Source organism: Microbacterium phyllosphaerae (assembly GCF_017876435.1).
Lineage (GTDB): Bacteria > Actinomycetota > Actinomycetes > Actinomycetales > Microbacteriaceae > Microbacterium > Microbacterium phyllosphaerae.
Genome location: NZ_JAGIOA010000001.1, coordinates 57,672 through 112,269, shown reverse-complemented (window position 1 = coordinate 112,269; position 54,598 = coordinate 57,672). Strand labels below are relative to the sequence as shown.

The following is a 54,598-nucleotide window of genomic DNA, read 5'->3' as shown; positions in this document are numbered from 1 at the left end:
TGCAGTTCGCGAGCCCCAAGCGCGGCAAGCCGCCGGTGCACCTCGCCGACCTCACTCCGGCTGAGCGTGTCGAGAAGGTCAAGGAGCTGGGCCTCCCCGGATTCCGCGCGAAGCAGCTCTCGACCCACTACTTCCGCCACTACACGTCGGATGCCGCCGAGATGACCGACCTCCCGGCCGACACCCGCGAGCAGCTCGTCGCCGGCATGCTGCCGCCGCTGCTGACCGAGGTGCGCCGCCTCGAGACCGACCGCGGAGACACGATCAAGTTCCTGTGGCGCCTGCACGACGGCGCCCTGGTCGAGTCGGTGCTCATGCGCTACCCCGGTCGCATCACGCTGTGCGTCTCGTCGCAGGCCGGATGCGGCATGAACTGCCCCTTCTGCGCCACCGGTCAGGCGGGTCTCACGCGCAACATGTCGACCGCCGAGATCATCGAGCAGATCGTCCGCGCCAACCGGCTGATCGCCGAGGGCGGCCTCGGCGGCAAGAAGTCCGACGACCACTCGATGGAGCGGGTCTCGAACATCGTCTTCATGGGCATGGGTGAGCCGCTGGCCAACTACAAGCGCGTGATGGATGCCGTGCGCTCGATGGTCGCACCTCAGCCCGACGGCCTGGGCATGAGCGCTCGCGGCATCACGGTGTCGACGGTCGGACTCGTGCCGGCGATCAAGAAGCTCGCCGACGAGGGCATCCCGGTGACCTTCGCTCTGTCGCTGCATGCACCCGACGATCACCTGCGCGATGAGCTCATCCCCGTGAACTCGCGCTGGAAGGTCGATGAGGCCCTCGACGCCGCTCGGTACTACTACGAGAAGACGGGCCGTCGCGTCTCTATCGAGTACGCGCTGATCAAGGACATGAACGATCACGCCTGGCGTGCCGACCTGCTCGCCGACAAGCTCAACGAGCGCGGTCGCGGCTGGGTGCACGTCAACCCGATCCCGCTGAACCCGACCCCCGGCTCGATCTGGACCTCGTCGACGCGCGAGGCGCAGAACGAGTTCGTGCGCCGGCTCAACGACGCCGGCATCCCGACCACCCTGCGCGACACCCGCGGCAAGGAGATCGACGGTGCCTGCGGTCAGCTCGTCGCGACGACCGAGGACGAAGCGGCGTCGGCCGCGATGGCCTGAGCCCCGCCCGCGCCGTTCGCGCGATCGCGGAGGCCGTCTCGGCGGCCGAGCGACTCGGCGCGCTCGAGCCATGAGGTGATGCGCTCGGGGCTCGCGTCCTTGACGCCCAGCATCCTTGTCGTGCGCACCGAGCGGACGCCGCAGAACCGCAGCGTGCCACGGGCGACGTGCGTCTGCGCGGGCAGACCCGTGAAGGGTGTGAGGAACCACGGGGTATCCGCGAGCAGGAACAGCCGACCGTTTCGCGCGGGCAGCAGCCCCTCGGGCAGCCCGAGCTTCGTGTAGCGGTACTCCTGCTGCGGAAGCAGGGCGCGGTCGAAGAAGCCCTTGAGCAGGGCGGGAACGGATCCCCACCACAGCGGGGTGAACACGACGACGGTCGCGGCCTCTGCGAGCGCGCGCTTGGCGTCGATGAGGTCGGGCTCGAGCTGCATGCGCTCGCGGTAGCCGAACCGCAGGGACGGGTCGAACTCGAGGTCGCGGAGCGCGATGATGCGCGCATCTCCGTGTGCCGCGGCATAGCGCCGGGCGAGCTCGGCGGTGAGGGACCGGGCGTCGGGGTGGCCGTCGATGATCAGTGCGGTGGACATGCGAGCTCCTATGTTGACAGTGTCAAGCAGTGGTGGACACTGTCAAGATAGGCAACAATGTTGCTTGTGTCAAGTTCCCGATCCGGCTATCACCACGGCGACCTCGCCCACGCCCTCGAGGCTGCCGCGATGCAGCTGCTCGTCGACAAGCCGGCCCAGGAGATCAGCCTGCGCGAGGTCGCTCGCGCAGCAGATGTGAGCCACAACGCCCCGTACCATCACTTCTCCGACCGTCGGGGGCTGCTCAAGGTGCTCGCCGAGCGGAGCATGGCCGACCTCGTCGTCGCGGTGCGCGCGGCGATCGAAGAGGCCCCCGATCCGCGATCCGCCGCGATCGAGGGCGGTGCCGCGTACATCCGCTTCGCGGTCGAGCACCCTCACGGATTCGACGTGATCTACGACCCGACCGTGTGCATCCCCGGGGAGCCCAGCGAGATCATGGCCCCGCTGATCGCCGAGCTCGAAGAGCTGCTGTCGACCGCATCCGTGGCCGCAGGCCTCGACAGCGAGAGCGGCGTCACCGGGGTCTGGGGTCTCGTACACGGGCTCGGAACACTGTGTGCGGCGGGGCACTTCTCGCTCGACGACGCGCTCGCCGCGAGCGACGAGGCGCTCGGTCGCATGCTGCCTCATCGACTCCTCTGATCGTCGCAGGGGCGGAGACACAGGGTTCGTGCACGTTTTCCACAGGCGACCTTTCGTAGATTGTCGGGATGCCCTATTCCGCTCACCGCCCGGGACGGTTCGACTCGCAGGGTCGGATCATCCTCGACAGCGACCCGAACGCTGACACGGACGACCTCGACTTCCTGCGTGCGTACGAGCCCACCGGCGCCGATCTGCAGGCGCCGCAGCAGGCCGACCCTGCGCCCGCGGCCGAGCCGGAGCAGGAGACGGATGCCGCGGCATCCGCCCGTCCGGTGCGTGAGCCGAAGCCCCGCCGTCAGCCGCGTGAGCGCAAGCCACGCGTGCCCGGCTCGCGTCTGCGCACGCTCGCCATCCTCGGTGGAGCGGATGGCGAGATCCTCGACCGGGTGCCCGGCGAGACCCCTCGATTCGTGCAGATGTTCTTCGTGCTCGCCGGCACCGCGCTGGTCTCGGCGATCTCCATGCTGTTCGCCCTGACCACGGGTGCCCAGGCCGTGATCTGGCTGGCGGTGCCGCTCGCGATCGTGTGGGCGCTGATCATCTTCAACCTCGACCGGTTCCTCACCTCGACCATGTCGTCGACGCGGAACGTGTGGAAGCTCATCGGTCTCGCGATCCCTCGAGTCGTCATGGCCGCGATCATCGGATTCGTCGTGGCCGAGCCGCTCGTGCTGCAGATCTTCCAGAACGATATCTCGCGCGAGGTCGCCTCGACCAACATCACGCAGGCGCAGGCCGACCAGGATGCCCTCGAGACCGGCCCCGAGAAGAAGGCGCTGGATGCGGCATCCGACCGCGTCGCCGAGCTCGAGAACCAGGCGGCCACGGGTGTCGTCGCCGGCACCGACTCGTCGTCGGCGAGCGAGTCCGCCGCGCAGACCACGGTCGACGACCTCACCGCCAAGATGACCGATCAGCAGGCCGTCATCGACCAGGCGCGGATCCTGTACCAGTGCGAGCTCACGGGTGAGGGCGCGGGCACGGTTCCCGGCTGCACCGGCGTGAACGGCGAAGGCGCGAGCTCGGATGCCGCCAAGGCGCAGCTCGCCGAGGCGCAGCAGACGTACGACGGGCTCGCCGCACAGCTGCGCACCGCCAATGAGGAGCTCGCCGCGGCCGGCACCGCCGCGAAGGAGAACACCAGCACCTCCGAGGCGCAGAACCGCGAAGAGGCCAAGTCGCAGCTGCCCGCCGCGCGCGACAGCTACGACACCGCGCTCGCCGCCTACAACGCACGCGCCGAGTCGGTGGCATCCGGCAACGCGGGCGCGATCGGACTGCTCAGCCAGATCAGCGGACTGAACAGGCTCAGCGAGAAGGAGCCCACGATCCTGTGGGCGCACATCCTGATCGCCGCCCTGTTCTTCATGATCGAGCTGCTGCCGGTGCTCGTGAAGGTGCTCACGTCGTACGGCGACCCGTCGCTCTACGAGAAGGCGGCCGCGATCCGCAAGCAGGTCGCCCTCGACAAGGTCACCGCCGAAGGCTTCCGCGACCGCGCGGCGATCGTGAACGAGCAGTCGCAGGGCATCCAAGCCGAAGCCGGGCCGAGCGAGCCGCAGACCCGTGCCGAGCGCAAGGAGGCCGAGCAGGCCGCGCAGGAGCGCGCGCAGGCCGAGGAGCGCGAGCTCGCCGAGAAGCGTGCCCAGGCGCAGACGCTCGCGGAGCAGGAGCAGCTGGTCGAGCCCCGCGTCTGAGACCGCCGGGTCCGGTGCCGCTTCGGTGCCTGGACCGGTGCTTCGGTGCTTCGGTCGCAGTTGGTGCCGCTTCGGTGCGAGGTCGTGGGGTTCCGGTCGCAGTTTGTGCCGCTCGTGCGCGCGCCGGGCGGCACGAACTGCGACGGGAGCGGACGGATGCTCGCGCTGGGCGGCTCGAACTGCGACGGGAGCGGACGGATGCTCGCGCTGGGCGCCTCTAACTGCGACAGGAGCGGGCGCTGCTCGCGCCGGGCGGCGCGACCTGCGACGGGAACGGTCGGATGCTCGCGCTGGGCGGCTCCAACTGCGACAGGAGCGGACGGATGCTGGTCTGAGACCGGTCACGGGATCCGGGCCCGACCCCTGCGCCGGCCGGTAGCGTTGTGACATGGTCAACTATCGCTATCTCGGCAACAGCGGTCTCAAGGTCTCTGAGATCACCTACGGCAACTGGGTCACCCACGCTTCACAGGTCGGCGACGACGCCGCCGTCAAGACCGTCCACGCGGCGCTCGACGCCGGCATCACCACGTTCGACACGGCCGACACCTACGCGAACACCGCGGCTGAGGTCGTGCTCGGCACGGCGCTCGAAGGTCAGCGCCGCGAGAGCCTCGAGATCTTCACGAAGGTCTATTTCCCGACCGGTCCGAAGGGCCCGAACGACACCGGGCTGAGCCGCAAGCACATCCTCGAGTCGATCAACGGCTCGCTGAAGCGCCTCGGCACCGAGTACGTCGACCTCTACCAGGCCCACCGCTTCGACTACGAGACCCCGCTGGAAGAGACGTTCCAGGCCTTCGCCGACGTCGTCCGCCAGGGCAAGGCTCTCTACATCGGAGTCTCCGAGTGGACGGCCGAGCAGCTGCAGGACGGCCACGCGCTCGCCAAGGAGCTCGGCGTGCAGCTCATCTCGAACCAGCCCCAGTACTCGATGCTGCACCGCGTGATCGAGGGCAAGGTCGTGCCGACGTCGCAGGACCTCGGCATCTCGCAGATCGTCTGGTCGCCGATGGCGCAGGGCGTGCTCTCGGGCAAGTACCTGCCCGGTCAGCCAGTGCCGGACGGCTCGCGCGCGACCGACCCGCACAGCGGAGCGGACTTCATCAAGAGCTTCCTGAAGGACGACATCCTCACCGCGGTGCAGCGCCTCAAGCCGATCGCGGAGGAGGCGGGACTGTCGATGCCGCAGCTCGCGATCGCGTGGGTGCTGCAGAACCCGAACGTCGCCGCAGCCCTCGTCGGCGCCTCGCGCCCCGAGCAGCTCGCCGACACGGTCAAGGCCTCGGGTGTGACGCTCGACGCCGACACTCTCGCCGCGATCGACACCGCACTGGGCGACACGGTCAACCGCGACGCCGAGGCCACGTACTCGATGTCGCCGAAGGCCCGCATGGTCTGACAGGCGCACGCACGACGAAGGCCGCCGTTCGGATGAACGGCGGCCTTCGTCGTGGTTCGCATCCGGTTTCGAATCGCGCACTTGGTCGTTTCTCGGGGGAGATTTCTGCAAAGTGCGCGATTCGAAACCTATTCCTTGACCGCTCCGGCGGTGAGACCCTGCACGATCCAGCGGCTCGCGAGAGCGAACATCGCCATGGTCGGCAGGATCGTGAGCACGGCGGCGGCGCTCATCGAACCCCAGTCGATGTTGAAGGTGGAGATGAAGCCGTTCAGGGCCGACGGCACCGTGCGGTTCTCATCCGTGTTCATCAGCACGACCGACAGGAACAGCTCGTTCCAGCAGTTGACGAAGTTGAAGATGAATGCCGCGATGATGCCGGGGGTCATCACCGGGACGAGCACCCGGAACAGGGCGCCGAAGCGCGAGCATCCGTCGATCATCGCCGCCTCTTCGAGTGCGTCGGGGACGTTCTCGAAGAACCCGCGGAGCATGACGGTGGAGAAAGGGATGCAGACCGCGATGTACACGAGGATCAGGCCGGGTTTCGTGTCGACCAGGCCGAGGTCGGTCATCATCGAGTACAGCGGTCCGAGCGCGATGAACGCGGGGATCATCTGCGTCAGCAGGAAGGCGACCAGCACCGTGCCCTTGCCGCGGAACTCGAAGCGGGCGATCACGTAGGCGCTCAGCAGCGCGATCAGCGTCGCCACCGCACCCGCGATCGTCGCCACGAGAGCCGAGTTGCCGAGGAAGACCCCGAACGAGCTCTGCTGGAACAGGCTCACGTAGTTGTCGAACGAGGGCTCTGAGGGCCAGTACTCGATCGGGAACGAGTTGATCGTCCCCGGCGACTTGAACGACGTCAGCGCGATCCAGTACAGCGGGAACAGCGTGATGATGAGCCAGAGGCCGAGCCCGACGACGCGCACGACGCCGCCGACCGAGACCTTGCGCTTCGGTCGAGGGGCCTTCGCGAGGTCGGGGACGGTGAGACGCCGGGTCTCGGTGACCGTGGTTCCGGTGATGGTCATCGCTGGACCCTCCGCATCGCCATCAGGTAGAACGCGCAGAACACGAACAGGAACGCGACGACGATGAGTCCGATCGCGCTCGCGATGCCGTAGTTGCCCTGCTGGGTGTAGTTGATCATCCACGTCGTGATGATGTGCGTCTGGTTCGCCGGTCCGCCGTTCGTCATCGCGTAGATGATGTCGGGGAAGTTGAAGATCCAGATGATGCGCAGCAGGATCGTCAGCAGCAGCGTCATCGAGATGTACGGGATGATGATCGAGAACAGCTGGCGCACCTTGCCCGCGCCGTCGAGGCTCGCAGCCTCGAGCATCTCGTCAGGCACCGACTGGAGCGCGGCGAGGATCATGATCGCGAAGAACGTCACTCCGTACCAGATGTTGGCCACGATGACCGCGAACATCGCGAGCTTCGGGTCGGCCAGCCAGGGCAGCGGGGCGTCGATCACCCCCGCCTTCATGAGCAGGTCGTTCACGACGCCGAACTCGGCGTTGAACATCCAGCGGAACAGCATGCCGATCAGGAAGCCGGAGACGGCCCAGGGGAAGAACACGAGCGCCTGGTAGAGACCGCGGAAGCGGAATCGCTTGCGCAGTGCGAGCGCGATCAGGAAGCCGATCACGAGCTGCGGCACGAGCGAGCCGACGACCCACAGCACCGAGTTCCACGCGACGGTGGGGAAGGCCGGGTCCTGGAAGACGGTGACGAAGTTGTCGAAGCCCACCCAGGGGGTCGACGTGAGGTCCCAGAGGTTCCAGTCGTGGAAGGCCATGCGTGCACCCTGCAGCATGGGCCAGTAGGTGAACCAGCACACGAACACGATCGCCGGGGCCATGAAGGCCAGCAGCGTCAGCGCATGGCGGCCACGGAAGGGGCGGCGCCGGCGGGATGCCGGGGAGGCCCCGCCGGCGGTGCCGACGGAGCCCCCTTCGAGAGTGGTCCGGGTCACGGATCAGCCCTTTTCCGCAGCGTACTTCTCGGTCCAGAAGGTGTCCCACGACTCGAGCAGCTCGGAGGTGCTCATGTTGCCCAGGAGCACGTTCTGCACGTCCTGGTCGGACTTCTGGATCCACTCGGTCCACCAGCTGACGCCACGCGGCTGACGCACGTTGACGTACGTCTCGGGGTCCTCGGTCATGGTGACGTAGCTGGTCCACGGGCCGGTCGAGTAGAACTCGTCGTCCGCGGCATCCGAGATGATCGGCACGAGGCTGTTGGCCTGTGCGAACTCGGTTGCGGGCTCGGCCGACGAGAGGAACTCGACGAGCTTGACCGCGGCATCCTGGTGCTCGCTGTTCTCCGCGACGCCCCAGCCGGCGACGGCCAGAGGCTGCGCGGCCTTGCCCGACGGGCCGACGAGCAGCGGGGCGGTGTCCCACTGGTCCTCGGTGAGCGACGAGTCCTGCACCGTCGCGATGACCTCGGGGTCCTGCAGCAGGAACGCCGTGGTGCCGTTGGTGAAGCCGGCGACCATCTCGGGGTAGCCCCACGACACGGCCGAGGGCGGGGATGCCTCCTTGAAGAGGTCGAAGTAGTCGTCGACGGCATCCTGCGCCTCGGGGGCCGCGAAGATCGTCGAGCCGTCCTCCATCAGGAAGGCGTCGTCGACGTCGAGGTCGTCGATCGTGTACGCCTCGATCGCCGCGACGACGTTGCTGTTCGCGTTCTGGCCGCCGCGGAACGCGTAGCCGTAGATGTTGTTCGACGGATCCTGGATGGCGCTGGCCTGCTCGAGCAGGTCCTTCCAGCTGTGCGGCGGGCCGTCGAAGCCGGCATCCTTCACCAGGTCGGTGCGGTAGAAGAGCGACAGGCCGTAGAAGCCGTAGGGCACGAAGTAGCTCTTGCCGTCGGCGGCCACGGATGCGGACTGCGCGTTGTCGGTCAGGGCATCCCAGCCGTCCCACTTCTCGAGGTCGCCCGAGATGTCGTGCAGCCAGCCGTTGTTCGCGAACGGACCGACCGTGATGTCGCGGACCTCGAGGACGTCGACGCCCTTGCCGGACTGCAGCATCTGCTGGATCTTCGCGTCGGCCTGCTCGGTGGGCGGCGAGACGAGGTTGACCTTGATCTTGGGGTTGTCGGCCTCGAACTCGTCGAGCAGTCCGCGGATCAGGTCGGTGCGCGCAGGGTTGGTCAGGCTCTCGACCATCTGCAGGGTGACGGTGCCGTCGGCGGATTCGCCGCCGCCTGCGGAACAGCCGGTGAGCGCGAGGGCGGCGACGGTGCCGATTCCCGCGGCGGTCGTCAAGATTCTGTTCTTCTTCACGAGGTGCCTCTCAGTTGGTGGTGGTGTGTCGGGTGGTGGTGGGTTGTGGTGGGTCGGGTCAGGGAACGATGAGGGAGTCGGCACTCGTGCGGATGCCGGCTCGGCGCAGGATCTGCGGGATGCAGCGCTCGACGAAGGTCTCGAAGTCGGACGCCTCGGTGTAGAGGTGCGCCGACAGACGGAAGTAGCCGATGCCGCGGAAGCTCGTGAACGCGGTCTCGACGCCGGTCTCGTCGAGCAGGTCCATGCGCAGGGCGTCGGCCTCTTCGCGGGTGGAGCCGAGTCCGAGCGGCAGGCGCACGAGCCGCATCGAGGGCACGGGTGAGGGGAGAGGGGTGAGCGGGTCCTCGTCGCCGTAGGGGCGCAGGCCCTCGGCGATGATCTCGGCACCGGCATCCGCCATCTGCGCCATCGCCAGTCGGGCGTTGTGCCAGCCGAACTCGGCTTCGATGAACTCGATCGAGGCGGGGGTGGCGAGATAGGTGGTCGCGTCGATCGTGCCCTGGGTGTCGAAACGCTCGGGGTACGGCTCGTTCGCGGCCCACGAGTCGATCAGCGGCCAGAGGTCGTCGCGGTCGGGCGCGTTCGTGACGAGCAGCGCCGAGCCGCGAGGGGCGCAGGGCCACTTGTGCAGGTTGCCGAACCACCAGTCGCCGCCGGCGACCGCGGCAGCATCCGGCACGAGACCTGGGGCATGTGCGCCGTCGACGAGCGTGCGGATGCCGCGCTCGGCGGCGAGCTCGGCGATGCGGCGGGTGGGCAGCATCCGGGCCGTCGGAGAGGTGATCTGGTCGACCACGATGAGGCGCGTGCTGGAGGTGAGTGCATCGGCGAAGCGCTGCACGACCTCGTCGTCGGAGGCCAGCAACGGCAGCTCGACGGCGCGGACGGATGCTCCGAAGCGGCGCGCCAGGCGCTGCGCGCCCATCGTGATCGCGCCGTATCCCTGGTCGGTGACGAGGATCTCGTCGCCGCGCTCGAGCCGCAGCGAGTTGTAGACCACGGTGGCTGCAGCCGAGGCGTTGGGCACGAAGACGCTGTCTTCGGCGTAGGCGCCCACGAACGGAGCGGTGCGCTCGCGGGCCTGCTGCACCCGCTCGGCGATGCGGGGGAACCACTCGACGGGGCTGAGGTCGGCGCGGCGGCGCAGAGCATCCTGCTGTTCGACGACGGCGGTGGGCACCGCCCCGAAGGACCCGTGGTTCAGGTGGATCACGTCGGGGTCGAGGGGCCACGCATCACGGGCTCGCATGCCGGAGTTCAGCGTGAGCGGTGCGGGGAAGGCTGGTGCGGGCATCGGTCCTCGTCGGTGCGTCAGGGGGAGTTGTTGCACAACTTTGCCACACGGCTTCCGAAATGGCTACGAAAAGGTGAGGATGAAACATAGTTGTCATACGAATTTGATGAGGGCCCTGCATCCGACAGACTCGCAGGGGGATCGGGCGGTGTCAGGAGGATGACCATGAGCGCATTGGACACGGCTCTTCACGGGCTGCGCACGCTGATCGCCGACGGTGCCCTGCGCCCCGGTGATCGTCTGCCGAGCGAGGGCGAGCTGTGCGAGACGCTCGGCGTCTCACGCGGGTCGCTGCGAGAGGCCATCCGCATGCTGGCCGCGCTCGGCGTTCTCGACACGAGGCACGGCTCGGGCAGCTATGTCAGCGAACTGCGCGCCGCCGACCTGATCGGCAGCCTGTCGCTCACGGTCGGGCTGCTGCCCATGGCGGGGGTGCTCGAACTCACCGAGCTGCGTCGCGTGCTCGAACCGCACGCGGCCGCCCTCGCCGCAGCGCGTATCGACGCGGCGACGATCGAGGAGCTCAGTGGCGTTCTTGACGAGATCGAGGCCAGCGACGACTTCGAGGATCATTCGCGGCTCGACCACGCCTTCCACATGACGATCTCGGAGGTCGCGGGCAACGACGCCCTCACGAGCCTCATCGACGTACTGCGCTCGCGGTCGCGCGCCTATCGGATCCCGGATGCCGGCGATGCCGCCGAACTCAAACTCCATTCGGATGCCGGTCACCGCGCGATCCTCCGCGGACTCGCGGCGGCGGATCCGGTCGCGGCCTCGGCTGCAGCATCCGCTCATGTCGCCCAGACCGAGTACTGGGTGCGGCGGTACACCGACACGGATGCGCCGGCGCCTGTGGCTGCGCCGACGGCTGAGTGAGTCGATGCTGGTCCGGATCTGCGGACCCTGACCCGTTACGCGGACCGATCTGCGGTGGGACTGGTCCGGATCTGCGGACCCTGACCCGATCTGCGGACCGAACTGTGGTGAGACTGGTCCCGGTCTGCGGACCCTGACCCGATCTGCGGACCGAACTGCGGTGGGACTGGTCCCGATCTGCGGACCTTGACCCGATACGCGGACCGATCCCGCCGATCCGTCTGGTGATCGGGGCGAGGTCCGCTGATCGGGCGCGGTACACGGGCGTGGTCCGCCGATCGGGACGGCTGTCAGTCCGATCGCGGAGCGAAGCGCAGGACATTCGTGTCGCGGCGCACGAACCCGACCGACTCGTAGAGGCGCAGCGCCGATTCCCGCGACGGACGCGACGTCAGGTCGAGTGTCGGGATGCCCCGCCGCCCGGTCTCGTCGATGATGGCCTCGAGCAGCAGTCGTGCGATTCCTCGCCCGCGGGCATCCTCGACGACGACGACGTCTTCGATGGTGGCGTGCCAACCGCTCACGAGAGGAGCGGTGGTGAGCGTCGCCATTCCCAGGATCCGACCCGATTCCCGCGCGAGGAAGAGGTCTGCATTCGGCGAATCGATCAGCGCGAGCATCCGCTCCGAGTCGAATCCGGCGGTCCGCGAGAGCTGCGGAAGAAGCGCCTCGATGCGCTGGAGGTCGCCCGGCGTGAGGTGGTCCGCGATCGAGAGGCTGATGTCGTCGGTCATGGGGTGACGGGTCAGGCGAGGGTGATGTCGACCTGGATCTCGGTGGCGATGCGCTCGAGGTCGCGACGGAGTGCGTCGAGGTCGACGGATGCCGGAACGCGTGCGATCACGGATGCCTCGAACAGGCGGCCGCCGGCCATCGCGGCATCCCGTGTCTCGGTCGCCAGCTCTTCGATGCTGAGCTCGTGCGCGTTCAGCACGTTCGACACCTCCCTGACGATGCCGGAGCGGTCGTTGCCGAGCACGCTGATCTCGAGCACCTGGTCATCGGCGTCGATCGCGGGAGCGCCCGTGAGCACGGCCAGCGTCAGAAGCCCCTGGCCCTGGAGCTCGCGCAATGCGGCCTGCAGCCCCTCCGAGTGCTCGGAGGAGACCGACACCTCGATCACTCCGGCGAAGGTCCCGGCGAGCTCTGCGAGCGAGCTGTTCTCCCAGTTGCCGCCGTGGGCATCGACGACATCGGCGACGGCGGCGACGAGACCGGGGCGATCAGCACCCGCGACAGTGAGGATGAGAGTAGTCATGCGGCCAGCGTAGGGCGCGTTCGGAGGTCGGCGCGACCCGGGGTTCTTTTGAATCATTCAAAACAAGGTACGCTGGGTGAACAACGTGGTGCCGGGGTTGCAGCCCCGGCACCACTGTCCGTGAAGCACCACCACCCCTGACTGAGGAGGCTCACATGAGTCACGAACACGCCAAAGATAGCCGATCACTGCCGATGGATCGCTCGATGGGGCGCGAGGGGCGCGAGCGCATCGTTCGCGAAGCGCTCGAGCGCATCGACGGAGCGCCGGCGCCGGCGGTCGACATGATGCAGGCGGCGATGGGATCCGAAGCGCAGATCCGCCTCGTCCACGACGTCGTCCGGGCCTATCTCGATGAGCACGACCTCGCTGATACGAAGGCATGGGCTGCGGCCTTGCAGGAACGGCCGACGACGCATGACGCGTCCGTGAGCGTGATCTGAATGACGATCGCTTCGATGGTTCAGCTCCCGGTCGCAGCACTCGGCACGGATCCCGCGGTGCAGCACATCACCGAGTCGGATCTGCTCTCGACGCCGCCCCGCATCACCGACCCGTCGCGGGTCATGGGGCGCCTGGAATCAGGTGGACTCGGGCGCCCGAGCTTCGTCGTCGTCGAGTGCGCAGAAGGTCGGATACCGGCCGCGCTGGTGCTCGAATACGGAGACGCGGATGCTGAGCGGACGAGGTCGGCACGCGTGTGGAGCCGTGCGGGCGGGAGGGGGATCGCCCCGCTCTATCGCCTCAGCGGCGACAGCTCTTCGGGCGGTTACGTCACCGCGTGACGGCGGTGCTTCGGGGCGGTGACCTCGGGCGGCGTCGGAGACATCCGCGCGGTCAGTCGACCCAGACGCCCGTCTCGAGGAGGTGGTCGAGGCGGGCGCGGTGCGGGGCGAGGTCCCAGCCCTGCTCCGCGACCCACTCGTCGTTGAAGTACGTGCCGGCGTAGCGGATGCCGCTGTCGCAGATGAGCGTGACGATGCTGCCGCTCTCGCCCGCCGCGCGCATGCGCGCGATGAGCTGGAAGGCGCCGTAGAGGTTGGTGCCGGTCGAGCCGCCGGCGAGGTGCAGGGTGCGTTCGCGCAGCATCCGGATCGCGGCGATCGAGCCCGCGTCCGGTACGCGGATCATCTCGTCGATCACCGTCGGCACGAACGAGGCCTCGACACGCGGTCGGCCGATGCCCTCGATGCGGCTCGGTCGACCGGCGGGCGGGTCGACGGTGCCGGCCCATCCGTCGTAGAAGGCCGAGCCCTCGGGGTCGACGACCGCGATCTGGGTCGCGTGGCGGCGGTACTTCACGTACCGGCCGAAGGTGGCGCTCGTGCCGCCTGTGCCCGCGCCGACCACGATCCAGCGGGGGATCGGATGCCGCTCCTGCGACAGCTGGCTGAACACGCTCTCGGCGATGTTGTTGTTGCCCCGCCAGTCGGTCGCGCGCTCGGCGTAGGTGAACTGGTCGAGGTAGTGCCCGTGGCACTCGGAGGCCAGGCGCTGCGCCTCGGGCGACATGTCCTCCGCGCGATCGACGAAGTGGCAGCGTCCGCCGTAGAACTCGATGAGGTCGATCTTCTCCTGGCTCGTCGAGCGCGGCACGACCGTCACGAACGGCAGGCCCAGCATCCGCGCGAAATACGCCTCGGAGACGGCGGTCGACCCGCTCGACGACTCGACGAGCGTGGAGTGCTCGGTGATGTGGCCGTTGACCAGCCCGTACAGGATCAGCGAGCGCGCCAGACGGTGCTTCAGCGAGCCGGTGGGATGCACCGACTCGTCTTTCAGGTACAGATCGATGCCCCATTCGGGCGGCAACGGGAAGAGGTGCAGGTGCGTGTCTGCGCTGCGGTTCGCGTCGGCTTCCAGCAGGGCGATCGCGGTGCTGGTCCAGTCGCTCATCCTTCGAGCGTAACGCTCCTCTACTTGGCGGTGTAGCCGCCCTCGCCCGTCGTTCCGTCGTAGGTGAACACCTTGTCTTCGAGGGTGATCTTGATGTCGTCGCCGAGGGGCTCCTCGGCGAGCAGACGCTCTTCGAGCATCGTCATCCGCTCCTGGTACTCCTGCGCCTGGGCCTCATCGACGCCCCAGAGCGTCGCGGACTTCATGTCGACGAGGAAGTACAGGAACGCCGAGACCGCAGTGCGGTTGAATTCGCTGTCGGGGATCTTCTCCCACAGTGCTCCGCTGTCTCGGAGCTGCTTGTACTCGTCGATCTTCGCCTGGAGGACGTCGGCGATCCCGGATGCGTCGGCATCACCGGAGTCGCCGGAGTCGTCGGTCGGCGGGTCGTCGGTGCTCGGCTCCTCGGACGGAGCGGTCGGCGTGTCGGCCGTGACGGTGGGAATCGGCGCGGAGACGGGCTCGCTGCTCGAGCCCAGCAGCAGGCTCACCGCCACCCCGATGCCGACGACGACGATCAGCACGAACGCCGCGACGGCGGCGATCACGATGCCGACGGTCCGTCCCGAGCGCGAGGGCGCGGTCGGAGGCGCGGCGGGGTACGGATACTCGGCGCCGTAGGGCGTCGGGGCCTGCTGCCCGGCCGGGTACTGGCCCGGGTACTGGCCCGGGTACTGGCGCGGCTGCCCGGCGGGATACTGCGTCGGGTACTGCCCCGGCTGCTGCGCGGCGGCGTACGGCGGTGCCGGCGGTGCGGGCGGTGCCGGCGGCCCTGCCGGAGCGCCGGGCTGCAGGCCTGCGGCGTAGGGCGGCAGTGGAGGTGCGGGCGGACCGAAGAGCGCACCGGATCCCGGCGGCTGCGTCGCGGGAGGTGTCGGGGCTCCGCTCAGCGGTGGAGCGAGGGGAACGGACGACGCGAGGTCACCACGGTCGGCTGCGGGTGGCGGCGGGATGACCGCATCCGGATCGGAATCCTTCGAGTGCGCGTCGTCGACCATCGTGCTGCCCCCCTGCTCGCATCGCCCGGTGCGATGCGTCCTCCGCTGCCAGGCTAGCGGCCCCAGCCGACAGTGCTCAGCGGACAGGGCTCAGCGGACGGTGCCGGCGCGCGACGTGCCGCCGTCGCCGTCGACGTGCAGCAGCGACGCCTGCGACTGCTCCTGCTGCAGCTGGAACTCGAAGCGCGAGCGGTCGCCGCGATGATGCGCGACGAAGTACTCGATCGGGATGCCGTCGGCCGCCCGGCTCACGCTGCGCAACCGCAGCAGGGCAGAGCCGGCGCTGACGCCGAGGTGCTGCGCCTGCTCGTGCGTCGCGACGGTCGCCTCGGCCGAGCGCACGCCGCTGGTCGCGACGATGCCGTGGTCGGCGAGCACCCGGTAGAGCGACGCCTCGGACAGGTCGACGTCGAGCGTGACGGTGCCGACGGCATCCGGCATCCAGGTCGTGGAGAGCGACCAGGGCTCGCCGTCGACGTGACGCAGGCGTTCGAGCACGACCACGGGGGCGCCGGCCTCGACCTCGAGGGCCGATGCGATCTCGTCGTCGGCGACGGTCAGCTCATGACGGAGCACGTCGCTGTGCACGTGCCCGCCGCGGCGTTCGACATCGTCGTAGAGGCCGATCAGGGTGTGCACGAGGCTCTCGCTCGTGCGGGGACGCGAGACGAACGTTCCCTTGCCTTTCACCCGCTCGACGAGTCCCTCGTGCTCGAGCTGGGCCAGTGCCTGACGCACCACGGTGCGCGAGATGCCGTAGCGCTCGCACAGGCGATGCTCGCCGGGCAGCGGGTCGCCCGGCTGCAGGCCGTCGCGGGTGATGCCGTCGACGATCAGCTGGCGCAGCTGGTCGTACATGGGCGCCGCGGAATGACGGTCGATCGTGTCGTTCATGTCAGTACGCCACTCCCGCGTGCAGGATCACGTTGGCGTAGGGGGTGAACTCTCCCGAGCGCACGAACGCCCGCGCCGAATGCGTGAGCTTCTTGAACTCGACGTGGGGGATCAGCTCGATCTCGAAGTCCTGATCGGCGAAGCGCTCGCGCAGCGCGGCCAGCACCTCGGGACTCTTCTCGGCGACCTCCTCCGACACTGTCGCACCCTCGACGACGAGCTCGGCGAGCACGGTGTCGAGCACGTCGAAGAACGCGGGAGCACCGGGGCGGTAGGCGAGGTCGATGCGCTCGGACCCCGGCGGAATCGGCAGCCCCGCGTCGGTGACCACCAGCAGATCGGTGTGCCCGGTCTCGCTGATCACCCGGGAGAGGGCCGGATTGATGGTCGTCGCTGTCTTGCGCATGGTGCTCCTCGGTGATGTCAGTGGGCTTCTCGGGCGGCCAGGAAGGCCTCGACCTCGGCGCGAAGCGGCAGGCTCGGCGATGCGCCCTGCTTCGTCACGGCGAGGGCTCCGGCCGCGGTCGCCACGCGCACGGCATCGGTCAACGACCGTCCGTTCGCGAGCGCCGCGCCGAGGTAGCCGGCGTAGGCGTCGCCGGCGGCGGTCGTGTCGACGGCCTCGACGGGGAACGGAGGGACGACGGATGCTCCGTCTGCCGTCACGACGCACGACCCCTGACCGGCGAGCGTGATCACGGCCGCGCCGACCCCGCGGTCGAGGAACCAGCGTCCGGCGAGCGCGGCGGACGCGGCATCCGTCACTTCGATGCCGCTCAGCACCGAGGCCTCGGTCTCGTTCGGGGTGACGATGTCGATGCTCGACCAGACCTCGTCGGCGAGCGGTGCCGCGGGGGCGGGGTCGAGGATGACGGTCATGCCGTGCTCACGGCCCCGGGCTGTGATGTGCGCCGTGAGAGCGGAGGGGGTCTCCAGCTGGGTGAGCAGCACCGACGTGGTCGGCGCGAGGGCGGCCAGCGCCGCGTCGATCTGCTCGGTGCTGAGCGCGGCGTTCGCGAGGGGAACCATGACGATGTCGTTCTGGGCCGAGGCGTCGACCCGGATGTGCGCGATGCCGGTCGGCCCGGGCACCGTGCGCAGGTGGGTGAGATCGACACCGGCCTCGCTCAGCCCGTCGACGACGAGGTCGTGGAAGAGGTCGTCTCCGACGCATCCGACGAAGCTCGTGCGTGCTCCGGACCGCCCGGCGGCGACGGCCTGGTTCGCGCCCTTGCCGCCGAGCATGAGGGTGAACTCGTCTCCGAGGATGGTCTCGCCGCGGGCGGGGAGCCGGGTCGAGAAGGTCGTCACGTCTGCGGTCACGCTGCCGACGATGACGACGCCGGTGCGATCGGGCGAGGTGGCGGCTGTCATGGCACTCCTGATCGTCGTCGATGCGGGGTGCTTTGACATCCTCCGCGGCTGTCATTACATTAGCCGAATCCGAACCTGTAACGACAGGTTGTGCACAAGGAGACCCGATGACCGCGCTGGCCCCCCGTCTCTACGTCGACAGTGCGGACGTCGACCGCGTCTCGTCCCTCCTGACCGCGGGAGTCGTGCACGGAGTCACGACGAACCCCACGATCCTCGAGCGGGGCGGCCGCACCGCCGCCGAGATCCCCGACCTGTACGCCCGCTGGTCAGACGAGGGTGCCCGCGAGATCTTCTTCCAGACGTGGGGCGGCGACACCGCATCCTTCCTCCGCAACGCCGAGGGCATCCGCGCGCTCGGCGACCGCGTGGCCGTGAAGGTTCCGGCGACACGTGACGGCTTCGCCGCGGCATCCGCGCTGGTGGCCGACGGCGCGACCGTGCTCGTCACCGCCGTGTACTCGGTCGCGCAGGCGCTCGCGTGCGCCTTGATCGGTGCGCAGTACATCGCCCCCTACCTCGGACGGATGCGGGATGCCGGCATCGACGGCGATGCCGTGATCGCGCGGATGCAGGAGGTCTGCGCAGGGAGCGGGTCGAACGTGCTCGCCGCGAGCCTGCGATCGCCCGACGACATCACGGGCCTGCGGCTCGCCGGAGTGCCGTACTTCACGGCCGCGCCCGACGTGATCGAGCAGATGCTTTTCCACGAGGTCAGCGACAGCTCGGCCGCGGAGTTCGACGCGGCGATGGTGCGGCTCGGGGCCTGAGGCGGGGATTCGGCCGGACTCAGGCGGTTGCCGCCTGACGCAGCCACCGCTCGACCCCGGCGATGTGCGCCGTCGCGAGCGACGTCGCGAGACCTGAATCGCGGCGGGCGATGGCGTCGGCGATGGCCCGATGCTCCGAGAGCGTGCGCTCGACCGCGCCGCCCTCGGTGAGCCCGCGCCACACCCTCGCGCGCACGGTCTGGCTGCTCAGATGCTCGATCAGGCTCGCGAGGTAGGCGTTGCCCGCCATGCCCACGATCTCGCGGTGGAAGCGGATGTCGTGCTCGACGAGCTCCTCGACGGTGACGGTCGCGTCGATCGACTCGACCTCGCGCTCGAGCTCGGCGATCGCGTCGTCGGTGCCCAGCGTCGCGGCGAGGCCGGTGGCCTGAGACTCGAGCATCCGTCGCACCGCGAAGATCTCGAGCATCGAGTCGTCGTCGTGCATGTCGACGACGAACGAGATCGCCTCGAGCAGCAGGTGCGGTTCGAGGCTCGTGACGTAGGTGCCGTCGCCTCGGCGCACGTCGAGCACGCGGATGACCTCGAGCGCCTTGACGGCCTCGCGCATCGAGTTGCGCGACAGGCCGAGGCGCTCGGACAGTTCCTTCTCGGGAGGCAGTCGATCGCCGGGAGCCAGCTCGCCCGACACGATCATCGCCTTGATCTTCTCGATCGCCTCGTCAGTCACTGCCATGGCGTCATCCTAGCCATTCATCGGATGTCTGCGGCAGGATGATGGTATGCGCGTACTCGATTCGCACCTGCACCTCTGGGATCCCGAGCTTCTGCACTACGCCTGGCTCGAGGGTCCTCTCGCCTGGCTGTTCGGTACGACCGAGATCGAGAACTCTCGCATCGTGCGTGCGACGACCGAGAAGGCCGTGTTCGTGCAGGCCGAGACGGTCGAGGACGACTTCCTCGACGAGGTGCGCTGGGTCGCTTCTCTCGCCGACCGTGTCGGTGTCGTCGGCATCGTGGCCGGCGCGAGGCTCGACCGCGACACCGACACCACCGCGCACCTCGAGGGTCTCGCCGCCGAGCCCCTCGTCGTCGGCGTGCGGCACAACCTGCAGGGAGAGCCGGACGGACTCGCGGTCTCGGCCGCCTTCGTGACCGGTGCGCGCGAGGTCGCGGCCCGGGACTGGACCTTCGACGCCTGTGTGCGAGCGGAACAGTTGCCCGAGATCGCTCGACTCGCGGGGGCGGTGCCCGAGCTGCGAATCGTGCTCGACCACCTCGGCAAACCCGAGGTCGGCACAGCGGATGCTCCGGTCGCGCCGTCGATGGAGTGGGTGCGCGATCTCGACGATCTTGCCCGGCATCCTCAGGTCTTCTGCAAGCTGTCGGGGCTGCCGGGCGAAGCAGGCGGCGACTGGTCGGCCGAGCAGCTCGAGCCGTTCCTCGACGCTGCGGCCGACGCCTTCGGGGTCGAACGGCTGATGTGGGGGAGCGACTGGCCGGTATCGGTCATCGGCCCCGCGGAAGAGGGGTACGAGTACGCTCCGGAGGACGGATCGCCGACGTATCAGCCGACCGCGCGCAGCCGGTGGGCGGATGCCGTCATCGCCTGGGCGGAGCGCCGCGGGCACGACCTCGACGCGATCCTGTGGCGCAATGCCGAGGAGTTCTATCGGATCGGAGAACGGCCGCCGCACACGGATGCTCGCGAGGAGCGGCCGCGGCGCGGCGTCCTGGGGTGGCTGCGCGGCGAGCGCTCGTAGCGATTCGCTGCCGAGAGCGCGCCGCGCGGCCGGTCGGAGGAGCGTCGGGCTCAGCCGCCGACAGGGCGGAGGCGCAGCTGCGCCATGCCGCCGTCGACCTCGATGAACGTGCCGGTTGTCGACCCCGCGGCGGGGCTGACCAGGTAGGCGACGGCCGCGGCGACCTCGTCGGGCGAGACCAGGCGACCGTGCGGCTGACGCGCCTCGAGGGCGGCGCGCTCGGCGGCGGGGTCGTCGGCCGAGTCGAGCAGGCGCCCGACCCAGGGGGTGTCGGCGGTGCCGGGGTTCACGGCATTGACGCGGATGCCCTCGCGCAGATGGTCGGCCGCCATGGCACGAGTGAGCGCCGAGACTGCACCCTTCGATGCGCTGTAGAGGGCGCGCTGCGGCAGGCCGGTCGTCGATGCGATGGATGCCGTGTTGCAGACCGCCGCGCTCGGCGACTTCTTCAGCCACGGCAGCGCCGCGGAGGTGACGCGGGCGATGCCGGTGACGTTGATCGAGAGCACGCGGGCCCACTCGTCGTCGTCGTTCGCGCTGATGTCGCCCTGCGCGCCGACGCCGGCGTTGTTCACGACGATGTCGATGCGGCCGAACTTCTCGGCGACGGCGGTCACCGCGGCATCCACCGATGCGCGGTCGGAGACATCGGCCGTGAACGCGGCGAACGCCGCATCCGCTCCTGAGGTGTCGCGGTCGAGCACCGCGATCTGCGCGCCGTCGGCGTGCAGCCGGGCCGCGATGGCCGCCCCGATTCCGGATGCTCCGCCGGTGACGATCGCGACGAGTCCGTCGAGTGCGCCGCTCACTTCTGTGCCTCCCATGCCACGAACTCCTGGCGCTGATGCCCGAGTCCTTCGATCTCGATCTCGACCACATCGCCCGCGGTCAGGTACGGGAACTTGCCGCCGAACGCGACGCCCTGCGGGGTGCCGGTGAGGATCAGATCGCCCGGCTCGAGCGTGACGTACTGCGACAGGTGGTGCACGATCACGCGCACGTCGAAGATCATGTCGTCGGTGTTCGAGTCCTGGCGGGGCTCGCCGTTGACCCAGCTGCGCAGCCGCAGGTCGTCGACGTCGACCTCGTCGGGGGTGACCAGCCACGGGCCGGTCGGGTTGAAGCCGGGAGCGATCTTGCCCTTCGACCACTGTCCGCCCGAGACCTCCATCTGGAAGGCGCGCTCCGAGACGTCGTTCGCGACCACGTAGCCGGCGATGTGCGCGTCGGCGTCGTCGGGCGAATCGAGGTAGGCGGCACGGGCGCCGATCACGATGCCGAGCTCGACCTCCCAGTCGGTCTTCTCGCTGCCGCGGGGGATCGTCACCGCGTCGTTCGGACCGACGACGGTGTTCGGCGTCTTCAGGAACATGATCGGCACGGTCGGCGGTTCGGCGCCGGACTCGCGGGCGTGGGCCGCGTAGTTCTGGCCGATGCAGATGACGGCGCTCGGGCGGGCGATCGGCGCTCCGATGCGCATCGCGGCGGCATCCTCGAGCACCGGGAGCTCGCCGGCGGCGCGGGCGGCTTCGACGCGGGCCCGGAAATCGCCGGCGAGGAAATCGCCGTTCACATCGGATGTCACTGCCCGAAGATCGAGGTGGCTGTCGCCCTCGACGAGGACGGGGATCTCGGCGCCGGGGGTGCCTAGACGTGCGAACTTCATGTCTCTCCTGATCAGTGAGGATTCCGTGTCGTCGGGGCGCGTCTTCGCGGCCCGTCTCGTTGACAGTATAGACATCGGATGTTTACACTCCAAGAGATCTGCACGGAAATCCACCCCGTGCCCGAGAGGAACCCCGTGAGCCGCATCGTCGCCCTCGACACGACCGACATCCGCTTTCCCACGTCGCTGAGCCTCGACGGGTCGGATGCCATGAACCCCGACCCCGACTACTCGGCCGCGTACGTCATCGTGCGTACCGACGCCGAGGACGGCATCGACGGGCACGCCTTCGTCTTCACGATCGGTCGTGGCAACGACGTGCAGGTGGCTGCGATCGACGCGCTCGCCGGGCACCTGGTCGGCCGCGAGATCGAACCGCTGCTCGACGACATGGGCACGACCTTCCGCGACATCATCGGCGACTCGCAGCTGCGCTGGCTCGGCCCGGAGAAGGGCGTGATGCACATGGCCATCGGCGCGGTCATCAACGCGCTGTGGGACATCAAGGCCAAGCGGGCCGGTCTGCCGCTCTGGCAGCTGCTCGCTCGGATGACGCCGGAGGAGCTCGTCGACCTGGTCGACTTCCGCTACCTGACCAACGCTCTGACGCCCGAGGACGCCCTCGAGATCCTTCGTGCGGCCGAGCCCGGTCGACTCGAGCGCGAGCGCGAGCTGCTCGCCACGGGTTATCCCGGATACACGACGAGCCCCGGCTGGCTGGGATACTCCGACGAGAAGCTCGAACGACTCGCTCGCGAGGCGATGGCCGACGGCTTCACCCAGATCAAACTCAAGGTCGGCGCCGACCTCGACGACGACATCCGTCGGTTCCGCAAGGCGCGCGAGGTCTGCGGACCCGACTTCCCCATCGCGATCGACGCGAACCAGCGCTGGGAGGTGTCGGAGGCGATCGAGTGGGTGAACGCGCTCGCCGAGTTCCACCCCGCCTGGATCGAAGAGCCCACGAGCCCCGACGACGTGCTCGGTCACGCCGAGATCGCCAGGGGAGTGGCGCCCATCCGCGTCGCCACCGGCGAGCACGCCCAGAACCGCGTGATCTTCAAGCAGCTGCTTCAGGCTGAGGCCATCTCGGTCATGCAGATCGACGCCGTGCGCGTCGCGGGTGTCAACGAGAACATCGCCAACCTGCTGCTGGCCGCGAAGTTCGGCGTGGCGGTGTGCCCGCATGCCGGTGGTGTCGGTCTGTGCGAGGCCGTGCAGCACCTGTCGATGTTCGACTTCGTCGCCGTCACCGGCACGCGCGAGGGCCGGATGATCGAGTTCGTCGACCACCTGCACGAGCACTTCGTGATTCCGACCGACATCCAGGGCGGCTCGTACATGGCGCCCACCGCACCCGGCTCGGGCATGGAGATGAAGGCAGAGAGTGTCGCCGCCTACACATGGACGGGTCAGCATGTCGGTGCCTGAACCTCTGACGGTTCCGACGCTCGGGTACGGGGCCGCGAACGTCGGCAACCTCTTCCGCCCGCTCACAGACGACGAGTCGTGGGCCGTGCTGGAGGCTGCGTGGGACAGCGGCATCCGCTACTTCGACACGGCTCCGCACTACGGGCTCGGGCTCTCGGAGCGCCGCCTCGGAGCGTTCCTTCAGACCAAGCCGCGCGACGAGTTCGTGCTGTCGACCAAGGTCGGGCGGCTGCTGCGGCCGAACCCCGAGCATGACGGCGGCCTCGACACCGCGAACGACTTCCACGTGCCCGACGACCTGCAGCGTGTGTGGGACTTCTCGGCCGACGGCATCCGCACGAGCCTCGACGAGTCGCGCGAGCGCCTGGGCATCGAGCGCATCGATCTGCTCTACCTGCACGACCCCGAACGGCACGACCTCGATCTCGCGCTCGCCGAAGCCCTGCCGGCTCTGGAGCAGCTGCGATCCGATGGCCAGGTCGCCGCGGTCGGGATCGGGTCGATGGTGTCGGACGCGCTCGCCGCCTCGGTGCGATCCGCGGACCTCGATCTGATCATGGTCGCGGGGCGCTACACGCTGCTCGAACAGCCGGCCGCGGCCGACGTGCTGCCGGCGTGCCGGGAGACCGGCACGGGCATCGTCGCGGCATCCGTCTTCAACTCGGGGCTGCTCGCGTCGAATGCGCCGCGTCGTGACGGTCGGTACGAGTACGGGCAGTTGCCGGACGAGCTGTGGGAGCGGCTGCTGCGCATCGCACGGGTGTGCGCCGAGCACGACGTGCCGCTGCCCGCGGCCGCGATCCAGTTCCCGCTGCAGTCCGACGTCGTGCGCTCGGTCGTCGTCGGGGGCAGCCGACCGACGCAGCTGACCCAGAACGCCGAATACGCGGCTCTCGAGATCCCCGGTGCGCTGTGGGATGAGCTCGCGGCGGAGGGGCTGATCCCCGCCTGAGTCGGGCGACCGGACTCAGCGGCCGACGGTCGACTCGCGCACGACGAGCTCGGCGGCGAACGGCGTCGGCGCGGGAAGGTCGGCGCTCGGATCGGTGAGCTGGCGGATCAGTGCCGCACCCGCCGCGCGGCCGATCTCGTACCCGGGCTGCCGCACGCTCGTGAGCGGCACGACGGTCTGGTGAGCCTGCGCGACGTCGTCGAAGCCGACGAGCGCGATCTCCTCCGGCACGCGGATCCCTTCGCGCAGCAGTCGGGTGAGCACCCCGATCGCCACCATGTCGTTCGCGGCGAAGATCGCATCGGGGCGGTCAGCGGACGCCAGCGCGATGATCCGCTCGGCGATGTCGAGGCCGTCCTCCGTCGTCAGGTGCGGCACGTCGAACACGTCGACCGCGGCATCCGATCCCGCCGCCGCGTCACGCAGACCCTGCAGCCGGTCGTTCGACTGGCTGACGCTCGGCGCCCCCAGGAACAGGATGCGGCGACGACCGATCGACAGCAGATGCTCGCCGGCGAGGCGCCCGCCGCCGCGATCGTCGAAGCGCACCGACCCGACGGTCGACGAGTCGGGGATGGGACCGACGACGACGGAGCGGATGCCGCGCTCCGCGAGCTGCTCGAGTCGGGGCACGACGTCGTCGAGGGGGTAGATCACGATGCCCTGCACCCGGTGCGCCTCGAACATGTCGATGTTGCGGCGTTCGAGGGCGGCATCGCGGGCGCTGTTGCTGAAGAAGAGCGACCATCCGCCCTCGCGGGCAACGTCTTCCACGCCGCGGGAGAGCTCGTGGAAGTACGGCAGCCAGGCGTCGAGCAGGATCAGCGCGAGCGCCTTGCTCGATCCGGCCCGCAGTTGCCGCGCCGACTCGTTCGGCACGTAGCCGAGCTTCTCGATCGCGTCTCTGACCTTCGCGGAGCTGGCCTCGCCGAGCACGTGCGGGTGGTTCAGGTAGTTCGAGACGGTCGAGGACGACACCCCGGCGAGGGCTGCGACATCTTTGACGCTGGCGGGCATGGAGCTCCTTGTCGGCTTCGCCGGTGCGCTCTTGCGCGGGGGCTTCTGCGCACCGGCGCGGCACCGACGTGTCCACAGTAGCCGAGCGGTTGGCACGTTCCAAGAAAGTTCTTGACACGGCATCCACGCCCCGCGTACCGTGACCTGAACGCGGAGTTGGAACGTGCCAACCCGCAGAGGCGATGGTGCCCCACACCCGTCTCCGAGAGGTCTCATGAACATCGGATGCCACGGGCTCGTCTGGACCGGACGCTTCGATGCCGACGGCATCCGCCTGTCGGTCGAGAAGACGAAGGCGGCGGGATTCGACCTGATCGAGTTCCCCCTGATGGATCCCTTCTCGTTCGACGTCGCCGCGGCGAAGGATGCCCTCGAAGAGCACGACCTCGCGGTCAGCGCCTCGCTCGGCCTGTCGGGCGCGACCGACGTCACGAGCTCGGACCCGGCGGTCGTCGCCGCCGGCGAAGCGCTGCTGCTCAAGGCGGTCGATGTGCTCGCCGATCTCGGCGGACAGCACTTCTGCGGCGTGATCTACAGCGCGATGCAGAAGTACATGGATCCGGTGACGCCCGAAGGGCTCGAGAGCAGTCGTCGCACGATCGCTCGCGTCGCCGACCACGCCGCCGAACGCGGAGTGTCGGTCTCGCTCGAGGTCGTCAACCGCTACGAGACGAACGTGCTGAACACGGCGCGGCAGGCGCTCGCCTACCTCGCACAGGTCGATCGGCCGAACGTCGGCATCCACCTCGACACGTACCACATGAACATCGAGGAGTCGGATATGTTCGCGCCGGTCCTCGACGCCGCACCGGCCCTCCGATACGTGCACATCGGCGAGAGTCACCGCGGGTATCTCGGCACGGGAACCGTCGACTTCGACAACTTCTTCAAGGCGCTGGGTCGCATCGGCTACGACGGTCCGATCGTGTTCGAGTCGTTCTCGTCGGCAGTGGTGGCCCCCGACCTCAGTCGGATGCTCGGCATCTGGCGCAACCTCTGGACCGACAACGCCGAGCTCGGAGCGCACGCGAACGCGTACATCCGCGACAAGCTCGTCGCCGTCGACTCCATCCGGCTGCACTGACACGACGACGACCGGCGACGACCGACCGGCGGGCAACCTGTGGCCAACTTGTTATTACAGGTCTTCCCTTCCCGGAGAGTCTTAGTTACATTTAGATACAACTTGCGCAGGGCGGGGCGCAGGTTGCAGAATTGATCCGATGTTTCCGGACCCGACCGGACTCAGCGGATAACGACCTTCAAGGAAGCAGGTGAGCACATGAGTGACCCCATTCTCAGAGTCGAGGGGATCAGCAAGGGATTCCCCGGTGTGCAGGCTCTCAAGGACGTGCACCTCGAGGTGCGGGCCGGTGAGGTGCTCGTGCTCGTGGGCGAGAACGGCGCGGGCAAGTCCACTCTGATGAAGATCCTGTCCGGGATCTACACCAAGGACGAGGGAACGATCACGTTCGAGGGCGCGGAGGTCGAACTCACCAGCCCGCTGCAGGCGCAGCAGCTCGGAATCACGATCATCCACCAGGAGCTCAACCTGATGCCCGACCTCACCGTCGCGCAGAACATCTTCGTGGGGCGTGAGCCCACGACCGGCCCGTTCCTCTCGGAGGGCAAGCTGAACAAGCAGACCGCCGAGCTGCTGCAGCGCCTCGGCATCCGGTTGAATCCGCGCCAGCTCGTCGGCGAGCTCACCGTGGCCGAGCAGCAGATGGTCGAGATCGCGAAGGCGCTGTCGTTCAACGCCAAGGTGCTCATCATGGACGAGCCGACGTCGGCGCTCACCGACTCCGAGACCGAGACCCTGTTCGTGCTCATCGAGCAGCTGCGGGCATCCGGCACCGGCATCGTCTACATCTCGCACCGCATGGACGAGCTGCGACGCCTCGCCGACCGGGTCACGGTGCTCCGAGACGGCACATACATCGGATCACTGGACAAGTCGGAGGTCAGCGTCCCGAAGATCATCGAGATGATGGTCGGACGAGTGATCGACGAGGGCACCCGCCCCGAAGCCCGCGATCACATCAACGACCCGATCGTGCTCGACGTGCAGGGGCTCTCGACCAAGACCCTCCTGAAAGACGTGTCGTTCCAGCTGCACCGGGGCGAGATCCTCGGCTTCGCCGGACTCATGGGCGCGGGGCGCACCGAGACCGCTCGAGCGGTCATCGGGGCGGATCATCGCGACGGAGGCTCGATCGCGATCAGCGGACAGCAGGTGCGCATCGGACAGCCGGCGGATGCCGTGAAGCACGGCCTCGGCTACCTCTCGGAGGACCGCAAGCTGCTGGGTCTCATGCTCGAGCAGGACGTCACGTTCAACACCGTGCTCGCGTCGCTCGGCTCGTACGCCAACGGCATCGGCTGGATGGGCGACAACAAGGCGAAGAACCGCACCAAGGAGTACGTGCAGCAGCTGAGGGTGAAGACGCCCTCCGTGAACCAGATCGTGAAGCTCCTCTCCGGAGGGAACCAGCAGAAGGTCGTCATCGCCCGGTGGCTGATGCGCGACTGCGACATCCTCATCTTCGACGAACCGACCCGAGGCATCGACGTCGGCGCGAAAGAGGAGATCTACCGCCTGATGCAGCAGCTCGCTGATCAGGGCAAATCCATCATCGTCATCTCATCGGAGCTCCCGGAGATCCTCCGCGTCGCGAACCGCATCGCGGTCTTCGCGAACGGTCGCATCACCGGGACGCTCCGCAACGAAGAAGCCAGCCAGGAGAAGATCATGCAACTCGCAGCCCACGGGGAGGAAGACTGATGAGCACCCCGCAGCAGCAGGGATCGTCGACGACGACGATCATCCAGACAGCGGTCGATGAGAACACCGACAAGCGCGACATCGGCGGGTTCCTCCGGCGCCAGCTCCAGCAGTCGCTCGCCTTCGGCACGCTGATCGTGCTCGTGGTCTTCTTCTCGATCGCCAGCCCCGCCTTCTTCACCTTCAGCAACATCGCCACGGTGCTGCTGTCGACCGCGGTCATCGGCATCCTGGCCCTCGGCACGACCTTCGTCATCATCACCGGCGGCATCGACCTGTCGATCGGCACCGGCATGGCGCTCTGCGCCGTGATGACGGGTGTGTTCGTGACGAACATGGGACTCCCGGTCTGGGTCGGCGTGATCGGCGGTGTGCTCACGGGCGTCCTGATGGGGCTCGTGAACGGCATCAACATCACGTTCCTCCGACTGCCCCCGTTCATCGCGACCCTCGCGATGATGATGATCGCCGGAGGCCTCGCCCTCGTCATCTCGAACGTCTCGCCGATCTACTTCTCGACGTCGGCCCCCGACTTCAAGAAGATCGCGCTCGGCGTGATCATCCCCGGCATCCCGAACGCCGTGCTGATCACCGCCGTGGCCGCGATCATCGCCTGGCTGGTGCTGTCGAAGACGCTTCTCGGCCGCTACACCTTCGCGATCGGCTCGAACGAGGAGGCCACGCGCCTCTCGGGTGTGAACACCCGGCGCTGGACGATCCTCATCTACATGTTCGCCGGCGCCTTCACCGGCATCGCGGGCATCGTCATCGCCGCCCGACTCGACTCGGCTCAGCCGCAGATCGGCACCGGCTACGAGCTGCAGGCGATCGCCGCAGTCATCATCGGCGGAACCTCGCTGCTCGGCGGACGAGGCTCGATCCTCGGCACCGTGATCGGTGCGCTGATCATGAGCGTGCTCGTCAACGGCCTGCGCATCATGTCGATCCAGTCCGAATGGCAGAACATCGTCGTCGGCATCGTCGTGCTGCTGGCCGTGTTCCTCGACTCGCTGCGCAACCGCCAGCGCACCTGATCCCACAGATCTACACCCCCCACCACCACACAGAGAACAATGGAGTTTCCATGAAATTCGGCAAGAAGACCGCATTCGCGGCACTCGTGGCCGCATCCGCCCTCGTCTTCGCGGGCTGCGCAGGCGGCGGTGACGTCATCGAAGAAGGCAGCGGCGACGGAGGCAGTGGCGACGGCGAGATGTACATCGCGCTCGTCTCGAAGGGCTTCCAGCACCAGTTCTGGCAGGCCGTCAAGAAGGGCGCGGAGCAGAAGGCCGAGGAGCTCGGCGTGAAGATCACGTTCGAGGGCCCCGCGGCCGAGACCGAGATCGCCCAGCAGCTCGAGATGCTGACCACCGCGATCGACAAGAACCCGGATGCCATCGCCTACGCCGCCCTCGACCCCGAGGCGTGCGTCGCCCCGCTCGAGCAGGCCAAGGCCAAGGACATCCCCGTCGTCTACTTCGACGCCCCCTGCGACGGCGACGTGGGCCTGAGCCTCTCGGCGACCGACAGCAAGGTCGCCGGCGCGCTCGCGGCAGAGCACATGGCCGAGCTGATCGGCGGCAAGGGCGAGGTCGCCATCGTCGGTCACTCGAACATCAACTCGACCGGCGTCGAGCGTCGTGACGGCTTCGTCGAGAAGATGGAGGCGGACTTCCCCGACATCAAGATCGTCGACATCCAGTACGGTGACGGCGACCACCTGAAGTCGGCCGACATCGCGAAGACGCTGATCGCCGCCCACCCCGACCTCAAGGGCATCTACGGAACCAACGAGGGCTCGGCCATCGGCGTCGTGAACGCCGTGAACGAGCTCGGTCTCGAGAAGGGCAAGATCACGATCGTCGGCTTCGACTCGGGAGCCGCGCAGATCAACGCGATCAAGGACGGCACGATGGCCGGCGCCATCACGCAGGACCCGATCGGCATCGGCGAGCAGGTCGTCCAGGCGGCGTACGACGCCGCCAACGGCGACGACGTCGACGAGTTCTACGACACCGGTTCGTACTGGTACGACAGCACGAACATCGAGGACGAGAAGATCGCCGCGGTTCTCTACCAGTGACCCGCTGATCTGACGAGAAGCCCCTCGCCTTCGGGCGGGGGGCTTCTCGCGTGCCCGGTGGCGGCGTGCGGGAGCTGTGCACAGATGCATGCTCAGATCACGGATGCAGGCCGAGACGCGCGGAATCGGCATGCACCTGTCTTCTGGGCATGCAGGTGTGAAAGACGGCGCGGATGCCGGAGTGGTGAGCTGGCGGCGTGGGTCAGACGCGGCGGAGGAAGGTCAGGATCGACGACGGCTCGACGATCAGCTGCTGCAGTGCCTCGTTGAAGGGCACGCCGGCCGGAGCTGCGATGTGCGCCTGGAATGCCGCTTCGTCGCGATAGACCTCGTAGACGAAGAAGCGGTCGGGGTCATCGACGAGGCGCGTCGCATCGAACACGACGTTGCCCTCTTCGGCCCGTACGACCTCGGCGAAATCGCTCAGCAGTGCGGCCACCTCGTCGCCCTTCGCGGGGCGTGCGGTGAACACGGCGTGAAGGATGGTCGGCTCGGCCATGAGAACTCCTCGGGGTGGATGCGGGATGCGGGATGCGGCGTCAGGACGACAGGGTGAGCAGGCGTGCGGGGTTCGCGACGAGCATCCGCTCCACGGCGTCGTCGCCGACGGCGGAGCGCAGGCGCGGCAGGTAGCGCTCGCCGAGGTAGGCGAGGCCGGGCATGCCGCCATAGGAGATGTAGCGGGTGCGGCGGGCGACGTCGCCGCCGAGCAGCACGCGGTCCGCGGCGCCGAAGGCCACGACCTTCTCGGTGAGGGCGAGCAGCTCGGCATCCGATCGGGTGCGCGGTCGGGCGAAGCCGTCGTATCCCAAGTAGGCACCGCGTTCGGCGAGGGACGCATGCAGTCCGGCATCCGGGTCGCGGTCGGCATGTGCGAGCACCACCCGATCGGATGCGACGCCGGCCGCCTCGAGCAGATCGAGCACCTCGTGGGCCGCCGTGCAGAACTCCAGGTGCACCATCACCGGCGCCCCGGTCGCACGATGAGCCTCGGCGACCGCGAGCAGCGTCGTGTGCTCGAAGGGGGTGATGCTCCAGTAGCCGACTCCGGCCTTGAGCATGCCTGCCCGAACAGGGGCGCCATCGGGGGAGGCGGCGCGCGGAACGTCCGGTCCCTCGAACACGAGCGCATCGTCGACCGGCATCCCGCGCGTCACCTCGGCGATGAACAGTGCCGCGAGGCGGTCGCCGCTCCACGCCTGCAGCGGGTGATCGGCGCCGTAGTGGGCCTCGCGATGGCGGCCTGTGGTCGCGACGACGTGCATCCCGGTGCCCGCGCTGATGCGGGCGACCGCTTCGGGGTCGCGGCCGAGCCCGAATGGCGTGGCGTCGATCATGGCCTCGAAGCCGCTGGCCTTCAGCAGTGCGGCCTCTCGACCTGAAAGAGCTTCGTCGTCGAGTTCGTCACCCGGGAGCAGGGGTGAGATCTGGAAGAGGTGCTCGTGATAGTTCGTCGACCCGAGCTGTGTCGGATCGATGTCGCCGAGCACCGTCCGGACGACGGGCATCAGCGCGCCGATTCTGCGGCCTCGGCGAGGCGCTCGACGATCTCGGGGGTGAGGTCGATCTCGAACACGTCGGCGACGACCTGCGACCAGCCGTGGATGAAGTAGCGCCAGCCGTCGACCACATGCAGGCCCCGCGCGGCCTCCTGGGCGTGGGCCTGATGCAGGAACTCCAGCGAGCCGCGGTAGTTGAACTCCCACACCCACGCGCCCTCGGGGAACACCACATCGTCAGGCAACGGCGAGCCGGGGCGATCCTTGCCGAGTCCCGTCGCGTTCACGATCAGCGACCCCGTGGGTGCCGCTGCGACGATCGTCGCGGCATCCTGCACCGTGTCGGTGCGCACGTAGGTGATCAGCCCCTCGGGAGTGCCGTGCTGGCGGTGCACCTCGCGCAGGTGGTCGAGCTTCTCGTCGTCGCGGGCGGTCACGGTGATCTTCGCCGGAGCATCCGCTCGCTCCGCCAGTGCCCAGCTGAGTGCCGTGCCCGAGCCGCCGGCGCCGAGGATCACCACCTCGGCTCCCGTGCGGGCGAAGTGGTCGGCGGGCAGGAAGTCGTTCAGCGCGAGATCGACCGTGAGCGGATCCTTGGCGCGGCCGATCAGGCGGTCGCCGCGCTTCGAGATGCTCGAGATCTCGGAGCACGAGACCGCGAACGGGTCGAGCTCGTCGAAGAGGTCGGATGCTGCGGCGAAGACGTTCATCTTGTGCGTCGTGACGAGGGCACCCCGGTGGTGGGGGTCGTCGCGGATCTGCTCGACCATGGCCACGTACTGCTCAGGGGTGGCATCCATCGGCAGATCGTGCCCGATGAGGTTCGCGGTCGGAAGACCCAGTACGTCGGCCCACTTCGGGAACACCGTCATGATCGACGACGAGCCGGTGCTCACGCCGATGAAGCCCATGTAGCCGCCGGTCGCCGGAGTCGCGGCAGTCGAGGGGGTCTCGGTGAGGGTCATGGTCTGGTCCTTCAGGGTCGGGGAGAGACGGGGTGTGCGGGGGTCGTGCCCGCGAGAACGGACAGCACGTCGTCGAGCGACATCGCGCCCATGTTGTCGACGGCCTGCGTGGTCTGCGCGCCGAGGTGCGGGGTGACCGTCACGCGGTCGGCGAGATCGGGCGCCAGCAGCGGGCTCGCGCTCGCCGCGGTGTCGCCGGTCAGGGTGTCGGCGGCGTACCCGCCGAGGCGTCCGTCGCGCAGGGCCCGCGCCAGCGCGCGTTCGTCGACGAGGTCGGGGCGGGCGGTGTTCACCAGGATCATCCCCGGACGGATGCCGTCGAGCCGCGCCGCATCGACGAGCGTCTGGCCGCCGGGGGCGTGCAGGGTGATCAGGTCGGCGGTGCGGAACAGCTCGTCGAGGTCGACCGGCTCGGCTCCTCGCTCGGCGATGATGTCCCCCGGCAGAAACGGATCGGCGGCGATCACGCGCGAGCCGAAGCCGCCGAGTCGCCGGGCCACGCCCTGGCCGATTCGGCCGAAGCCCACGATGCCGACCGTCGCCGCCCCGAGCTCGCGCCCGCGGCGCATTGCCCAGTCGCCGGCGCGCACGCGGCGGTCGCCGTCGGGGATGAAGCGGAGGGCCGCGAGCATGAGTCCGACGGCGTGGTCGGCGACGGCATCCGCATTCGCGCCGGGGGTGTTGGTCACCGGGATGCCGCGTCGCAGCGCCGCATCGAGATCCACCGCCTCGGTGCCGACCCCGTAGCGGGCGACGATTCGGAGGTTCGGCGCGGCGGCGAGGTGCTCGTCGGTGACGGGGCCGGTTCCCGCGATCCACCCCTCGGCCGCGGCGAGCAGCGGTGCGAGCTCGGTGAGTCCGTGATGTGCGGGCCCGCGGACGATCTCGTGGCCGGCGGCGTGCGCCCGGCCCACGAGGTCGAGGTCGCCGTCCGAGAACGAGCGGCTGGTGGCGAGGATGACTCCCATCAGTCGCCCCGGGTGGCGGGGGCCTGGGCGAACCACGGCTCGAGCGCGGCGTAGGCGTCGACGAAGCGACTGTGACGCTGCGCGTGCACGGCGTGCCGACCGGCATCCGGCGTGAACTCCGCCGTCACCTCGCTCAGCGCCCTGGCTGCCGAGAAGTCGGCCAGGCCGAGCCCGACCGCGCCGGTGACCGCGGCGCCGAGGCTGTTGGCCTCTTCGACGATCGTGCGGCGACGGATCGACACACCCCAGACGTCGGCGAGGATGCCGAGCCAGGCGTCGCTCTGGGCGCCGCCGCCCACCGCATCGATGCGGTCGATCGTGGCTCCCGACTCCCGGAACGCCTGGATGCAGGTGAGCAGGTTGTACGCCACACCCTCGAGCACGGCGCGGGTGAGGTGCGCGCGGGTGTGGTGGCGGCCGAGTCCGACGAACGCCCCGCGGGCGTGCGGGTCCCACAGCGGGGAGCGCTCGCCGAGCAGGTAGGGCAGGAAGTACAGGTCTTCGGTGTCGAGGTCGCCTCCGGCCTCAGCCGTCAGCCGTGCGGTGTCGGGGTGCGCGGGGTCGGGAGAGAGCGCCTCGGCGATCCACTGCACCGATGCGCCGCCGGCCTGCATGGTCGCGGTCGGGACGAAGGAGCCCGGCACGACGTTGTCGAAGGTCATGGTGCGCATCTGCGGGTCGTGCAGCGGAGCGATGCTCGCGAACGAGATCCACGACGAGGTGCCCAAGCACACGTAGGCGCCGTCTTCGGGGGCGACGATGCCCGAGCCCACCGCGGCGAGCGGTCCGTCTCCGCCGCCCATCACGACGCGCACGGATGCCGGGAGCCCCAGGGCATCCGCCGACGCGGTCGTCAGGGATCCTGCGACGGTCGTCGATTCGAGGATCTCCGGGAAGAGTGCGGCGTCGAGTCCTGCGGCCGCGAGCACGTCTGCCGACCAGGTGCCGCGCAGCTGGTCGTAGGCGTTCGTGCCCGACGCGTCGGAGCGCTCGGTGGCGAGTCGTCCGGTGAGCCGGTAGACGATGTAGTCCTTTGCGACGCAGAAGTGTCGCACGCGCGCCCACACGTCGGGTTCGTTGTCGCGCACCCACATGATCTTCTCGAGTGAGTAGGTGGGGTTCAGGCGGTGGCCGAGGACGCGGTACGCGTCCTCGGCGCCCAGGCGCTCTTCGAGTGCCCGGGTCTGCGCGCCCGAGCGGGTGTCGGCCCAGATGATCGCGGGGCGCACCGGTTCACCATGCCCGTCGAGCAGCACGGTGCCCATCATCTGGCCGCTGACGACGAGGCCTCCGATGGTCTCGGGCCCGACGCCGGCGCGGGCGATCAGCTGCCGGGTCGCCGCGACGACGGCATCCCACCAATCGGCCGGATCCTGCTCGGCGATGCCGCCCGCGGCGAAGTGCGCCGGATAGGGGACGGTGACAGAGGTGACGAGGCGGCCGTCGTCATGGTGCAGGGACGCCTTGTTGCCGGTCGTTCCCAGGTCGTGCGCGATCAGCATGGCCGGAGCCTATTCCGCGGAGGGGGTCGCGGAATAGGGGCGCAGGTCCACGCCCTCGGAGGCGCGATAGGCCCGGTAGCCCATCCCGTGCTCGAGGACCCAGCCGTAGTCGTGGCCGGCGCCGCCCGGGTACACCGCGAGGAACGCGTAGGGCTCGTCACCCGTGTTCACCGAGCGGTGCGCCCACCCCGGCGGGATGTAGCCGATGGTGCCGGGGAGCATGTCGAGCCATTCGGTGCGCTCGCCGTCGAACATGAGCAGCCCGCCGCGACCCTTCAGCGCCAGGTAGATCTCGCCCTGGTGGTTCGGGTGCTGGTGGCCCTTGGTCATCCACAGCTCACCCGAGGTGTCGCCGGGCATGATCGTCGTGATCGACTGGGGCAGTTCGCGGTCGACCTCGGGCACGGGCGAGCTGACGACGGTGTAGACCACGGGGTTGTCGCCGGCGGATGCGGCGGCCCAGGCATCCGCGTCGAGGAACAGGCCCTCGAGGTCGGACATGCGCCGCGTCAGGGTGGGCCCCTCGGGCGAGAGCGTGAGCTTCTCGGCGTCGAACGCGATCGCCATCGGCGAGATCGGGGGCGTGTGGAACTGGGGCATCGGTGCTCCTCGTACGGGTGCTGCGGCGCTGCGCAACCTGTAATGACAAGTTGAGTGTACCTGTTATGACAAGTGGCGTCCAGTGCTCGGATGCGCGGGGCTTCGGGCGCGGGTGTGGTCGTGGTGGTCTGGGTGGGCGACTGAACGCTCGGGTCGCAGTTGGTGCCGCTTCGACGTCGTTCAGACGGCACAAAGTGCGACCGGATTGCGACCCGAGCATGGATGGACGGCACGAAGTGCGACCGGAGCGCGAAACCTTGGTCGCGGGCGGCACGAAGTGCGACCGGAGCGGCTCAGGATGCTGCGCTCAGCGCCCGAGCGAGGTGGGCCCGGCCGCCCCTGATCGCCTCGGCTGTCACCTCTTCGGACCCCGGATACTCGGCATGGCCCGCCGGGAGGACGGCGAGATCGAGCATCCGTGCCCCGTTCGCGACGCCGAACTGTCCGGCGGGTGGCACGTACGGGTCCCACAGCGCCGCTTCGACCCGCACCGGAACGCGGGCGAAGCCGAGGGCCGTCGACGCATCGAACCAGCGCAGCACCTCGCGGGCCTCCGGATGCGCGGCGACATGGTCGCGCACGGTCTCGCCGCTGCCGACACAGTGCACCGCGAGCCGCTCGTCGTACTGGCCGAAGCTCGGCACGATGAGGGTCGCCCCGATGTACCGGTCGTCCCACGGCAGGGCGAGGGCGCCGATGCCTCCGCCGAAGCTCTCGCCGACGTAGTAGAGCGGCAGGGGTCCGACGAGGGCCGTGAGCGCATCAGCCGCGAGCCAGAGGTCGCGGGCGCACAGGCCCAGCACGTACCACTCGGGGTCGTCGATTCCCGCGAGCACGTGCTCGGCCTGGAGTTCGGGGGCGCCGACGCCCGCGTTCAGAGTGGGCAGCCCGCGGGCGACGGGGAAGATCGCGGCCGCATCATCGGGCACCCTGGCCAGATCGATCGCATCACGTCCTCCGTAGCCGTGACCGTGCACGACGCCGACACGCGCCGGGGCGGTGACGGGTTCGACGAGCCAGGCCCGCAGGCGCGTGCCGTCGACTCCTGCGTGCTCGATGATCGACACGCGTCGGCCGCGCGCGGTCTCGGTGGACAGCACGGCGGGTGCGGCATCCACCGCCTTGGCCTGCTCGCGCCAGTCCTGCCACCGGTCGGCGAAACCCTCGGGTGCGGCGATCGGAGCGATCGTGCGGAGCGTGCTCAGCGTGTGCCCGTAGCTCGCGTCGAACTCGGCATCGGCGAACCAGGTGTCGTAGGGGGAGGGGAAGGTGCTCATCGGTCACCGAGGCTACCCGGCCGAGATCAGGAGAGTGCGCCGAGATCAGGAGCATCCCGCGGGAATCCTCCTGACCCGGCGCCGTTCGCCTGTTCTCAGGCGGGGCGGTCGAGGATGCCGAGGGCGTGACGGTTCAGGCTCGGGCGGGCCCGGGGTGGGCCACGGCGCAGGGCTCAGGCGGTCGCGCGCCGCGCGCGGTAGGCGGCTACGGCGTTGCGGTTGGTGCAGGTCGTCGAGCAGTAGCGCTTCGAGCGGTTGCGCGACAGGTCGAGTGCGAGAGCCTCACACGTGTCGTCGGCGCAGATCGAGATGCGCGATCCTTCGTCTGCGCGGATGACGTCGATCAGCGCCATGGCGGTCTCGATCAGCACCCGTTCGGCGAGCGGGCGTTCGTCGGCGACGGCGTGCAGGTGCCAGTCCATGCCCTCGTGGCGTACGAGCCTCGGCGCGAGCGACGACTCGGCGAGGGCGGCGTTCACGTGCTCGGCCATCTCGTCGCGGGGTGCGAGCAGGAGGGTGCGCAGACGTGGGCGCAGGTCTCTCAGAGCCGCGAGCTCGGCCTCATCGCGGTCGAGTCGGCCCGAATAGGGGAAGTCTGCGAGGAAGGCGTCGTAGTCGGCGAGCGTCTCGAGGGTCTCGGGGTCTTCCGCCGAGTTCACCAGCCAGACGGCCGAGCGAAGAGCCTCTTCCGTGTCATCGGTGAAGTTCATGTTGACACCTTACATCCTGCGCGAGTAGCGTCACCTGTCATGAGCAAGGTTGCAAATGACATCACGGCATCGGGCGTGCGCTTCGGTCTGCCGCTGGCGATCGGCGCGGCCTTCGCGTTCGGGATGTCGGGCGCCTGGGCCAGGGGCCTCATCGATGCGGGGTGGACGCCCGGCGCCGCGGTGACCGCGAGAGTCTGGGTCGCCGCGCTTGTGTTGCTCGTCCCCACGATCCTGTCGCTGCGGGGGAGGTGGGGCGTGCTCAAGAAGAATGCCGGGATGGTCGCCGCCTACGGGCTGCTCGCCGTGACGGCCACGCAGCTCTGCTACTTCCAGGCCGTCGCCGTGATGGACGTCGGCCTGGCCCTGCTCATCGAGTACACGGCGCCGATCGCCGTCATCCTCTGGCTGTGGCTCCGCCGGGGCGAACGGCCGAGTCGCCGCAGTGTGATCGGCGCCGCCATCGCGTTCGTCGGGCTCGTGCTGATGCTCGACATCATCACCGGCGCCGAGGTCAATGTGGCCGGGATCCTCTGGGCGCTCGCCGCGATGGTGGGGGCGGCGACGTATTTCCTGCTCTCGGCCAAGGCTGACACCGGCCTGCCGCCGATCGCGCTGGCCGGAGGAGGGCTGCTGCTCGGGGCGGTTGCTCTGACGATCGCCGGGCTCATCGGCATCCTGCCCCTCGCCTGGACGACCGACGACATCACCTACCGCTTCGGCACCGTGCCGTGGTTCGTTCCGGTGCTCGCGATCGGACTGATCGCGACGGCGCTCGCATATGTGCTCGGCATCGCCTCGACGCGGATGCTGGGCTCGCGCCTCGCCTCGTTCGTCGCACTGTCGGAGGTCGTCGCCGCGCTGCTCTTCGGCTGGCTGCTGCTCGGTCAGCTGCCGGACCTGCTGCAGGCTCTCGGCGGCGCGCTCGTGCTGGTCGGCGTGGTCGTCGTGAAGCTCGGCGAGCCGCGCCCGGCCGAGTTCGTCGAGCCGATTCCGGATGCGGTCGCGCTGCCGCCGCGTTAGTTCGGCGTCCCGTCGCTCGCGCGGGGTCGATCTCATTGCGCGGTCAATAACGCATCCCGGAGGGCTGTTTCGGATGCGCTTTTGACCCCGCACTGGTGCGCGGATGCGTTTTTGACCCCGCACCGGCCTCTCATCCGTGTGGGGTCAATAACGCATCCCGGAGGGCCGTTTCGGATGCGTTTTTGGCCCCGCACTGACCCCGCACCGATAGTTGGATGCGCCTTTGACCCCGCACCGGCCTCTCATTCGTGCGGGGTCAATGACGCATCCCGGGGCGCTGTTTCGGATGCGTTTTTGGCCCCGCACTGACCCCGCACCGATAGTTGGATGCGCCTTTGACCCCGCACCGGCCTCTCATTCGTGCGGGGTCAATAAAGCATCCCGGGGAGCCGTTTCGGATGCGTTTTCGACGCCGCATGGACCCTCGCGTCGATGTTCGGATGCACTTTCGGCCCCGCATGGCAGAGTGGCGGCGACTGGGGTGTGAGCGGGGCGTGCGAGTCGCTCCATGGTTTATGTATACGAGTTGACGGATATCGCGGCGCGAGAGTCCATGGAACCGTTCTTGTGTATACACTGAGGAAATGAGCTCCGTCGCCGATCGCATCACCGCGAGCGACCGAGCGCACGCGGCGCTGCTGGACGAGATCCAATCAGGCGTCCTCCCCGCCGGTTCCGTACTCGGCGAGGTCGAACAGGCCGCCCGCCTCGGCATCAGCCGCACGCCGATGCGCGAGGCACTCCGCCGTCTGGCGGCCGACGGCCTGGTCGTGCAGCAGTCGCCGCGCGTCACGGTGGTCGCCGACCTGGATGCCGACGACATCCGCGCCCTCTTCGAGATCCGCCGCGCGCTCGAGGAGACCTCCGCGCGTCTCGCCGCACAGAGGGGTGACGCCGCGCTCTTCGCCGCGCTCGCCGACGAGTTCGCGCACGTCGATCTCGCCGCCGTCGAAGGGCGCGACGCCTACTACGCCCTCATCGCCCGCTTCGACGCGGCTCTCGACAGAGCCGTCGACAACGACTACATCGCCTCGGCGCTGCGTACCGTGCGCACGCATCTCGTGCGCGTGCGCCGCATGGCCCGCGACAAGCCCGCTCGCCTCGCCGCCTCCGCCGCCGAGCACCGCACGATCGCCGCAGCGCTCGGCGCCCGAGACGGCGATCTCGCCGCCCACGCCACGCACGTGCACCTGCACAACGCGCTCGCCGGCATCCTCGACTCCCTGTCAGCCAACCCCGAAGGTGTGAAATGACCGTCACCCACCACGTCCGCGTCCACCGCAGCGACGAGAACCTCGCCCGAGAAGACCAGCTCGCCTGGAAGATCGCCGAGGTCGCCGCAGACCCGGTCGAGGTCGAGCAGGACGTCGTCGACATGATCATCAACCGCATCATCGACAACGCGTCGGTCGCCGCGGCATCCCTCACCCGCGGCCCCATCAACGCGGCCCGCGCGCAGGCGTTCAGCCACCCCGTCTCGACCGGCGGCATCGGCTCCACGGTCTTCGGCGCCGCTCTCGACCACCGCACCAGCCCCGAATGGGCGGCGTGGGCCAACGGCGTCGCCGTGCGCGAGCTCGACTACCACGACACCTTCCTCGCGGCCGAGTACTCGCACCCGGGCGACAACATCCCGCCGATCCTCGCGGTCGCCCAGCACGTGCAGGCCGACGGCCGCGCGCTGCTCCGAGGCATCGCCACCGGCTACGAGATCCAGATGGACCTCGTGCGCGCGATCTGCCTTCACAAGCACAAGATCGATCACGTCGCCCACCTCGGCCCGTCGGCCGCCGCCGGCATCGGCACCCTGCTCGGCCTCGACGTCGAGACGATCTATCAGGCCGTCGGCCAGGGGCTGCACACCACGACCGCCACCCGCCAGAGCCGCAAGGGTGAGATCTCGACCTGGAAGGCGCACGCCCCGGCCTTCGCCGGCAAGCTCGCCGTCGAGGCGGTCGACCGAGCGATGCGCGGACAGACGAGCCCCGCCCCGATCTACGAGGGCGAAGACGGCGTGATCGCCTGGATGCTCGACGGCAAGGATGCCGCTTACGAGGTGCCGCTGCCCGCCGCAGGCGAGGCGAAGCGCGCGATCCTCGACTCCTACACGAAGGAGCACTCGGCCGAGTACCAGGCGCAGGCGTGGATCGACCTCGCCCGCAAGCTGGGCACCGAGAACCCGGCGCTGCGCGATCCCGCCAACATCGAGGCCATCGTGCTGCACACCAGCCACCACACGCACTACGTGATCGGCTCGGGTGCGAACGACCCGCAGAAGTACGACCCCACCGCATCGCGAGAGACGCTCGACCACTCGATCCCGTACATCTTCGCTGTCGCCCTGCAGGACGGCGGCTGGCACCACGTCGACTCCTACACCCCCGAGCGGGCCGGTCGCGCAGACACCGTCGCGCTGTGGCACAAGATCACCACGGCCGAGGATGCCGAGTGGACGCGCCGCTACCACTCGGAGGACCCCGACGTGAAGGCGTTCGGAGGTCGCGTCGAGTTCCGCCTCACCGACGGAACGACCGTGACCGACGAGATCGCCGTCGCGGACGCGCATCCGCTCGGCGCCCGTCCGTTCGCGCGCGACAACTACATCGCGAAGTTCCGCCTGCTGGCTGAGCCCGTGCTGGAGCCGGCCGAGATCGAGCGCTTCCTCGAGCTGGTGCAGCGTCTGCCCGAGCTCACGGCCGCCGAGGTCGGCGAGCTGTCGATCATCGCGAAGCCGGGAGTCCTCGAGGGCGCGGACGCTCCGAAGGGGCTGTTCTGATGCTGTACTCCCACGTCACCCCGGCCGAGAAGCGCCGTCTGTTCCGCGAGCGGCTCGCGAGCGGCGAGCTGCTGCAGTTCCCCGGTGCGTTCAATCCGCTGAGCGCCCGGCTGATCGAGCAGAAGGGCTTCGACGGGGTCTACATCTCGGGCGCGGTGCTGTCTGCCGACCTCGGCGTGCCCGACATCGGCCTCACCACGCTGACCGAGGTCGCCGGACGCGCGAAGCAGATCGCGCGGATGACCGACATCCCCGCGATCGTCGACGCCGACACCGGCTTCGGCGAGCCGCTGAACGTCGCCCGCACGATCCAGGAACTCGAAGACGCGGGCCTCGCCGGCACGCACATCGAAGACCAGATCAACCCGAAGCGCTGCGGTCACCTCGACGGCAAGAGCGTGGTCGACGAACGCACCGCGATCCGGCGCATCCGTGCTGCCGCCGACGCCCGACGCGACCCGAACTTCCTCATCATGGCGCGCACCGACATCCGCGCGGTGGAGGGGCTGGACTCGGCGATCGACCGCGCCAAGGCGCTGGTGGATGCCGGAGCCGATGCCGTCTTCCCCGAGGCGATGCGCACTCTCGCCGAGTTCGAGGCGATGGCGGATGCTCTCGACGTGCCGATCCTCGCCAACATGACCGAGTTCGGCAAGAGCGACCTGTTCTCGGTCGACCAGCTGCGGGATGCCGGCGTGAACATGGTGATCTGGCCCGTCTCGCTGTTGCGCATCGCGATGGGCGCGGCGGGCCGCGCGCTCGATACCCTGAGCGAGGAGGGGCATCTCACCTCGAAGCTCGGTGAGATGCAGCACCGTGCCGATCTCTACGACCTGATCGACTACGAGTCCTACACGCGGTTCGACTCGGGCGTCGCAGGCTTCACCGTCACGAAGGAGTGAGCATGACCGAGCCGGACATCAAGAAGGGCCTCGCGGGCGTCGTCGTCGACACGACGGCGATCTCGAAGGTCAACCCCGAGACGAACAGCCTGCTCTACCGCGGCTACCCCGTGCAGGAGCTGGCGGCGACGCAGCCCTTCGAGGCGGTCGCGTACCTGCTGTGGCACGGCGAGCTGCCGGATGCCGCGCAGCTCGCGTCCCTCCGTGCGACCGAGCGCGAGCACCGCGCGCTGACCGAGAACGTCAAGACGGCGATCGATCTGATCCCGCTCGAGGCGCACCCGATGGACGAGGTGCGCACGGCCGTGAGCCTGATCGGTGCCTCCGACACGAACGCCGGCGGGTCGGTGCTCGATGCCGGGGGCAGCCCCGAAGAGAACCTCGAGCGCAGCATCCGCCTCTTCGCCGCCCTTCCCGCGATCGTCGCCTACGGCCAGCGTCGCCGCCGCGGCGAGGAGCCGATCGCGCCGCGCGACGACCTCGACTACTCGGCGAACTTCCTCTGGATGACGTTCGGCGAGGAGCCTGACCCGGTCGTCGTCGACGCGTTCAACCGCTCGATGATCCTCTACGCGGAGCACTCGTTCAACGCCTCGACCTTCACGGCCCGCGTGATCACCTCGACCCTCAGCGACCTGTACTCGGCCGTGGTCGGAGCGATCGGCGCGCTCAAGGGCCCGCTGCACGGCGGCGCCAACGAGGCCGTGCTGCACATCTTCGACGAGATCGGCGAGGCCTCGAACGTCGTGCCGTGGCTCGATAAGGCGCTGGCAGAGAAGCGCAAGATCATGGGCTTCGGCCACCGGGTCTACAAGAGCGGCGACTCGCGCGTGCCCACCATGAAGGCCGCGCTCGACACACTCGTCGAGCACTACGACAAGCCAGAGGTGGCAGAGCTCTACGACGCCCTCGAGTCAGAGTTCGTCGCGCGCAAGGGCATCTACCCGAACCTCGACTACCCGTCGGGCCCGGCCTACAACCTGATCGGCTTCGACACCCTCACCTTCACGCCGCTCTTCGTCGCGGCGCGGGTGACGGGGTGGACGGCGCACGTGATCGAGCAGGCGGGCGCCAACGCGCTGATCCGTCCGCTGTCGTTCTACGACGGCGTCGACGAGCGGCACATCGAGAGCTGACACGGCTCACATCGACGCAGAGATGCCCGGGTCCTCGACGGACCCGGGCATCTCTGCGTCGGGGATCAGGCCAGCTCGATCACCGACCACGACAGCGGCGGGAGCGTCGCGCGCACCGCGCCGTCGACGACCTCTGCACCCGCCAGCGGCACCATGTGCACGGCATCCTGCGTGGTCTCGAGGTTCGCGGTGTGGCGGTCTCCGCCCTCGGGAATGGTCAGCGTCTCGGCGTTCACGACGCGCAGACCGGTGAGGCCGCGGAGCTCGACCGTCAGGTCGCTCTCCTCGTCGAGCGAGCGGTTCGCGACGAAGACGACGACTCGTCCCGTCTCCTCATCCCAGGTGGCCGCGGCATCGACCGCGTCGACCCCGCCGTAGCGCTTGGTCTCGATCTGCGGGGCTGAGACCGCGAGGCGGAGGATGCGGCCCTTCGCGAGACGGGCCATGCGCTCGAAGGGCCAGAAGCTCGTCTGACGCCAGGCCGGCCCGTTCTCCTCCGAGCGGATGGGGGCGATCACGTTCACGAGCTGCGCCTGGTTGGCGATCTTCACTCGGTCGCCGTGACGCAGCAGGCTGTTGAGCAGCGTGCCCACGACGACGGCATCCGTCACGTTGTAGGTGTCTTCGATCAGGCGCGGATGCTTCTTCCACCCGGCCTTCGCGATCTCGACCGACTCGACGTCGTTGAACTTCACCTGGTCCCACACGTTCCACTCGTCGAACGAGATGTCGACCTGCTTCGTGTGCTTGCCCGCGGCCTTCACGGCGTCGATCGTCGCGATGACGCCGTCGATGAAGGCATCCATGTCGACCGACTCCGCGAGGAACGACTCGGCGTCGCCGTCGTGCTCCTGGTAGTACGCGTGCATCGAGACGAAGTCCACCTCGTCGTAGGCGTGGGTGAGCACGGTGTGCTCCCACGTGCCGAACGTCGGCATCGACCGGGCCGACGAACCGACCGCGACGAGCTCGATCGTGGGGTCGACGAGCTTCATCGCCTTGGCCGACTCCTGGGCGAGGCGGCCGTACTCGGTCGCGGTCTTGCCGCCGATCTGCCACGGTCCGTCGAGCTCGTTGCCCAGGCACCACAGCTTGATGTCGAACGGCTTCTCGGCGCCGTTCCTGCGACGCAGATCCGACCAGTAGGTGCCGCTGGGGTGGTTCGCGTACTCGACGAGCGACCGCGCCTCTTCGACGCCGCGGGTGCCGAGGTTGATGGCCTCCATGACCTCGACGTCGGCCTCCTTCGCCCAGTCCATGAACTCGTGCAGACCGAACGCGTTGGTCTCGATCGTGTGCCAGGCGCCGTCGATGCGTACGGGGCGGTCTTCGACCGGGCCGACCCCGTCTTCCCAGCGGTAGCCCGAGACGAAGTTGCCTCCGGGGTAGCGGACCACGGTCGGGCCCATCTCCTTCACCAGGGCGAGCACGTCCTGACGAAAGCCGCGCTCGTCGGCCTGCGGGTGCCCCGGTTCGTAGATGCCGGTGTACACGCAGCGCCCCATGTGCTCGACGAACGACCCGAAGAGCCTCCGGGGGACGTCGGCGATGGTGAAGTCGCGGTCGATGGTGATGCGGGCCTGAGACATTGCTCTCCTAGGTTCTGGCTCTCGAGCCGGGTGGGGGACTACTGACCGCCGAAGCCGCTGGTCGCGACGCCCTTGACGATCTGCTTCTGGAAGATGATGAACACGATGATCAGCGGCAGTGCCGCGAGTACGGCCTGAGCCATGACCTGGGCGTACTGCACGCCGTAGGCGCTGATGACGGTCTGGAGCCCGACCGGCAGCGTCATCAGGGTGGTGTCGTTGATGACGAGGAACGGCCAGAGGAAGTTGTTCCAGGCGCCGATGAACACGAAGATCGCGACGGATGCCAGGATCGGCCGCGAGAGCGGCAGCACGATCGACCAGAAGATGCGGAGGCGACTGGCGCCGTCGACGCGCGCGGCGTCTTCGAGCTCGATCGGGATCGCGTCGAAGAACCGCTTCAGGATGAACACCATCGCCGGGGCGACGACCTGCGGCAGGATCAGACCCCAGTAGGTGTCGATCATGTTAAACGCGAGCATCTCGTAGAACAGCGGGATGATCAGCACCTGCGGCGGCACCACGATCGAGGCGATGATGACCACGAACAGCCACTTGCGGCCGGTGAAGTCGAGCCGCGAGAACGCGTAGGCGGCCAGCGCCGAGATCGTCAGCGTGATCAGGGTGACGGCGATCGACGTCCACAGGCTGTTGAACGCCCAGGTGTAGACGTTGCCCTGCGACAGGATCGCCGTGAACGCCTCGATCGTCGGGCCGGTGGCGCCGATCCACGACGGGTCGCCGCTGGCGGCATCCGTCTCGGTCTTGAAGGCGGTCGCGACCGCCCACAGGAACGGCAGCAACCAGCCGACGGCCAGGATGATCAGCACGACGAGAGCGCTGATGCGCAGCGCGCCGAACGGCTTCTGACCCGGCAGGTGCGAGCGACGGACGCGCGCGGGCTTGGCGGTGGTGATGGTCTCGGTGAGAGTGGCGGTGGACATCACAGCTGCGACTCCTTCCGGCGGCGCGAGATCAAGGCCTGCGCGACGCCGATGATGACGATGAGAGCGAAGAACACGTAGGAGATCGCGGCCGAGTAGCCGAATCGGTAGCTGACGAAGCCTGCCTCGTAGATGTACTGCACGATCGAGCGGGTGGTGTCGCTCGCGACCCCGCCGAGCATCTGGTACGCCTGGTCGAAGAGCTTGAGCGAGGCCAGGATCTGCAGGATCAGGATCAGCACGGTCGCGGGGCCGAGCTGCGGGAGCGTGATCGACCAGAACTGCCGCCACGGGCCCGCCCCGTCGAGGGACGCCGCTTCGTACTGCTGCGGCGGGATGTTCTGCATCGCCGCCAGATACAACAGGAAGTTGAAGCCGACGGTCCACCAGACGGTGGCGATCACGATCGACAGCATGTTGGTGTCGGGGTTCTGCAGCCAGGCCAGCGGCTCGAGGCCGAACGCCTCGAGGATGTTGTTGGCTGCGCCGATCTGCGGGTTGAAGATCCAGACCCAGATCTGCGAGATCACGGTCGAGGCCAGCAGATACGGCATGAAGAACGACAGACGCCACAGCCACTGGCCGGGGATGCCGCGGTCGACGAGCGCCGCCATGAGCAGCGCGATCACGACGAGCGGAACCGTCGACAGCAGTGTGAACCAGACCGTGTTGCCCATCGACTGCCACATGACGGGATCGGTGAGGGCTTCGGCGTAGTTCGCGAAGCCGACGAATGCTCCGCCGGCGCCGGTGAGGGATTGGTCGGTGAAGCTGAGGATGATGCCGTGCACGATCGGCCAGACGAGGAACAGTGCGAAGGCGATGAGGAACGGGGCCAGGAACGCCCAGCTGATGAGCTGCTCGCGGTTGCGGGAGCCTGCGCGCCGGATCGGCAGAGCGGCCTTGGAGCCGGTGACGATGGTGCGGGTGGAGTCGGTTGCCGTGGTCATGATGCGAACGTCCCCTCGGGGTCGGCCGGGTTCGGCTGGCGGAGCAGCGTGTTGACTCGGGCCTCGAAGCGGTCGATCGCGGCGGCGGGGTCATCGCCCGAGAGCAGGACTCCCTGCACGGCGGCGCCGAACTCGGCCTGGAAGTTCGAGCCCGATCCGGTGAACCACGCGGTCGGGTCGTAGACGACGTGCTGTGCGGCCTCGGCGTAGTGCGCCTGCGGGATCAGGTCGGCATACTCGGGGGATTCGGTGACGGGGAGGAACGCGGGGATGTGGCCGGCCTCGGCCCATCCGAACGAGCCCTTCAGCATGTCGGACACGAACTGATAGGTCAGATCGCGCTTCTTCGGGTCGGCATTCGTCTGGTGCGGCAGCACGAACGAGTGCGAGTCGGCGTAGACCGCGGGGGTTCCGTACAGGGTGGGGATCATGGTCGCATCGAACGGGATCTTCGCGCTCTGCATGGTGCGCAGCTCCCAGACGCCGGTGAAGAACATGCCGCTCTTGCCGGTCGCGAACTCGGCGACCGCGCTGCCGTAGTCGGCCTGCGCGAGGGCGATCTCGCCGTCGAGGAGGGTGCGCATGAGCGAGAGCGACTCGACCGCGGCATCCTTGTCGATCACGGCCTTGCCGCCGGCGGGCAGCTCCATGGCGCCGCCGTGCTGCGAGTAGAACGTGTAGAAGAGGCGCCACATCTGGGCGCCGTCGCCGAGGTAGCCGTACGAGAGGGCGTGACCCTCGGCCTTGCCGCCGATGGTGCGCAGCTGGTCGAGGAACTCGTCGGGAGACGAGGTCGCCTGCAGTCGCCCTTCGCTGTCGAGCACGCCCGCCGCATCGCAGATGTCGGTGTTGAACATGGCCACGAACGGATGCGCGTCGAGCGCGATGCTGTACATGTTCTCGCCGACGAAGCCCTTCTCCCAGATGGGCTTCGGGAACTTCGTGCTGTCGACGCCGAGGTCGGCCAGACGGTCGAGATCCCACGTGTCGAGCAGTCCGCCCGGGGCCCAGCCGACGGTGCGGGTCGCGTGCATGATCGCGACGTCGGGGGCACGGCCACCTGCGCCCGCCATGGCGAGCTTCGTGTAATACGGGGTCCCCCAGGCGAGGACGGTGGGGCGGATGCGGTAGTCGCTCTGCGCCGAGTTCGCGGTGTCGAGCAGCTGCGACATGGTCACGCCGTCGCCGCCCGAGAGCAGATGCCAGAACTGCAGGGTCGTCGTGTTCGAGCCGGGGACGGCTCCGGGGGCGCAGCCGGCGAGCAGAGCTGCGGCGGCCGTGACGGAGGCGGCAGTCAGGAACTGCCGTCTGGACATATCGAGCGGGGGCGTCATCGTCACTCCTTCGTGACTGCGGGCGGGATCGAGGTACATCATTACATCGATGTAATCGAGCGCGCAAGAGCGACTCTGGCGACGCGTCGTCGCCGGATGCCGGGCAGCGCCGTGCGTCAGGGGCGGTAGCCGCGCGGGCTGCCCTGCGTGCTGTCGCGCTCGAGCAGGTGATGCGAGAGCGTGAGCGCCCGGGGCGGGGCTCCGCGATCGTCCATCCGCGACTCGAGCAGGCCCAGCGCCGCATCGGCGAAGGCTCGTCGGTCGAAGGCGATCGTCGTGAGCGACGGCGATGTGTACCGCGAGAACTCGACGTCGTCGAAGCCCGTCACGATCACGTCGCCGGGCACGCTCACGCCGTGGTCGTGCAGGGCGTGCAGGGCGCCGAGCGCCAGCGAATCGGTGAAGGCGACGATGGCGTCGAAGGCCACGCCCCGTCGGAACAGCGTCTCGACGCCATCCGCCCCACCGGTCATCGACCAGGGCATCGGGTTGATCTCGAGCGCGGTGTCGCGCGGGATGCCGGCCTCGCGAAGCGCGTCGTGCACTCCCTCGAGGCGCAGACGGCTTGTCGCCGTGGCGACCGACGGGTCGTCGTCGGCGCCGATCACCGCGATGCGAGTCGCCCCGCGAGAGAGCACGTGCCGCGTCACATCGGCGGCTGCCCGACGGCTGTCGATGCGCACGTGGTCGGCCCTGTTCTGCTCGACCTCGCCGAGCACGACGAGCGGCGGCAGGCGGTCGGCATACTTCAGCACGCTGTCTTCGAGACGGATGGGGTTGAGGATCAGGCCGTCGACGAGGTGGGCTCGCGCACGGGAGACGAGCTCCTTCTCGCGATCGGGATCGGTCGCGGTCTCCTCGATCTGCACGGCGAGTCCTCGCTCGTGAGCCGCATCGACCAGGCGATGCATGAGCTCGGCCGAGAACGCGGTGGCGAGGTCGGGAAGAGCCACGGCGATGATCCCGGAGCGGCCCTTGCGGAGGCCACGCGCACTGAGGTTGGGCACGAAGTCGAGCTGCGCCATCGCCGCCTCGACCCTGACGCGTGTCTCCTCGCGCACGGCGACGGTGCCGGTGACGACGTTCGAGACGGTCTTGGGCGAGACGCCTGCCAGAGCGGCGACGTCTTTCATCGTCGCGCGGGGCGGCATCGTCGCTGTCATCCGGTCAGCCTATCCATCACACCGTGCAGCGGTCACTACATCGTTGTACGCGCGGGAGCGCTGACTAACATGGCGCCATGACCATCGAACGCAACTGGGCAGGCAACCTCACGTACAGCGCGACCTCCGTCGAGCATCCGGCCTCGATCGAGGAGCTGAAGGCACTGCTCGCTCAGGGCGGTGCGGTGCGCATCCTCGGTTCGCGCCACTGCTTCAACGACATCGCCGACACCGACGGGGTGCTCATCGCCCTCGACCGGCTCCCCGTCGTGTTCGAGATCAACGACGCCCGCGACGCGGTGCGCGTCTCGGGGGGTCTGCGGTACGGCGACATCGCCCCGCGACTCGGGGCGGAGGGGCTGGCTCTCGCGAATCTCGCCTCGCTGCCGCATATCTCGATCGCGGGAGCCGTCGCCACCGGGACGCACGGGTCGGGCGACGTGACGGGATCGCTGGCGACCGCGGTGCGTGCGCTCACGATCATCACCCCCGCCGGCGAGACGCGGACGCTCTCGCGAGGCGATGCGGACTTCGACGGTGCGGTGGTGAGCCTCGGCGCCCTCGGCGCGGTGGTCGACGTCACTCTCGACGTCGAGCCGACCTACTACGTCGCGCAGCACGTGTTCGAGCATCCGTCATGGGATGCGATCCTCGCCGACTTCGACGAGGTCACGGGCATCGGGACGAGTGTCAGCATCTTCTCGACCTGGACCCGCACCGACATCGCCGACCAGATCTGGGTCAAGCAGCGCCACCCCGAGGCGCACGAGCTCGTGCGAGACGACCTCTTCGAGCGGCTCGGTGCGGAGCCGGCGGCGAGCAAACGGCATCCGATCCTCGGCGTCGACCCCGTCGCCTGCACCGAGCAGCTCGGCGAGCCGGGGCCGTGGTTCGAGCGCCTCGCCCACTTCAAGCTCGAGTTCACGCCGTCGGCCGGCGCCGAGATCCAGAGCGAGTACCTCGTGCCGCGTGCCGATGCGGTCGCCGCGATCCAGGCCGTGCGCACGCTCGCAGGTCAGATCGCCCCGTTGCTGCTCGTGAACGAGATCCGCACGGTCGCCGCCGATCAGCTGTGGCTGAGCTCGTCGCACGACACGGATGCCGTCGGCATCCACTTCACCTGGAAGCCCGACGAGGCGGCGGTGCGCGAGTTCCTGCCGACGCTCGAAGCCCTGCTGCCGGCGACCGCCCGCCCGCACTGGGGCAAGGTGTTCACGCTCGACGCCGCCGAGGTGCGCTCTCGCTACCAGCGGTGGGACGACTTCGCCGCGCTCGCCGCCCGGTTCGACCCCGAGCGCCGGCTCGTGAACCCGTACCTCGAGCGCCTCGGGCTGTAGCGCGATTCATTGCACCACCGTGGTTGTTCTCGGTAACATTCTCCGAGGCTCGGCCGACGGAGGTGCGCATGGTGAACGTCGGTTCCGACAAGCCCAACATCCGTCAGGTCGCGACCATCGCGGGCGTCTCGCACATGACCGTGTCGCGGGTGCTCAACGATCACCCGAACATCAAACCCGACACCAAACGCCGTGTGCTCGAGGCCATCGAAGAGCTCGACTACCGGCCCAACCTCGTCGCCCGAGCGCTGGCGACGCAGCGCACCCGCCGCATCGGCGTGATCGTCGAGAGCGCGGTGGCGCATGGCCCCACGAGCATTCTGCGCGCGGTCGAACTCTCGGCGCGCGCGGCGGGGTATTCGGTCACGCCGATCGCGTTGCACGAGGGCGATGCGCTGTCGCCGCAGGAGGCCGTCGACAACCTGGTCACTCAGGGGGTCGATGCGCTCTGCGTGATCGCGCCGCGCTCGTCGTCGGTGGCGGCCCTCCGCCGCATCGCGATCACGGTGCCGATGCTCGTCGTCAAGGCTGACGCCGACCCGACCTTCCTCACCGTGTCGATCGACCAGCACGCCGGCACGACTCTCGTCGTCGACCATCTCGTCGCACTCGGCCACCGCGACATCCTGCATCTCTCCGGTCCGCTGGACTGGCTCGATGCCCGGGCCAGGGAGCGCGCCTTCCACTCGAGGGCGAAATCGTGGGGCATCCGCGAGCGCCCGATCGTGGTGGGCGACTGGTCTGCCGACTTCGCCTACGACTTCGCCAAAGGCCTCACCCGGCTGCCCGACTACACGGCGATCTTCGCCGCCAACGATGACATGGCGATCGGCCTCATCCACGGGCTGCACGACCGGGGCTTCGAGGTGCCGACCGACCTCAGCGTCGTCGGGTTCGACGACATCCCGCTCGCGCGCCACTTTCTGCCGCCGCTCACGACCGTTCGACAGGACTTCGGCGCACTGGGGGTCTCGGTCGTCGAGATGCTGCGGGCGGCGATCGAGGGCCGCGACATCCCGGCTCTCACCCGCATCCCGACCGAACTCGTGCCCCGTGCATCGTCGGCCGCGCCGCGGGAGGTGCGATGACTCCCGAGCGTGATGCCGAGCCGGTCGTGCGGCTCGAGGGCATCACGGTCGAGTTCCCTGGGGCGCGTGCGCTCGACGACGTCGACTTCCGTCTGTTCGCCGGCGAGGTGCATGCCGTCATGGGAGAGAACGCGGCGGGCAAGTCGACCCTCGTCGGCGTGATCACCGGTACTCATACACCCGAGGCGGGCACGGTCTTCGTCGACGGCGAACCGCGCCGGTTCTCGGGGGTGGCCGACAGTCGGGCGGCCGGCATCGCCACGGTGTTCCAAGAGGCGCAGCTGAGCCCGAATCTCAGCGTCGCCGAGAACGTGATGCTCGGACGCGAGCGCCGCGGGCGCTTCGGCATCGACTGGAAGCGTACGAGAGCGGATGCGGCCGAGGCGCTGACCCATCTCGGGCTCGACGATCTCGACCCCAAGACGCCGCTGTCGATGCTCACCCCCGCGCAGAAGCAGCTCGTCGCGCTCGCGCGGGCGGTCGTCGACGAACCACGGGTACTGGTGCTCGACGAGCCGACATCGAGCCTCGACGTCGCCGAGGTCGCAACGCTCATGCGGGTCATCCGCGGGCTCCGGCAGCGGGGCGTCGCGATCCTGTTCATCTCGCACTTCCTCGAGCAGGCGTTCACGATCAGCGACCGTATGACGGTGCTGCGCGGCGGCAGCCGGGTCGGCGAATACGCCACTCGCGACCTGGATCGCGCCGATCTGATCTCGAAGATGCTCGGCAAGGACATCGACAGCCTCAGAGCGCTCGGCTCGGAGCGCAAGGCGCACCACTACTCGACAGACGGGCAGCCCGCGCTGCAGGCGTCCGACATCGGTCGGCGGGGTGAGCTGGAACAGATGGACATCGAGATCCAGCGGGGCGAGATCGTGGGGCTCGCGGGCCTGCGGGGATCCGGGCGGACCGAGGTGGCCTCGCTTCTGAGCGGCACCGTCCGCGCCGACAGCGGCGTGCTCTGGATCGATGGTGAGCAGGTGCAGCTGCGCAACCCGTCGGTCGCGCTGCGGCATCGCATCGCTCTGTCGGCCGAGAACCGGGGCACGCAGGGGATCATCGGCGAGCTCACGGCGAGACAGAACATGATCCTCTCGCTGCAGGCTCTGCGCGGATGGTCGCGTCCCCTCGCGCAGGCGGAGGAGTCGGCACTGGTGGAGACCTACGTCGAAGCGCTGCACCTGGACCCCGCGGATCTGGACCGCCCGGTCGGGCTGCTCTCCGGCGGCACCCAGCAGAAGGTTCTTCTCGCGAGGGCGCTGGCCGTGCGTCCGCACGTCCTGATCCTCGACGAGCCGACGCGCGGCATCGACATCGCCGCGAAACTCGACGTGCAGAGGCGCATCAGCCAGCTGGCGGGTGACGGCGTCGCGGTGGTCTTCATCTCGTCGGAGCTCGAAGAGGTCGTGCGGCTGAGCGACCGGATCATCGTGCTGAAAGACCGCGAGAAGATCGGCGAGCTCAGCAACGGGCCGGGCGTCACCGTCGACACGGTGGTCGAGATGATCGCCGCCGAACTGAGTCACAGTGCCGAACTGTGATCGGTAACAAGGTTCAGGCGCGCTGATTCGACCGACTTTGCGATGAAGCCTTGTGTTCCAGAAAATGTTCCCGGTAACATCACCGCAGGACATGCGGTGCAGGTGTCCTGCAATCACGACAGGACCATGACGGGTCCACCATTGCCGGAGTGACCACCGGCATCTCAATGAGGAGAAGAAATGTCCGCGAAGAAGCGCATCCGCATCGCCTTCGGCCTGGCAGCAGTCGGCGCACTCACCATCGGCCTCGCAGCCTGCTCGACCGGAGGCTCGGGCGGCGACGGCGGTGATGGGGGCTCCGACGAGATCACCACCGTCGGATTCGTCGCCGTCGGCCCCGAGGGCGCCTGGCGCGAGGCGAACGAGCAGAACATCCAGGACACCTTCACGGAGGAAGCCGGATACGACCTGAAGTACGCCCCCGCCACCAACCTCGACCAGAAGTCGCAGATCGACGCCTTCACATCGTTCGTCGACGAGGGCGTCGATGTGATCCTGCTGTCGGCCACCGAGGCCTCCGGCTGGGAGGACTCGCTCAAGCGTGCACAGGAGGCGGAGATCCCCGTCATCCTGCTCGACCGCGGCATCGAGCCCGACGACGACAGCCTGTATGTGACCCGCATCGCTCCCGACAATGTCGAGGTCGCGAAGGAGGTCGGCACGTGGGCCGCCGCCACCTTCCCCGACGGCGGCAACTACGTCGTGCTCGAGGGGCCGGCGGGCGTCGGTGTCGTGAACGAGCGCAACACGGGCTTCGACGAGGGCCTCGGCGACTCGTCGCTGGAGAAGCTCGACGCGCAGACCGCGAACTGGTCGGCCGAAGAGGGCAAGAGTGTCTTCGAGACCATGCTGAAGGCCTCGAACAACGACATTCAGCTCGTGTTCGCGCAGAATGACGAAATGGGCCTCGGTGCGGCGCAGGCCGCCGAGGAAGCCGGTCTCGTCGTCGGTGAAGACGTGAAGATCGCCACCATCGACGGCACCAAGAACGCGATGCAGGCGCTCGCCGACGGTCAGCTCAGCTACGTCCACGAGTACAACCCGCTGTTCGGCGAGACCGCGCTCGAGGTCGTCGAGAAGGCCCTCGCGGGTGAAGACGTCGAGTCGTACATCGTCGTCCCGAGCGAAGCGTTCGACTCCGCCGAAGCCGCGCAGGCCGTGCTCGCAGACCGCAAGTACTGACCGAGCACCGACGCCGACGCCGGAGCGATCCGGCAGCGAGCCCGGGTGGGGCAGATCCTGTGCCACCCGGGCTCTCCCGGACGGAGAGACAGACATGAACGAAGAACTGCCCATCGTCGAGATGCGGGGCATCTCGATCGAGTTCCCCGGGGTGAAAGCCCTCGACGGAGTCGACTTCCGACTCTTCCCGGGCGAGGTGCATGCGCTCATGGGCGAGAACGGCGCCGGCAAATCGACCCTCATCAAGGCGCTGACCGGCGTCTATCCGATCGACTCCGGATCGATCGTCGTCACGGGAGCCGAACGCAGCTTCG

The 54,598-nt window shown here is 68.6% G+C and carries 54 protein-coding genes (2 of these 54 only partly in view); 25 read left to right on the top strand and 29 right to left on the bottom strand.

Annotated elements, in window-relative coordinates; translation table 11 throughout:
• Positions 1–1,139, top strand: partial view of a dual-specificity RNA methyltransferase RlmN gene (rlmN, locus tag JOF42_RS00505; RefSeq protein ID WP_210096061.1) — the 3' portion only. The gene continues 151 nt to the left of window position 1, outside the view; the window shows 1,139 of its 1,290 coding nt (coding positions 152–1,290); the start codon falls outside the window, past its left edge; its stop codon occupies positions 1,137–1,139.
• On the opposite strand, the gene JOF42_RS00500 is transcribed toward rlmN, so the two are convergent.
• Positions 1,088–1,729: an NAD(P)H-dependent oxidoreductase gene (locus tag JOF42_RS00500; protein ID WP_210096060.1), complete on the bottom strand. Its 642-nt coding sequence runs from the start codon at positions 1,727–1,729 to the stop codon at positions 1,088–1,090. The genes rlmN and JOF42_RS00500 overlap by 52 nt on opposite strands.
• Before the next feature lie 66 nt (positions 1,730–1,795).
• Between JOF42_RS00500 and JOF42_RS00495 the strand changes: the two genes are divergently transcribed.
• The 3 genes from JOF42_RS00495 to JOF42_RS00485 all read left to right on the top strand — a co-directional run bounded on the left by JOF42_RS00495 (position 1,796) and on the right by JOF42_RS00485 (position 5,476).
• Entirely contained in the window at positions 1,796–2,374 is a 579-nt protein-coding gene (locus JOF42_RS00495) for a TetR/AcrR family transcriptional regulator (protein WP_210096059.1), read from the top strand.
• 68 nt (positions 2,375–2,442) lie between these two features.
• A complete protein-coding gene (locus tag JOF42_RS00490) occupies positions 2,443–4,074 on the top strand; it encodes a DUF4407 domain-containing protein (protein ID WP_210096058.1) in 1,632 nt (543 codons plus the stop codon).
• 388 nt (positions 4,075–4,462) lie between these two features.
• Entirely contained in the window at positions 4,463–5,476 is a 1,014-nt protein-coding gene (locus JOF42_RS00485) for an aldo/keto reductase family protein (protein ID WP_210096057.1), read from the top strand.
• A gap of 128 nt (positions 5,477–5,604) precedes the next feature.
• Here JOF42_RS00485 and JOF42_RS00480 read toward each other — a convergent pair whose 3' ends face one another.
• From JOF42_RS00480 to JOF42_RS00465, 4 genes are read right to left on the bottom strand one after another with little or no spacing between them, the layout of a single operon-like run.
• Complete coding sequence (locus JOF42_RS00480; protein ID WP_210096056.1) at positions 5,605–6,510, bottom strand: carbohydrate ABC transporter permease; 906 nt, start codon at positions 6,508–6,510, stop codon at positions 5,605–5,607.
• A complete protein-coding gene (locus JOF42_RS00475; RefSeq protein WP_210096055.1) occupies positions 6,507–7,457 on the bottom strand; it encodes a carbohydrate ABC transporter permease in 951 nt (316 codons plus the stop codon). The genes JOF42_RS00480 and JOF42_RS00475 overlap by 4 nt, the downstream gene beginning before the upstream one ends.
• Before the next feature lie 3 nt (positions 7,458–7,460).
• Positions 7,461–8,774, bottom strand: coding sequence for an ABC transporter substrate-binding protein (locus JOF42_RS00470; RefSeq protein ID WP_210096054.1), 1,314 nt, complete (start codon positions 8,772–8,774; stop codon positions 7,461–7,463).
• Between the two features lie 58 nt (positions 8,775–8,832).
• On the bottom strand, positions 8,833–10,071 hold the full coding sequence (locus JOF42_RS00465) for an aminotransferase class V-fold PLP-dependent enzyme (protein ID WP_210096053.1): 1,239 nt from the start codon (positions 10,069–10,071) through the stop codon (positions 8,833–8,835).
• A 165-nt stretch (positions 10,072–10,236) separates the two neighbouring features.
• Here JOF42_RS00465 and JOF42_RS00460 point away from each other — a divergent pair, with 165 nt between their 5' ends.
• On the top strand, positions 10,237–10,950 hold the full coding sequence (locus JOF42_RS00460) for a FadR/GntR family transcriptional regulator (protein ID WP_210096052.1): 714 nt from the start codon (positions 10,237–10,239) through the stop codon (positions 10,948–10,950).
• Between the two features lie 290 nt (positions 10,951–11,240).
• Here JOF42_RS00460 and JOF42_RS00455 read toward each other — a convergent pair whose 3' ends face one another.
• Together JOF42_RS00455 and JOF42_RS00450 are read right to left on the bottom strand one after the other, a co-directional pair.
• Positions 11,241–11,684, bottom strand: a complete 444-nt coding sequence (locus JOF42_RS00455) for a GNAT family N-acetyltransferase (RefSeq protein WP_210096051.1) — start codon at positions 11,682–11,684, stop codon at positions 11,241–11,243.
• 11 nt (positions 11,685–11,695) lie between these two features.
• Complete coding sequence (locus tag JOF42_RS00450) at positions 11,696–12,208, bottom strand: glycine cleavage system transcriptional repressor (protein WP_210096050.1); 513 nt, start codon at positions 12,206–12,208, stop codon at positions 11,696–11,698.
• 155 nt (positions 12,209–12,363) lie between these two features.
• Here JOF42_RS00450 and JOF42_RS00445 point away from each other — a divergent pair, with 155 nt between their 5' ends.
• Both JOF42_RS00445 and JOF42_RS00440 read left to right on the top strand, forming a co-directional pair.
• The gene (locus tag JOF42_RS00445) at positions 12,364–12,651 is read left to right on the top strand and encodes a hypothetical protein (RefSeq protein WP_210096049.1); all 288 of its coding nucleotides are present in this window, start codon (positions 12,364–12,366) and stop codon (positions 12,649–12,651) included.
• Positions 12,652–12,993, top strand: a complete 342-nt coding sequence (locus JOF42_RS00440; protein WP_210096048.1) for a hypothetical protein — start codon at positions 12,652–12,654, stop codon at positions 12,991–12,993.
• Between the two features lie 52 nt (positions 12,994–13,045).
• On the opposite strand, the gene JOF42_RS00435 is transcribed toward JOF42_RS00440, so the two are convergent.
• From JOF42_RS00435 to JOF42_RS00415, 5 genes are all read right to left on the bottom strand, one after another.
• Entirely contained in the window at positions 13,046–14,104 is a 1,059-nt protein-coding gene (locus tag JOF42_RS00435; RefSeq protein WP_210096047.1) for a PLP-dependent cysteine synthase family protein, read from the bottom strand.
• Positions 14,105–14,124: 20 nt separating this feature from the next.
• Positions 14,125–15,102 (bottom strand): hypothetical protein, encoded by a 978-nt coding sequence (locus JOF42_RS00430; RefSeq protein ID WP_210096046.1) that lies wholly within the window; start codon positions 15,100–15,102, stop codon positions 14,125–14,127.
• Between the two features lie 90 nt (positions 15,103–15,192).
• Positions 15,193–15,996 (bottom strand): GntR family transcriptional regulator, encoded by an 804-nt coding sequence (locus JOF42_RS00425; protein WP_210096045.1) that lies wholly within the window; start codon positions 15,994–15,996, stop codon positions 15,193–15,195.
• Between the two features lies 1 nt (position 15,997).
• Positions 15,998–16,402, bottom strand: coding sequence for a D-ribose pyranase (gene rbsD, locus JOF42_RS00420; protein ID WP_210096044.1), 405 nt, complete (start codon positions 16,400–16,402; stop codon positions 15,998–16,000).
• Positions 16,403–16,419: 17 nt separating this feature from the next.
• Positions 16,420–17,370 (bottom strand): ribokinase, encoded by a 951-nt coding sequence (locus JOF42_RS00415; RefSeq protein WP_210096043.1) that lies wholly within the window; start codon positions 17,368–17,370, stop codon positions 16,420–16,422.
• Between the two features lie 107 nt (positions 17,371–17,477).
• On the opposite strand from JOF42_RS00415, the gene JOF42_RS00410 reads away from it, so the two are divergent.
• Positions 17,478–18,140: a transaldolase family protein gene (locus JOF42_RS00410; RefSeq protein ID WP_210096042.1), complete on the top strand. Its 663-nt coding sequence runs from the start codon at positions 17,478–17,480 to the stop codon at positions 18,138–18,140.
• A gap of 19 nt (positions 18,141–18,159) precedes the next feature.
• Here JOF42_RS00410 and JOF42_RS00405 read toward each other — a convergent pair whose 3' ends face one another.
• Positions 18,160–18,837, bottom strand: a complete 678-nt coding sequence (locus tag JOF42_RS00405) for a FadR/GntR family transcriptional regulator (RefSeq protein ID WP_210096041.1) — start codon at positions 18,835–18,837, stop codon at positions 18,160–18,162.
• A gap of 46 nt (positions 18,838–18,883) precedes the next feature.
• On the opposite strand from JOF42_RS00405, the gene JOF42_RS00400 reads away from it, so the two are divergent.
• Positions 18,884–19,864, top strand: coding sequence for an amidohydrolase family protein (locus tag JOF42_RS00400; RefSeq protein WP_210096040.1), 981 nt, complete (start codon positions 18,884–18,886; stop codon positions 19,862–19,864).
• 50 nt (positions 19,865–19,914) lie between these two features.
• Here the strand turns inward: JOF42_RS00400 and JOF42_RS00395 are convergent, their stop codons facing one another.
• Positions 19,915–20,688 (bottom strand): SDR family NAD(P)-dependent oxidoreductase, encoded by a 774-nt coding sequence (locus JOF42_RS00395; RefSeq protein WP_210096039.1) that lies wholly within the window; start codon positions 20,686–20,688, stop codon positions 19,915–19,917.
• Positions 20,670–21,530 carry a fumarylacetoacetate hydrolase family protein gene (locus JOF42_RS00390; protein WP_210096038.1) on the bottom strand — a complete coding sequence of 287 codons (861 nt, stop codon included), beginning with the start codon at positions 21,528–21,530 and terminating at the stop codon, positions 20,670–20,672. Before JOF42_RS00390 ends, JOF42_RS00395 begins: the two co-directional genes overlap by 19 nt.
• 135 nt (positions 21,531–21,665) lie before the next feature.
• Between JOF42_RS00390 and JOF42_RS00385 the strand changes: the two genes are divergently transcribed.
• Together JOF42_RS00385 and JOF42_RS00380 are read left to right on the top strand one after the other, a co-directional pair.
• Positions 21,666–22,961 (top strand): L-fuconate dehydratase, encoded by a 1,296-nt coding sequence (locus tag JOF42_RS00385; RefSeq protein WP_210096037.1) that lies wholly within the window; start codon positions 21,666–21,668, stop codon positions 22,959–22,961.
• Positions 22,948–23,913 (top strand): aldo/keto reductase, encoded by a 966-nt coding sequence (locus JOF42_RS00380; RefSeq protein ID WP_210096036.1) that lies wholly within the window; start codon positions 22,948–22,950, stop codon positions 23,911–23,913. The genes JOF42_RS00385 and JOF42_RS00380 overlap by 14 nt, the downstream gene beginning before the upstream one ends.
• A gap of 15 nt (positions 23,914–23,928) precedes the next feature.
• On the opposite strand, the gene JOF42_RS00375 is transcribed toward JOF42_RS00380, so the two are convergent.
• Positions 23,929–24,930 (bottom strand): LacI family DNA-binding transcriptional regulator, encoded by a 1,002-nt coding sequence (locus JOF42_RS00375; protein ID WP_210096035.1) that lies wholly within the window; start codon positions 24,928–24,930, stop codon positions 23,929–23,931.
• A 214-nt stretch (positions 24,931–25,144) separates the two neighbouring features.
• Between JOF42_RS00375 and JOF42_RS00370 the strand changes: the two genes are divergently transcribed.
• From JOF42_RS00370 to JOF42_RS00355, 4 genes are all read left to right on the top strand, one after another.
• Positions 25,145–26,014, top strand: coding sequence for a sugar phosphate isomerase/epimerase family protein (locus JOF42_RS00370; RefSeq protein WP_210096034.1), 870 nt, complete (start codon positions 25,145–25,147; stop codon positions 26,012–26,014).
• A 198-nt stretch (positions 26,015–26,212) separates the two neighbouring features.
• Positions 26,213–27,715, top strand: coding sequence for a sugar ABC transporter ATP-binding protein (locus JOF42_RS00365; RefSeq protein ID WP_210096033.1), 1,503 nt, complete (start codon positions 26,213–26,215; stop codon positions 27,713–27,715).
• Complete coding sequence (locus JOF42_RS00360; protein ID WP_210096032.1) at positions 27,715–28,749, top strand: ABC transporter permease; 1,035 nt, start codon at positions 27,715–27,717, stop codon at positions 28,747–28,749. Before JOF42_RS00365 ends, JOF42_RS00360 begins: the two co-directional genes overlap by 1 nt.
• 50 nt (positions 28,750–28,799) lie before the next feature.
• Positions 28,800–29,798 carry an ABC transporter substrate-binding protein gene (locus JOF42_RS00355; RefSeq protein ID WP_210096031.1) on the top strand — a complete coding sequence of 333 codons (999 nt, stop codon included), beginning with the start codon at positions 28,800–28,802 and terminating at the stop codon, positions 29,796–29,798.
• Between the two features lie 202 nt (positions 29,799–30,000).
• Here JOF42_RS00355 and JOF42_RS00350 read toward each other — a convergent pair whose 3' ends face one another.
• From JOF42_RS00350 to JOF42_RS00315, 8 genes are all read right to left on the bottom strand, one after another.
• Positions 30,001–30,297 carry a putative quinol monooxygenase gene (locus JOF42_RS00350; RefSeq protein ID WP_210096030.1) on the bottom strand — a complete coding sequence of 99 codons (297 nt, stop codon included), beginning with the start codon at positions 30,295–30,297 and terminating at the stop codon, positions 30,001–30,003.
• 40 nt (positions 30,298–30,337) lie between these two features.
• Complete coding sequence (locus JOF42_RS00345; RefSeq protein ID WP_210096029.1) at positions 30,338–31,306, bottom strand: phosphotriesterase family protein; 969 nt, start codon at positions 31,304–31,306, stop codon at positions 30,338–30,340.
• A complete protein-coding gene (locus JOF42_RS00340) occupies positions 31,306–32,262 on the bottom strand; it encodes a shikimate dehydrogenase family protein (protein ID WP_210096028.1) in 957 nt (318 codons plus the stop codon). Before JOF42_RS00340 ends, JOF42_RS00345 begins: the two co-directional genes overlap by 1 nt.
• 11 nt (positions 32,263–32,273) lie before the next feature.
• Entirely contained in the window at positions 32,274–33,230 is a 957-nt protein-coding gene (locus JOF42_RS00335; protein ID WP_210096027.1) for an NAD(P)-dependent oxidoreductase, read from the bottom strand.
• Positions 33,230–34,732 carry a xylulokinase gene (gene xylB, locus JOF42_RS00330; protein WP_210096026.1) on the bottom strand — a complete coding sequence of 501 codons (1,503 nt, stop codon included), beginning with the start codon at positions 34,730–34,732 and terminating at the stop codon, positions 33,230–33,232. Before xylB ends, JOF42_RS00335 begins: the two co-directional genes overlap by 1 nt.
• A gap of 9 nt (positions 34,733–34,741) precedes the next feature.
• Complete coding sequence (locus tag JOF42_RS00325) at positions 34,742–35,332, bottom strand: glucose-6-phosphate isomerase family protein (RefSeq protein ID WP_210096025.1); 591 nt, start codon at positions 35,330–35,332, stop codon at positions 34,742–34,744.
• Positions 35,333–35,625: 293 nt separating this feature from the next.
• Positions 35,626–36,609 (bottom strand): acetylxylan esterase family protein, encoded by a 984-nt coding sequence (locus tag JOF42_RS00320; protein ID WP_210096024.1) that lies wholly within the window; start codon positions 36,607–36,609, stop codon positions 35,626–35,628.
• 173 nt (positions 36,610–36,782) lie between these two features.
• Positions 36,783–37,319, bottom strand: a complete 537-nt coding sequence (locus tag JOF42_RS00315) for a CGNR zinc finger domain-containing protein (RefSeq protein ID WP_210096023.1) — start codon at positions 37,317–37,319, stop codon at positions 36,783–36,785.
• A gap of 39 nt (positions 37,320–37,358) precedes the next feature.
• Here JOF42_RS00315 and JOF42_RS00310 point away from each other — a divergent pair, with 39 nt between their 5' ends.
• From JOF42_RS00310 to JOF42_RS00290, 5 genes are all read left to right on the top strand, one after another.
• A complete protein-coding gene (locus tag JOF42_RS00310; protein WP_210096022.1) occupies positions 37,359–38,339 on the top strand; it encodes an EamA family transporter in 981 nt (326 codons plus the stop codon).
• 584 nt (positions 38,340–38,923) lie between these two features.
• A complete protein-coding gene (locus tag JOF42_RS00305; RefSeq protein WP_210096021.1) occupies positions 38,924–39,592 on the top strand; it encodes a GntR family transcriptional regulator in 669 nt (222 codons plus the stop codon).
• On the top strand, positions 39,589–41,115 hold the full coding sequence (locus JOF42_RS00300) for an MmgE/PrpD family protein (RefSeq protein ID WP_210096020.1): 1,527 nt from the start codon (positions 39,589–39,591) through the stop codon (positions 41,113–41,115). The genes JOF42_RS00305 and JOF42_RS00300 overlap by 4 nt, the downstream gene beginning before the upstream one ends.
• On the top strand, positions 41,115–42,017 hold the full coding sequence (gene prpB / locus JOF42_RS00295; RefSeq protein WP_210096019.1) for a methylisocitrate lyase: 903 nt from the start codon (positions 41,115–41,117) through the stop codon (positions 42,015–42,017). The genes JOF42_RS00300 and prpB overlap by 1 nt, the downstream gene beginning before the upstream one ends.
• 2 nt (positions 42,018–42,019) lie before the next feature.
• Positions 42,020–43,153 carry a bifunctional 2-methylcitrate synthase/citrate synthase gene (locus tag JOF42_RS00290; RefSeq protein ID WP_210096018.1) on the top strand — a complete coding sequence of 378 codons (1,134 nt, stop codon included), beginning with the start codon at positions 42,020–42,022 and terminating at the stop codon, positions 43,151–43,153.
• Positions 43,154–43,218: 65 nt separating this feature from the next.
• Here the strand turns inward: JOF42_RS00290 and arfA are convergent, their stop codons facing one another.
• The 5 genes from arfA to JOF42_RS00265 all read right to left on the bottom strand — a co-directional run bounded on the left by arfA (position 43,219) and on the right by JOF42_RS00265 (position 49,133).
• The gene (gene arfA, locus JOF42_RS00285) at positions 43,219–44,742 is read right to left on the bottom strand and encodes an arabinosylfuranosidase ArfA (protein WP_210096017.1); all 1,524 of its coding nucleotides are present in this window, start codon (positions 44,740–44,742) and stop codon (positions 43,219–43,221) included.
• 38 nt (positions 44,743–44,780) lie between these two features.
• Positions 44,781–45,686 carry a carbohydrate ABC transporter permease gene (locus JOF42_RS00280; RefSeq protein WP_210096016.1) on the bottom strand — a complete coding sequence of 302 codons (906 nt, stop codon included), beginning with the start codon at positions 45,684–45,686 and terminating at the stop codon, positions 44,781–44,783.
• The gene (locus JOF42_RS00275) at positions 45,686–46,636 is read right to left on the bottom strand and encodes a carbohydrate ABC transporter permease (protein WP_210096015.1); all 951 of its coding nucleotides are present in this window, start codon (positions 46,634–46,636) and stop codon (positions 45,686–45,688) included. Before JOF42_RS00275 ends, JOF42_RS00280 begins: the two co-directional genes overlap by 1 nt.
• Positions 46,633–47,970 carry an extracellular solute-binding protein gene (locus JOF42_RS00270; protein ID WP_210096014.1) on the bottom strand — a complete coding sequence of 446 codons (1,338 nt, stop codon included), beginning with the start codon at positions 47,968–47,970 and terminating at the stop codon, positions 46,633–46,635. Before JOF42_RS00270 ends, JOF42_RS00275 begins: the two co-directional genes overlap by 4 nt.
• 116 nt (positions 47,971–48,086) lie before the next feature.
• Entirely contained in the window at positions 48,087–49,133 is a 1,047-nt protein-coding gene (locus tag JOF42_RS00265) for a LacI family DNA-binding transcriptional regulator (protein ID WP_210096013.1), read from the bottom strand.
• 77 nt (positions 49,134–49,210) lie between these two features.
• On the opposite strand from JOF42_RS00265, the gene JOF42_RS00260 reads away from it, so the two are divergent.
• The 5 genes from JOF42_RS00260 to JOF42_RS00240 form a co-directional block, all read left to right on the top strand.
• Positions 49,211–50,470 (top strand): D-arabinono-1,4-lactone oxidase, encoded by a 1,260-nt coding sequence (locus tag JOF42_RS00260; RefSeq protein ID WP_210096012.1) that lies wholly within the window; start codon positions 49,211–49,213, stop codon positions 50,468–50,470.
• Positions 50,471–50,538: 68 nt separating this feature from the next.
• On the top strand, positions 50,539–51,558 hold the full coding sequence (locus JOF42_RS00255) for a LacI family DNA-binding transcriptional regulator (protein ID WP_210096011.1): 1,020 nt from the start codon (positions 50,539–50,541) through the stop codon (positions 51,556–51,558).
• A complete protein-coding gene (locus tag JOF42_RS00250) occupies positions 51,555–53,102 on the top strand; it encodes a sugar ABC transporter ATP-binding protein (protein WP_210096010.1) in 1,548 nt (515 codons plus the stop codon). The genes JOF42_RS00255 and JOF42_RS00250 overlap by 4 nt, the downstream gene beginning before the upstream one ends.
• A 180-nt stretch (positions 53,103–53,282) precedes the next feature.
• Entirely contained in the window at positions 53,283–54,284 is a 1,002-nt protein-coding gene (locus JOF42_RS00245) for a substrate-binding domain-containing protein (protein WP_210096009.1), read from the top strand.
• Positions 54,285–54,378: 94 nt separating this feature from the next.
• Positions 54,379–54,598, top strand: the start of a protein-coding gene (locus JOF42_RS00240; protein WP_210096008.1) for a sugar ABC transporter ATP-binding protein. Its footprint extends 1,388 nt past the window's final position; the window shows 220 of its 1,608 coding nt (coding positions 1–220); the start codon lies at positions 54,379–54,381; the stop codon falls past the right edge of the window.

Excerpts from the sequence above, each read along its gene's own strand:
- JOF42_RS00500 (WP_210096060.1), bottom strand. The coding sequence starts at position 1,729 with ATGTCCACCGCACTGATCATCGACGGCCACCCCGACGCCCGGTCCCTC.
- JOF42_RS00490 (WP_210096058.1), top strand. The coding sequence starts at position 2,443 with ATGCCCTATTCCGCTCACCGCCCGGGACGGTTCGACTCGCAGGGTCGG.
- JOF42_RS00485 (WP_210096057.1), top strand. The coding sequence starts at position 4,463 with ATGGTCAACTATCGCTATCTCGGCAACAGCGGTCTCAAGGTCTCTGAG.
- JOF42_RS00480 (WP_210096056.1), bottom strand. The coding sequence starts at position 6,510 with ATGACCATCACCGGAACCACGGTCACCGAGACCCGGCGTCTCACCGTC.
- JOF42_RS00465 (WP_210096053.1), bottom strand. The coding sequence starts at position 10,071 with ATGCCCGCACCAGCCTTCCCCGCACCGCTCACGCTGAACTCCGGCATG.
- JOF42_RS00460 (WP_210096052.1), top strand. The coding sequence starts at position 10,237 with ATGAGCGCATTGGACACGGCTCTTCACGGGCTGCGCACGCTGATCGCC.
- JOF42_RS00455 (WP_210096051.1), bottom strand. The coding sequence starts at position 11,684 with ATGACCGACGACATCAGCCTCTCGATCGCGGACCACCTCACGCCGGGC.
- JOF42_RS00450 (WP_210096050.1), bottom strand. The coding sequence starts at position 12,208 with ATGACTACTCTCATCCTCACTGTCGCGGGTGCTGATCGCCCCGGTCTC.
- JOF42_RS00445 (WP_210096049.1), top strand. The coding sequence starts at position 12,364 with ATGAGTCACGAACACGCCAAAGATAGCCGATCACTGCCGATGGATCGC.
- JOF42_RS00440 (WP_210096048.1), top strand. The coding sequence starts at position 12,652 with ATGACGATCGCTTCGATGGTTCAGCTCCCGGTCGCAGCACTCGGCACG.
- JOF42_RS00435 (WP_210096047.1), bottom strand. The coding sequence starts at position 14,104 with ATGAGCGACTGGACCAGCACCGCGATCGCCCTGCTGGAAGCCGACGCG.
- JOF42_RS00430 (WP_210096046.1), bottom strand. The coding sequence starts at position 15,102 with ATGGTCGACGACGCGCACTCGAAGGATTCCGATCCGGATGCGGTCATC.
- JOF42_RS00425 (WP_210096045.1), bottom strand. The coding sequence starts at position 15,996 with ATGAACGACACGATCGACCGTCATTCCGCGGCGCCCATGTACGACCAG.
- rbsD (WP_210096044.1), bottom strand. The coding sequence starts at position 16,402 with ATGCGCAAGACAGCGACGACCATCAATCCGGCCCTCTCCCGGGTGATC.
- JOF42_RS00415 (WP_210096043.1), bottom strand. The coding sequence starts at position 17,370 with ATGACAGCCGCCACCTCGCCCGATCGCACCGGCGTCGTCATCGTCGGC.
- JOF42_RS00410 (WP_210096042.1), top strand. The coding sequence starts at position 17,478 with ATGACCGCGCTGGCCCCCCGTCTCTACGTCGACAGTGCGGACGTCGAC.
- JOF42_RS00405 (WP_210096041.1), bottom strand. The coding sequence starts at position 18,837 with ATGGCAGTGACTGACGAGGCGATCGAGAAGATCAAGGCGATGATCGTG.
- JOF42_RS00400 (WP_210096040.1), top strand. The coding sequence starts at position 18,884 with ATGCGCGTACTCGATTCGCACCTGCACCTCTGGGATCCCGAGCTTCTG.
- JOF42_RS00395 (WP_210096039.1), bottom strand. The coding sequence starts at position 20,688 with ATGGGAGGCACAGAAGTGAGCGGCGCACTCGACGGACTCGTCGCGATC.
- JOF42_RS00390 (WP_210096038.1), bottom strand. The coding sequence starts at position 21,530 with ATGAAGTTCGCACGTCTAGGCACCCCCGGCGCCGAGATCCCCGTCCTC.
- JOF42_RS00380 (WP_210096036.1), top strand. The coding sequence starts at position 22,948 with ATGTCGGTGCCTGAACCTCTGACGGTTCCGACGCTCGGGTACGGGGCC.
- JOF42_RS00375 (WP_210096035.1), bottom strand. The coding sequence starts at position 24,930 with ATGCCCGCCAGCGTCAAAGATGTCGCAGCCCTCGCCGGGGTGTCGTCC.
- JOF42_RS00370 (WP_210096034.1), top strand. The coding sequence starts at position 25,145 with ATGAACATCGGATGCCACGGGCTCGTCTGGACCGGACGCTTCGATGCC.
- JOF42_RS00365 (WP_210096033.1), top strand. The coding sequence starts at position 26,213 with ATGAGTGACCCCATTCTCAGAGTCGAGGGGATCAGCAAGGGATTCCCC.
- JOF42_RS00360 (WP_210096032.1), top strand. The coding sequence starts at position 27,715 with ATGAGCACCCCGCAGCAGCAGGGATCGTCGACGACGACGATCATCCAG.
- JOF42_RS00355 (WP_210096031.1), top strand. The coding sequence starts at position 28,800 with ATGAAATTCGGCAAGAAGACCGCATTCGCGGCACTCGTGGCCGCATCC.
- JOF42_RS00350 (WP_210096030.1), bottom strand. The coding sequence starts at position 30,297 with ATGGCCGAGCCGACCATCCTTCACGCCGTGTTCACCGCACGCCCCGCG.
- JOF42_RS00345 (WP_210096029.1), bottom strand. The coding sequence starts at position 31,306 with ATGCCCGTCGTCCGGACGGTGCTCGGCGACATCGATCCGACACAGCTC.
- JOF42_RS00340 (WP_210096028.1), bottom strand. The coding sequence starts at position 32,262 with ATGACCCTCACCGAGACCCCCTCGACTGCCGCGACTCCGGCGACCGGC.
- JOF42_RS00335 (WP_210096027.1), bottom strand. The coding sequence starts at position 33,230 with ATGGGAGTCATCCTCGCCACCAGCCGCTCGTTCTCGGACGGCGACCTC.
- xylB (WP_210096026.1), bottom strand. The coding sequence starts at position 34,732 with ATGCTGATCGCGCACGACCTGGGAACGACCGGCAACAAGGCGTCCCTG.
- JOF42_RS00325 (WP_210096025.1), bottom strand. The coding sequence starts at position 35,332 with ATGCCCCAGTTCCACACGCCCCCGATCTCGCCGATGGCGATCGCGTTC.
- JOF42_RS00320 (WP_210096024.1), bottom strand. The coding sequence starts at position 36,609 with ATGAGCACCTTCCCCTCCCCCTACGACACCTGGTTCGCCGATGCCGAG.
- JOF42_RS00315 (WP_210096023.1), bottom strand. The coding sequence starts at position 37,319 with ATGAACTTCACCGATGACACGGAAGAGGCTCTTCGCTCGGCCGTCTGG.
- JOF42_RS00310 (WP_210096022.1), top strand. The coding sequence starts at position 37,359 with ATGAGCAAGGTTGCAAATGACATCACGGCATCGGGCGTGCGCTTCGGT.
- JOF42_RS00305 (WP_210096021.1), top strand. The coding sequence starts at position 38,924 with ATGAGCTCCGTCGCCGATCGCATCACCGCGAGCGACCGAGCGCACGCG.
- JOF42_RS00300 (WP_210096020.1), top strand. The coding sequence starts at position 39,589 with ATGACCGTCACCCACCACGTCCGCGTCCACCGCAGCGACGAGAACCTC.
- prpB (WP_210096019.1), top strand. The coding sequence starts at position 41,115 with ATGCTGTACTCCCACGTCACCCCGGCCGAGAAGCGCCGTCTGTTCCGC.
- JOF42_RS00290 (WP_210096018.1), top strand. The coding sequence starts at position 42,020 with ATGACCGAGCCGGACATCAAGAAGGGCCTCGCGGGCGTCGTCGTCGAC.
- arfA (WP_210096017.1), bottom strand. The coding sequence starts at position 44,742 with ATGTCTCAGGCCCGCATCACCATCGACCGCGACTTCACCATCGCCGAC.
- JOF42_RS00280 (WP_210096016.1), bottom strand. The coding sequence starts at position 45,686 with ATGTCCACCGCCACTCTCACCGAGACCATCACCACCGCCAAGCCCGCG.
- JOF42_RS00275 (WP_210096015.1), bottom strand. The coding sequence starts at position 46,636 with ATGACCACGGCAACCGACTCCACCCGCACCATCGTCACCGGCTCCAAG.
- JOF42_RS00270 (WP_210096014.1), bottom strand. The coding sequence starts at position 47,970 with ATGACGCCCCCGCTCGATATGTCCAGACGGCAGTTCCTGACTGCCGCC.
- JOF42_RS00265 (WP_210096013.1), bottom strand. The coding sequence starts at position 49,133 with ATGACAGCGACGATGCCGCCCCGCGCGACGATGAAAGACGTCGCCGCT.
- JOF42_RS00260 (WP_210096012.1), top strand. The coding sequence starts at position 49,211 with ATGACCATCGAACGCAACTGGGCAGGCAACCTCACGTACAGCGCGACC.
- JOF42_RS00255 (WP_210096011.1), top strand. The coding sequence starts at position 50,539 with ATGGTGAACGTCGGTTCCGACAAGCCCAACATCCGTCAGGTCGCGACC.
- JOF42_RS00250 (WP_210096010.1), top strand. The coding sequence starts at position 51,555 with ATGACTCCCGAGCGTGATGCCGAGCCGGTCGTGCGGCTCGAGGGCATC.
- JOF42_RS00245 (WP_210096009.1), top strand. The coding sequence starts at position 53,283 with ATGTCCGCGAAGAAGCGCATCCGCATCGCCTTCGGCCTGGCAGCAGTC.